Consider the following 57,461-nt stretch of genomic DNA (forward strand, 5'->3'; position numbering starts at 1 on the left):
AACCACCGCCAGCGACCGCCGTCAGCACCCCGACAAGATCACCAACAGAGTCACGGCATTGGGTCTAGAGCCTGTCTTCGAACCCCCGTCGGGGCGCAGGCGGGGGTTCGAAGACAGGCTCTGAGAGCCGCGGAACGCCGTACGATCGGGAAGATGGCTGGTCGACGGGGTGCGGTGCGCAGGGCGGGGTGCTTCGTGGCACTCGGTGCCCTGCTCGTCGGGCTGTCCGGGTGCGGTGCGGACAGCCCGCGTACGGACTCCCGTTCGGCCGCCGTGCAGCGGGTCCTGGACCGGCGGGCGGCGGCCGTCCTCGACAAGGACGCGGCCGCGTACCGGGCGACCGGCGGCGCCGACCCGTACCTGCTGCTCGACCTGGCGGCGGTCCCGCTGGAGTCCTGGACGTACAAGCTCACCCGGCTCGAAGGCTCGGGCTCCCGCGTCAGCGCCACGACCGAGCTGCGCTACCGCGTGGACGGCTACGACAAGGCGCCGGTGGTGGCCGAGCGAACACTGACGCTGCGACGCGAGGACGGCCACTGGCGGGTGGTGAACGACGAGCCCGCGGCCAAGGCCGGGCAGCAGCTGTGGGAGCAGGGCAAGGTCACGGCGGTGAAGGGCGCGCACAGCCTCGTGCTCGGCGTGGGGCAGCAGCGGTCGGTGCTGGAGTCGTACGCCGAGCTCGCGGACGACGCGGTGCCGGCGGTGACGGATGCCTGGGGGGACCGCTGGGCGCGCAGGGTGGTCGTCCTGGTCCCCGAGTCCCTCGACGGGATGGGCGGCTTGCTGGGTTCGCCCGCTTCCGGCTATCAGGGCATCGCGGCCGTCACGACGGGGGAGGCGGGCGGTTCGGGCACGGCGCCCGCGGACCGGGTGATCATCAACCCCGAGGCGTACGGGGTGCTCGGCGCCTTCGGCAAGCAGGTCGTCCTCACGCACGAGACCGCGCATGTGGCCACCCGGGCCGTGACCTCGCCTGCGACGCCGCTGTGGCTGTCGGAGGGGTACGCGGACTGGACGGGGTACCGGGGCACGGGCCGCACCGCCGGGCAGGCCGCGCCCGAGCTCCAGCGGGCCGTGGGGGAGGGCACCCCGCCCGGCACGCTGCCCGAGGACGCCGACTTCGGGTTCGACGGTGACTCCAGCAAGCTTGCGCGGGCCTACGAGAGTGGCTGGCTGGCCTGCCGGATGATCGCCGATCGGTGGGGTGAGGCGAAGCTCAACGCGTTCTATGTCGCGGTCGGGGGGCATCAGCGGCGGGCCGGGGCGGTGGAGGAGGCGCTGCGCAGCGTTCTCGGGATCGATGAGGCGGAGTTCCTGTCGGATTGGCGGGCGTATGTGCGCGGCGAGCTGAGCTGAAGGGACCCGCCGCTATGAGGTGCCCGGGGCTAGGGTGCCGGCGGCGTCGTGGCGGGGCCTGATGGGGTGACGCGCCCGGCGCGTGGGTGCCACTGGCGGCGTTGCAGCTGGGGCCGGTTGTGATGACGCGCCCGGTGCTGGGGGCCGCCTTGCCCACCCTGCCGCCCCTGGCGGCAGATTGCCCAAGGCGGGGGTGGCGGCAGATTGCCCGAGGCGGGGGTGGCGGCAGATTGCCCGAGGCGGGGGCGGCGACGGATTGCCTCAGGCAGGCGGGGTTTTGGCGAGTCCGGCGTGCAGCCACGTACGAGACGTGCGGGTGGGGACGGGTCGGTGTGCCCCCGCAGGACTCCGCAGGCACACAATCCCGGCCCACTCGCCTATGGCGGACAACGGGGGTGGAGACCGAACCGGCCGAGGAGGTACACCGACCCGGCCCCACCCAACCCACCCACTCAGGAGGAGTTGGCCGCCTCACTGAACCCGGCACGAACCGGATGCGGCGGCGCCGGAACCCGGGCGGCATGCCGCGGCTCGGTGACCGTCGCCCGCCACAAGCGACGGCAGGCGCTCAGCGTCGCGGCGACCAGCAGCCCGTTGCGGACCAGCAGAAGTGTGAGGCCGAGCGTGTCACTGGCCACCACATGCGAGAAATAGAGAGGGAACTCCAAGAACGTCACGAACGTAGCGGCGAGCACCAGCCAGACAGGCAGCGCCATCCGGCTGTCGCGGAACAGCAGACACACGGCCGCGAGACCGACCAGCCACAGCATGTACTGCGGGCTGATCACCCGGCTGGTCGTGGTGAACAGCAGCACCGCCGTCAGGGCAGCGTCGGCCTGCGTGCCCGACACCCAGGCCCGCGCCCGGATCCGCCACAGCACCAGCCACCCGAAGGCGAGCACGGTCAGCCCCTGAGCAAGGACGCTGACGACATCCACGTACGGACCGAGGAACTCCACCGACCCGTAGTTCAGCTGCACCGTGCCCGACCAGCCGAACCGCCGCGCCACGTGAAAGACCAGCGAGCCCAGCGACTCGACCTCGGTGCCACGATCACGCTGAAAGGTGAGGAAGGCGAACGCGCCGGGCATCGCGACGGCGAAGGTGAGTGCGAGCCCGCCCGCGGTCAGCGCCGCCGCACCCCACGACTCCCGGGTCGCCCGCCCCCGCCCAACGCCGACCAGCAGCAGCGCCGGCCACACCTTGAGCATCGCGCCGAGCGCGGCCATCACCCCCGAGGCCTTCGGATGCCGGGCGGCCGCCAGCAGCGCCGCGACGGCGACGGCGACGACCATCACGTCGTAGCGCGCGTACACGGTCTGCCCGAGCAGCGGCAGGCCCACCACCCACACCCATACGCCGCGCCGCGCCATGCCCCGGCGTTCGACGTACAGGAGCATCAGGAAGACGACCGCGTCGGCGAGGAAAGCCATCAGGAAGAAGGCCGACGTGTACGACAGGAAGGGCAGCAGCGCGGGGGAGAGGATCGCGACGGCCGCGACGGGCGGGTACTGCCACGTGACGTCGTCGAGCGGGAAGGTCCCGGTGCGCAGGATGTCGAACCAGCCCTGGTAGATGACCGAGACATCGCTCGTGACGTCCGGGCCGGGGACGACGACGACCTTGAAGACGCACAGCAGCAACAGCGCCCTGGTCAACGCCCAGATGACAAGGAGTGCTGCGGGATTTCGCGTCTTCATTCGAACCATCATGCCGGGAAGAACTGTGTGGTGGCCATGGACCGAGGCGGCGTGGCGGTTTCCGCCGGGTGGGTTCGGTACTGTCTGCGGCGATGCACAAGACAAACAAGACGCTGGTCGTGACCAACGACTTCCCTCCCCGGCCCGGCGGCATCCAGGCGTTCCTGCACAACATGGCGCTGCGCCTGGACCCGGAGCAGCTCGTCGTCTACGCGTCGACGTGGAAGCGCGGCCGGGAAGGTGCGGAGGCGACTGCCGCCTTCGACGCCGAGCAGCCGTTCACCGTCGTACGCGACCGTACGACGATGTTGCTGCCGACGCCGGGCGTGACCCGGCGCGCGGTGGGCCTGCTGCAGGAGCACGGCTGTACGTCGGTGTGGTTCGGGGCGGCCGCACCGCTCGGCCTGATGGCGCCGGCGTTGCGCAGGGCGGGGGCGCGGCGGATCGTCGCGACGACGCACGGGCACGAGGCGGGGTGGGCGCAACTTCCCGCGTCCCGGAACCTGTTGCGCCGGATCGGTGAGTCGACGGACACGATCACGTACCTCGGTGAGTACACCCGTTCGCGGATTGCGGCGGCGTTGACGCCGGCGGCGGCGGGGCGGATGGTGCAACTCCCGCCGGGGGTCGACGAGAAGACGTTTCATCCGGGGTCGGGGGGTGACGAGGTGCGGGTCCGTCTCGGGCTGTCGGAGCGCCCGGTCGTGGTGTGTGTCTCGCGGCTCGTCCCGCGCAAGGGCCAGGACACGCTGATCCTTTCGATGCCGCGGATCCTGGCGGCGGTGCCGGACGCGGTGCTGCTGATCGTGGGCGGTGGCCCGTACGAGAAGGAGCTGCGCAGGCTGGCGCGGGAGACCGGGGTCGCCGACTCCGTGCGCTTCACGGGCGCTGTGCCGTGGGCGGAGCTGCCCGCGCATTACGGGGCCGGTGATGTGTTCGCCATGCCGTGCCGGACGCGGCGCGGGGGGCTTGATGTCGAGGGGCTCGGCATCGTCTACCTGGAGGCGTCCGCGACGGGGCTGCCTGTGGTGGCGGGGGACTCGGGGGGTGCGCCGGACGCGGTGCTCGACGGGGAGACGGGGTGGGTCGTCCGGGGTGGTGTCCCCGAGGAGGCGGCGGATCGCATCGTGGCGTTGTTGGGCGATGCGGAGTTGCGGGGGCGGATGGGGGAGCGGGGGCGGGCCTGGGTTCAGGAGCGGTGGCGTTGGGATCTGCTGGCGGAGAGGTTGCGGGGGTTGTTGTAGGGGGTGTTTTCGCAGTTCCCCGAGCCCCTGAGAGGCGTACTTCGGCTGCGGGCCGGTGGGGCTTCTCGCGCAGTTCCCCGCGCCCCTTGAGATGCGCACTTCGTGCACCATCTCAAGGGGCGCACAAGATGCGCCCCACGCCCCAGCGCCAAAGCACGACGGCCCCGCAGACTCCAGGACCGCGAGAACCACCGCCCCGCAGCCGCAACCCCCTAGGGGCGCGGGGAACGGCGCGATCGGGGCAGCCCCGGACAGCTCGCAGCCCCGTAAAGCGCAGCCGCGTAAAACGCAGCCGGGGACGCGGCGTCGGGGCGCGCCCTCAACCCCGGTAGATCGCCTCGATCTCGTCCGCGTAGTCCTTCGCCACAACATTCCGCTTCAGCTTCAGCGACGGAGTCAGATGCCCCGACTCCTCCGTGAACTGCGCTCCGAGAACCCGGAACTTACGGACCGACTCGGCCTTGGACACCGCCGCGTTGCCGTCGTCCACGGCTGTCTGAATGGCGGCGAGCAGATCCGCGTCGCCCATCAGGGAAGCGACACTCGAGCCCGCCGGCTTGCCGTGGTCGGAGGCCCATTTGCCGAGGAACTCCTCGTCGATGGTGACGAGCGCCCCGACGAACGGCCGCCCGTCGCCGACGACCATGCACTCCGCGACGAGCGCATGCGCACGGATGCGGTCCTCGATGACGGCCGGGGCGACGTTCTTGCCGCCGGCGGTCACGATGATCTCCTTCTTGCGCCCGGTGATCCGGAGGTAGCCGTCCTCGTCGAGGGTGCCGATGTCGCCGGTGTGGAACCAGCCGTCGGCGAGGGCTTCTTCCGTAGCACCTTCGTTGTTCCAGTAGCCGGTGAACAGGTGCTCGCCGTGGAGCAGTACTTCGCCGTCGTCGGCGATGCGGACCACGGACCCCGGCAGCGGCTGCCCGACCGTGCCGATCTTCTGGCGGTCCCACGGGTTGAAGGCGGTGGCGGCGCAGGATTCGGTGAGTCCGTAGCCTTCGAGGACGGTGAAGCCGATGCCGCGGAAGAAGTGTCCGAGGCGCTCGCCCAGCGGGGCTCCGCCCGAGATGGCGTACTCGCCGCGGCCGCCGAGGACGGCGCGGAGCTTGCTGTAGACCAGTTTGTCGAACGTCTTGTACTTGAGCTTGAGGGCGAGCGAGGGCCCCTTGGGGGTGTCGAGCGCGCGGCTGTACTCGATCGCGGTGTCGGCGGCCTTGTCGAAGATCTTGCCCTTGCCGTCGGCCTGCGCCTTGGCGCGCGCCGAGTTGTAGACCTTTTCGAAGACGCGCGGCACACCGAGGATCAGGGTGGGCCGGAAGGCGGCCAGTTCGTCGGTGAGGTGCTTGATGTCCGGGGCATGCCCCAGCTTGATCGGAGCCATCAAGGACGCCACTTCGACCAGGCGGCCGAAGACGTGGGCGACGGGAAGGAACAGCAGTACCGAACACTCGCCCGTGCGGAACAGGGGCTTCAGCCGTTCCACCACGTTGCCGCACTCCGCGAAGAAGCTGCGGTGGGTCAGCACGCAGCCTTTGGGGCGGCCGGTGGTGCCGGAGGTGTAGACGATGGTGGCCGGGTCGTCGGCCTTGGCCACGCCGCTGCGCTCGTTCACGGTCGCGTCGGGGATCTCGGCGCCGATGCGGTTCAGCTCTTCGACGCCGCCCGCGTCGATCTGCCAGACGTGCCGGAGTCCCGGCAGCCGGTCGCGTACGGAGGCGACGGCCGCGGCGTGCGCGTCGGACTCGACGAGGATGCCGACGGCGCCGGAGTCCCCGAGGATCCACTGGATCTGCTCGGCCGAGCTGGTCTCGTACACGGGGACGGTGATCGCGCCGGCGCTCCAGATCGCGAAGTCGAGCAGCGTCCACTCGTAGCGCGTACGGGACATGAGGGCGATCCGGTCGCCCGGTCGCACGTCGGAGGCGATGAGGCCCTTGGCGGCGGCCTGCACCTCGGCGAGGAACTGGACGGAGGTGATGTCCGTCCAGGTGCCGCCGACCTTGCGGCCGATGACGGCGACGTCCGGATGCTGCGCGGCGTTTCTGCGGACGATGTCGGTCAGATTGCCGTCCGCGGGGACCTCGTACAAAGCCGGAAGGCTGAACTCGCGCAAGACTGCTGCTCCTCATAAGGCGCCGGCGCCACGACTCTGTGCGATGCGTCGGTGCGGTCCAAGATCGGGCAGGTGCTCAGAACGTGGCGCCGGACCTTTGGGTGCCGACGGACACATTGATTGAACTGAGCACGACTGGACTGCCCGGACGTTACCCACCGGTATGGCTTTTTCGGTAGGGGGTCCGGGCCAGATGTTCGCTGCGTCACACGTCACGGCGGTGCTGTGCGCAGAGTAGTCCAGGCGTTTCCCGACTGGGAAGTAACCGCAGGTCCGGCCCCCTCTACCGACCTTAAGGCCCGCGATTTAGGGTGATCGCATGCGCGTACATGTGGTCAGCGATGTGCACGGAAACTCCACCGACCTCGCACGGGCCAAAGACGGGGCCGATGCCCTCGTCTGCCTCGGTGACCTGGTCCTCTTCCTCGATTACGCCGATCACTCGCGCGGCATTTTTCCCGACTTGTTCGGAGTCGAGAACGCCGACCGCATCGTAGAGCTGCGCACCGCCCGCCGCTTCGAGGAGGCACGGGCCCTCGGAACTACGCTCTGGGCGGGCATCGACCGCGGCCCCGCCATCGAAAAAGCGGTGCGGAAGCAGTATGCGGAGATGTTCGCGGCCTTCCCCTCTCCGACGTACGCCACCTACGGCAATGTCGACATGCCCCGCCTGTGGAGTGAGTACGCGGGCCCCGGCACCACCGTGCTCGACGGGGAGCGGGTCGAGATCGGCGGCTGGGTCTTCGGATTCGTCGGCGGCGGCCTGCGCACCCCGATGCGCACCCCGTACGAGATCCCCGACGAGGAGTACGCCGCCAAGATCGAGGCCGTCGGCGAGGTCGACGTGCTCTGCACGCACATTCCGCCGGAAGTTCCCGAGCTGGTGTACGACACGGTGGCGCGGCGCTTCGAGCGCGGCAGCCGGGCGGTCCTGGAGGCCATCCGCCGCACCCGGCCCCGCTATTCGCTCTTCGGCCACGTCCACCAGCCGCTCGCCCGGCGCATGCGGATCGGTGCCACGGAGTGCGTGAATGTCGGCCACTTCGCGAGCACGGGCCGGCCCTGGGCCCTGGAGTGGTGACGGCGGGGCCGCTCACGCGCGGTAGCCTGCACGCGAGACACACGCATGCACGCCGGACCGCATCTGGAGGAGCCACCGCGATGGCGGAACACACCAGCTCGAGCATCACGATCGAGGCGGCACCGGCCGATGTCATGGGGGTGATCGCCGACTTCGCCCGCTACCCGGACTGGACGGGCGAGGTGAAGGAGTCCGAGGTCCTCGCGACGGACGACGCGGGCCGCGCCGAGCAGGTCCGACTCGTCATGGACGCCGGCGCGATCAAGGACGACCAGACCCTCAAGTACACCTGGACCGGCGCGAACGAGGTCTCCTGGACGCTCGTGAAGTCGCAGATGCTGCGCTCGCTCGACGGTTCGTACGTGCTGAAGCCGGCGGGTACGGGGACCGAGGTCACCTACTCGCTGACCGTCGACGTGAAGATCCCCATGCTCGGGATGATCAAGCGCAAGGCCGAGAAGGTCATCATCGACCGCGCGCTGGCCGGCCTGAAGAAGCGCGTGGAGACGGGTCCCTCAAGCCCCTCCGGTCCTTCAAGCCCCTCCGGTCCCTCAAGCCCCTCCGGCGATTGAGGAGCGGGGTCCGGGGCGGAGCCCCGTGGCCCCGGCACAGTAGCCTCGAACGTCATGCGCACCCTCCTCGTAACCGGCCCAGGCGGTTCCGGCCGCACCACCGTCGCCGCCGCCACCGCCCTGAAGGCCGCCGGAGAAGGGCTGCGCACGCACCTGATCACCGGTGACACCGTGGCGGAGCTGCCCGGTGTCACCGTCACCAGGCTCGCCCCCGCCGACGGGTTCCGTGACGATCTGCTGGCCCTTCAGGACCGGGCCCGCTCCGCGCTCGACCTGCTCGGGGCCGCCCGGCTCGACGCCGACGAGCTCACCCCGCTGCCCGGCAGCGACGAACTCGCACTGCTGCGCGCCCTGCGGGACAGCGCCGAGAGCGCCGAGCACCCCCACGACCTGGTCGTCGTCGACCTGCCGCCGGCCCCGCGCGCCGTCGCCGTCCTCGCCCTCCCCGGACAACTGCGCCGCTACCTGCGCCGCCTGCTGCCCGCCGAACGCCAGGCGGCCCGCGCCCTGCGCCCGGTCCTCGGCCGCCTCGCGGGCGTACCGATGCCCACCGAGGGGCTGTACGAGGCCGTGGCCCGCTGGGACGCCGAACTCGCCGCCGCCCAGGCCGTGATCGACGCCGACAGCACGCTCGTACGCCTCGTCGCCGAACCCACCCAGGCCGCCGACGAGATCCTGCGCACCACCGGCACCGGCCTCGCCCTGCACGGACTGCGCACCGAGACGCTGATCGCCAACCGCGTGCTGCCCGACGGATCCACCGACCCGTGGCTGGCCGACGCCGCGGCCCGCCAGCGCAAGATCACCGCCCAGTGGCAGGGGGCGTACGAGATACCCCACCTCGGCCGGGACCCGCGCGCCGACGACCTCGCGGGGCTCGATGTGCCGCTTCCCGGCGCCCCCGCGCCCCGCGCCCCCTGGCCCGTCGAGGACCGGCTCGCCGACGACGGTGTACTGGTGTGGCGGATCCCGCTGCCCGGCGCCGTGCGCGAGGAGCTCACGCTGATCCGGCGCGGCGACGAGATCGTCGTCGGGGCGGGACCGTTCCGCCGTATCGTTCCGCTGCCCTCCGCGCCCCGCCGCTGCACCGTGGCCGGAGCCGGGCTCGTCGACGGCGAACTGCGCGTACGGTTCGCGCCCGACCCGGATCTGTGGCCGCAGCCCCGGCACTGAATCCGGGCACGGGACCGGAACACCGCGCTGCACGTAGAGAGCTGCACATCGGGCTGCGTCGGCCTGTACTTCGCGCTGTACGAGGTAGTGAAGGTCATGCACCCGTTCGGGTACCGTCGAAGACGTCACCGCTTCAGCACCTTTTCAGCTCTCCGCAGGAGTCAGCCGCCATGAGCGACGCCACCGAGCAGCCCGCACCCCAGGTCGACGCCGACGCCTGGGAGCAGGCCTGCGCCGAGGATCTCGCGGCGGAGAAGGCCCGCCGCCGGGCCGAGTACGGGGCGCCGCCCGGCTCGGCCGCCGAGGAGCTGCGCAAGCTCGTCGACGCCGTCACCGACAAGCTCTCCGGGATACAGGCGCCCTTCCTCGGCGCCGTCGCGCAGGGCACCGCCGAGCAGGTCGCCAAGCAGGCCGTCCGCCAGGCCCGGTCCGTCGTCGAACCGCTCATCGAGCGCAACTCCGACGTCTTCGACCACCTGGCCGCCGCGGGCTCCGAACTGCTCGCCGCCTACCGGTCGGCCGTCGAGACCCAGGAGAGCCGCTGGACCCAGCGCTCCCAGGCCCCCAAGCCCCCCGCGTCCGAGGGTCGGGACGAAGGCCCCGACGGAGAACACATCGACCTGGACTGAACATCGCTCAGGTACGGTGGGCCCTAGCGGGGCTCGACCGAACTGAGGGATTCATGGGACTCACCATCGGCGTCGATATCGGCGGCACGAAGATCGCGGCCGGCGTGGTCGACGAGGAGGGCAACATCCTCTCCACGTTCAAGGTGCCGACGCCTTCCACGCCTGACGGGATCGTGGACGCGATCGCCTCGGCCGTGGAAGGTGCCAGGGCCGGGCACGAGATCGTGGGCGTGGGCATCGGTGCCGCCGGCTACGTCAACCGTCAGCGCTCCACCGTGTACTTTGCGCCGAACATCGACTGGCGCCAGGAGCCGCTGAAGGAGAAGGTCGAGCACCGCGTCGACCTGCCCGTCGTCGTCGAGAACGACGCGAACGCGGCGGCCTGGGGCGAGTACAAGTTCGGGGCCGGCAAGGGCCACCGCAACGTCATCTGCATCACCCTCGGCACGGGCCTCGGCGGCGGCATCATCATCGGCAACAAGCTGCGCCGCGGGCATTTCGGCGTCGCCGCCGAGTTCGGCCACATCCGCATGGTGCCGGACGGCCTGCTGTGCGGCTGCGGCTCGCAGGGCTGCTGGGAGCAGTACGCCTCCGGGCGGGCCCTGGTCCGCTACGCCAAGCAGCGGGCGAACGCGACGCCGGAGAACGCGGAGTACCTGCTCTCGCTCGGCGACGGCACCCCCGACGGCATCGAGGGCAAGCACATCTCCATGGCCGCCCGCCAGGGCGACCTGGTCGCCGTGGACTCCTACCGTGAGCTGGCCCGCTGGGCCGGCGCCGGTCTGGCGGACCTCGCCTCGCTCTTCGACCCCTCGGCGTTCATCGTCGGCGGCGGTCTGTCGGACGAGGGCGAGCTGGTCCTCGACCCGATCCGCAAGTCCTACAAGCGCTGGCTGGTCGGCGGAAACTGGCGGCCGGTGGCCGACGTCATCGCGGCCCAGCTCGGCAACAAGGCGGGCATGGTCGGCGCGGCCGACCTGGCGCGGGAGCCCGACCCGGTGATGTAGGACCAATGCGCTCCAGGTGCCCGTCGTTCCCCCCGGGGGCGGCGGGCACCGGCGTATCTTGATCGTCATGGACTCCGGCTCGCTCCCCAACTCCCTTACCGAGGCCGACGGTTCGGCCGTCATCCGCGTCCTCAGCTACAACATCCGCTCGATGCGTGACGATCCCGTCGCCCTGGCCCGCGTCATGAAGGCCTGCGCTCCCGACCTGGTCCTGATCCAGGAGGCGCCGCGCTTCTTCCGCTGGCGCAAGAAACTCGCCCGGCTCGCCCGCGCCGCGGACCTGGTGATCCTCTCCGGCGGCGGCAGCGCGGCGGGCCCGGCCCTGCTGTGCTCGCTGCGGGCGACGGTGGAGCGCACCGAGGATGTGCTGCTGCCGCTCACACCCGGGCTGCACCGGCGCGGCTTCGCCACCGCCGTCGTCCGCTTCGGCGGCGCCCGGCTCGGCGTCGTCAGCTGTCACCTGAGCCTGCAGAAGGACGAGCGGTACGCGCAGGGCGGCCTGCTGCTCGAACAGATCGAGACGATGGGTGTCGAGCACGCCGTCGTGGGCGGCGATCTCAACGAGCGCCCCGACGGACGCACCTTCCGCCGCCTCGCCGCCGTCCTGAACGACGCCTGGGCGACCCGCCCCTGGGGCAGCGAGTACACCTCGACCCCGGACGACCCCCATCAGCGTATCGACGCGATTCTCACCACCAAGGGCGTCGAGATCCTCGGCTGCGGCGTCCCGCCCGGGCTGCCCGCACACGAGCTGAGGGCGGCCACGGACCATCTGCCGGTCCTGGCCGCCCTCAGAATTCCCGCCGCCCGCTGAGGACAGGCTTGAAGACACTCGTCAGACGACGGCCCCGCGGCCCGGGTCGTCGTCCTCGTCCTCGTCCGACTTCATCCGCGCGACCAGCGTGGCGAAGCCGCCGAGGAAGCCGCCGACGCAGAGCGTCGCCAGCCACCACGTCATCGACCAGCCGAGCAGCACGGACAGGAGCAGCAGCACCGGGCCGCCGATCACGGCCAGCCACGCGAACCGGGCCGTGACATCGCTCGCCGGGAGCGGCGGCGGTTCCGGCGGCACGAAGTGGCCCTCGTCGTCCGCGTCGAAGTCGCTGTCGGACGGCTCCGCGACCGAGTGGTCCCGGGGGCCCGGGGCGGCGCCGACGCCCGGGGCGAAGGAGACCGACGAGCCGAGCGGGCCCCCGGCCTTCCCGGCGTCCTTCCTCGGCTTCCCGTCCGCCTCGTCCTTCGGCTCGCCGTCGGTCCGGTCCCGGTCCGGCGGCGCCGTCGTATTGGTCTCCGGCTCCAGAAGGGCCAGGTCCTCCACCGACTTGAACGGCTTGGCGCCCGGCGGGTCCGGCGGCTCCTCCCCGTACCCGGCGACGATCTGCGCCCACACCGCGTCCTCGTCGACCGGGATCGCTCCCTGCTCCTCCGGGTCCGGCCGCGACGGCCCGGTGCCGGCCGCCTCGGGCTCGCGGCCCTCGCCGCCGTCCGGGCTGTCGGGGCTCTCGGGCTCCCGTCGCTCCTGCTCAGCCACCGCTGGCCGTCCCTTCCGCGCCCTCGCCGGGGCTGCTCACGCCCTCGCTGGGGGTCTTGCCGACACTGGGGGCGAGCCGCCCGATGAACGCGTAGCTCTCCTCGAAGATCCGGCCCGCGTCATGGTCCAACGTCGCGACGTGGTAGCTCTGTTCCAGCAGAATCTCCGTGACGTCCCTGGAGGAGATCCGGCTGAGCACGCGGGCCGAGTCGGCGGGCGGCACCACATGGTCCTGGGGGCTGTGCAGCACCATCACCGGCTGGGTCACCTGCGGCAGTTCACGGTCGACGACCCGGAAGAAGCGGCGCAGCTGGTGCGCGGAGTGCAGCGGCACGCGGCTGTAGCCGATCTCGTGCGAGCCCTCCTTGGCGATGTCGTCGGCGACGCCCTTGACCGTACGGACGAAGTGCCGGGCCACCGGGAGGGCGTGCGCGGCCAGCCCGTGCACCTTGTTCCCCGGGTTCACCAGGATCAGGCCCGCCACCTCGTCGCCGTGCCGGGCCCCGAGGCGCAGCGCGAGGGCGCCGCCCATCGACAGGCCGGCGACGAACACCTGCGAGCAGCGCTCCGTGAGCTCGCGCAGCGCCCGGTCCACCTCCGCGTACCAGTCCTGCCAGCCGGTGACCGCCATGTTCTCCCAGCGGGTGCCGTGCCCGGGCAGCAGCGGGAGCGAGACGGTCAGCCCCTGCTCGGCCAGATACTCCGCCCAGGGCCGCAGTGACTGGGGGGATCCGGTGAAGCCGTGACAGAGGAGGACGCCGATCTCGCCGCCTTCGTGGCGGTACGGCTCGGCTCCGGGAAGGAGCGGCACCTTCGGTCTCCAGTTCGTGAAGAGGAGCAGCGGGACGTGCACTTCACCGTACGCGACCGGACTGACACCGACCAGGGTCGTCGGGCCCCTGAGCGGCCCCGCGGGTTAAGGTCTGAACCTCGGACGAGGGAAGGCAGTGGGTTGATCTACGGCGCAATGAAGGTGGCCATCGGGGGGCCGCTGAGGCTCGGCTTCAGGCCATGGGTGGAGGGCATGGAGAACATTCCCGCCGAGGGGGCCGCGATCCTGGCCAGCAACCACCTCTCCTTCTCCGACTCGTTCTTCCTGCCGGCCGTCCTCGACCGCAAGGTCACGTTCATCGCGAAGGCGGAGTACTTCACCACGCCCGGCGTGAAGGGCAAGCTGACGGCCGCCTTCTTCAAGGGCGTCGGTCAGCTCCCGGTGGACCGCTCGGGCTCGCGCGGCGCCGGTGAGGCCGCCATCAAGAGCGGCATCGAGGTGCTGGAGCGCGGCGAGCTGTTCGGTATCTACCCCGAGGGCACGCGTTCACCCGACGGGCGCCTGTACCGCGGCAAGCCCGGCGGTCTGGCCCGCGTGGCGCTGGCCACCGGCGCCCCCGTCATCCCGGTCGCCATGATCGACACGGAGAAGATCCAGCCGCCGGGCAAGGTGATGCCGAAGCTCATGCGCCCCGGCATCCGCATCGGCAAGCCGCTCGACTTCACCCGCTACCAGGGCATGGAGAACGACCGGTTCGTGCTGCGGGCGGTGACCGACGAGGTCATGTACGAAATCATGAAGCTTTCCGGCCAGGAGTACGTCGACATCTACGCGACCGCCGCCAAGCGGCAGATCGCCGACGCGGCGAAGGCGGAGAAGGCGGCGAAGGCCGAGCAGGAGAAGGCCGAGAAGGCCGAGCGGGAAGCGCACAAGGAGCGGAGCGGCGCCTGACCGCGTCGCGCGCGGTGCCGGCACGGGGGACGGTGGGGGACATGGGGAGCACGGTCAGGCGCGAGCGGGTCGTACGGATGTCGGTGGAGCAGCCGCTGTGGCGTGCCCTGATGGGCTACCGCGTGCTCACCATGCTGTACGCGATCGGCCTCTTCGCCTCCGCCTACGAGGTGTACGAGCGGCCCTGGGTCGCCATCGCCTACTTCGCCGTCCTGGCGGTGTGGACGCTCGCGACACTGCCGCAGGTGTCCGGCGCCCGGCGCTGCACCAAGCGGTTCCTCACCGCCGACCTGACGGTCGCCGTCGTCGGCATCCTGCTGTCACCGGTCGCGGGCCACGAGCGGGCCGTCACCGGCGGCTCGACCCTGCCCTCGATATGGACGGCGGGCGCGGTCCTCGCCTGGGCGCTCAAGGGCGGCTGGCGCTGGGCGGCCTCCGCGTCCCTGTTCATCGGCGTCGCCAACGTGATCCAGCGCGGCGACCTGAGCCGCAGCACCCTGCACAACGTGCTCCTGGTCTGCATCGCGTCCATCGCCATCGGCTACGTCGTCGAGGTGGCCCGCGCCTCCGAGCGCACCCTCGCCCGCGCCCTGGAGATCGAGGCCGCCACCCGGGAGCGGGAGCGTCTGGCCCGCGACATCCACGACAGCGTCCTCCAGGTCCTCGCCATGGTGCAGCGGCGGGGCAACGCACTGGGCGGCGAGGCCGCCGAGATCGGCCGGATGGCGGGCGAACAGGAGGTCGCGCTGCGCACGTTGGTGGCCGGCGGCCTGTCCCCGGCGTCCCGTGCCTCCGAGGACGCCGCGCTGGGCGCCGTCGTCCGCGCCGTCGACGAACCGGACCGCGCCGGGGACCCCGCCGACGCCGACAGCGCGGGCCCCCGCGATCTGCGGCCCCTGCTCGCCGGGCACGCGGGCGCGCGGGTCACCTTCTCCGAACCGGGCGCTCCCGTCCTGATGCCACCCGCCGCGGCCCGCGAACTGGCCGCCGCCGTCAGCGCAGCTCTGGACAACGTGCGGCTGCACGCGGGCGCGGACGCGTACGCGTGGATCCTGGTCGAGGACGATCCGGACGCGGTGATCGTGACCGTACGGGACGACGGGCCCGGCATCCCGGAGGGCCGGCTCGCCCAGGCCGAGGGAGAGGGCCGACTCGGTGTCGCCCAGTCCATCCGGGGCCGGCTGCGCGACATCGGCGGCACCGCCGAATGGATCTCGGTACCCGGACAGGGCACCGAGGTCGAACTGAACGTACCGAAGAAGAAATGATCAGCTGCGGCAGCAGTGACAGCAGTGACAGCAGTGGCATCAGCGATATCAGTGACATCAGTGTCATCACGGGGGAAGGCAGGACCGGAGCGATGAGCGAGCAGCAGACCGACGGCGGACGGACCACGATCAGAGTCATGGTGGTCGACGACCATCCGATGTGGCGCGACGCCGTCGCCCGCGACCTGGCCGCGGCCGGCTTCGACGTCGTCGCCACGGCGGGCGACGGCGAGCAGGCGGTGCGCCGGGCGCGGGCCGCGAGGCCCGACGTCCTCGTCCTCGACCTGAACCTGCCGGCCAAGCCCGGCGTCCAGGTCTGCAAGGAACTCGTCGGCGCCGACCCGGCGCTGCGGGTCCTGGTCCTGTCGGCGAGCGGCGAGCACGCCGACGTCCTGGAGGCGGTCAAGTCCGGCGCGACCGGATATCTACTGAAGTCCGCGTCCACCGACGAACTGATCGACGCGGTGCGCCGCACGGCCGTCGGCGACCCGGTGTTCACCCCGGGCCTCGCCGGTCTCGTCCTCGGCGAGTACCGCCGCCTCGCCTCCGAACCCGCCCCGGCCGCCGACACCGACGAACCCAAGGCGCCCCAGCTCACCGACCGGGAGACGGAGGTGCTGCGCCTGGTCGCCAAGGGGCTGAGCTACAAGCAGATCGCGGAGCGCCTGGTCATCTCGCACCGCACGGTGCAGAACCACGTCCAGAACACCCTGGGCAAGCTCCAGCTCCACAACCGCGTGGAGCTCGTCCGGTACGCGATCGAACGGGGTCTGGACGACGCGTGACCCCGCGCGGCACAGTTGCTTCAACTGCTCACCGTGACAAGGGAGTTACGTGATGAGGGTCGGAGTACTGACCGGCGGCGGCGACTGCCCCGGGCTCAACGCCGTCATCCGGGGCATCGTCCGCAAGGGCGTGCAGGAGTACGGCTACGACTTCGTCGGCTTCCGGGACGGCTGGCGCGGTCCCCTCGAGGGCGACACCATGCGGCTCGACATCCCGGCGGTGCGCGGCATCCTGCCGCGCGGCGGCACCATCCTCGGCTCCTCGCGCACCAACCCCCTCCAGGCGGAGAACGGCATCCGCCGCGTCAAGGAGAACCTGACCGAGGAGGGCGTCGAGGCGCTCATCGTGATCGGCGGCGAGGACACCCTGGGTGTCGCCGCCCGCCTCACCGACGACTACGGCGTCAAGGCCGTCGGCGTACCGAAGACCATCGACAACGATCTGTCCGGCACCGACTACACCTTCGGTTTCAACACGGCCGTCGGCATCGCGACCGAGGCGATCGACCGCCTGCACACCACGGCCGAGTCCCATATGCGGGTCCTGGTCGTCGAGGTCATGGGCCGCCACGCGGGCTGGATCGCCCTGCACTCGGGCCTGGCCGGCGGCGCCAACGTCATCCTCATCCCCGAACAGCGCTTCGACCTCGACCAGGTCTGCGACTGGGTCACCTCCCGCTTCACGTCCTCGTACGCGCCGATCGTCGTGGTCGCCGAAGGGGCGATGCCACGCGACGGTGAGGTGGTCCTCAAGGACGAGTCGCTGGACTCCTTCGGGCATGTGCGGCTTTCCGGTGTGGGGGAGTGGCTCGCGAAGCAGATCGAGAAGCGGACCGGGAAGGAGGCCCGCACCACGGTCCTCGGTCACGTGCAGCGCGGCGGAACCCCGTCGGCGTTCGACCGCTGGCTCGCCACGCGATTCGGGTTGCACGCGATCGACGCGGTCCGTGACGGGGACTTCGGCAAGATGGTCGCGCTGCGCGGCACGGACATCGTCCGCGTGCCCATCGCCGAGGCGACGGCCCGTTTGAAGACGGTGGATCCGGGCCTGTACGAGGAGGTGGGGGTCTTCTTCGGCTGAGGTCGGCTGGTGCCGGAGGGGCGTGAGCGGCCTAGACTCGCGGATATGGAGATCCTCGCATTTGGTGTGCAATCCGACGAGAAGCCCCTGATCGAGAAGGCCTTCGAGGGGCACCACGACGTCCGCTGTCTGGACGTCTTTCTCAACGAGGACACCGCTCCCATCGCCGCCGGCTACGAGATCATCTCCACCAGCGTCAACGCGACCCTGAACAACCGGGTGCTGCAGAGCCTCGCCGCCGGCGGCACGCAGATGATCGCCCAGCGCTCCACGGGCTTCAACAACATCGACCTGGAGGTCGCGGAGCGCCTCGGGCTCACCGTCGCGAGGGTCTCGTACTACTCGCCGTACTCGGTCGCCGAGTTCGCGTGGACCCTCGCGATGGCCGTCAACCGCCGTATCGTCCGGGCCGGCAACCGCACCCGGGACTTCGACTTCCGCCTAGACGGCCTGCTCGGCCGCGACCTGCGCGGCCGCACCGTCGGCGTCCTCGGCACCGGCAAGATCGGCGAGGCCTTCACCCGCATCGCGCACGGCTTCGGCATGAACCTGCTGGGCTGGGACGTCGCCGAGAACCCGGAATGCGTGGCCCTCGGCATGAAGTACGTCGACAAGGACCGGATCTTCGCCGAGGCCGACCTGATCAGCCTGCACGTCCCGCTGCTGCCCTCCACCGAGCACATCGTCGACGCCGCCGCGCTGCGCGCGATGAAGGACGACGCGATCCTCGTCAACTCCAGCCGCGGCGGCCTCGTCGACACCAAGGCCCTCGTCGCCGAACTGCGCGCGGGCCGCTTCACCGGCGTCGGCCTCGACGTGTACGAGGCCGAGGCGGGCCTGTTCTTCCTCGACAAGTCCCTGGAGGCCGTCGACGACGACACCCTGGCCCGCCTCGTCACCTTCCCGAACGTCCTGGTCACCTCGCACCAGGCGTACTACACCGTGGACGCGGTCGGGCAGATCATCGACACCACGGTCCGCAACGTCCTGGACTACCGCGCGGGCCGCCGCTCCGAGAACGTGCTGGTCCCGGCCGAAGCGCCGTCGCTCCCGGCGAGCTGAGCGAGCAGTTCCCGTACGATCCCGGCGCCGCGCAGCGACAGCACCGACTCCGGGTGGAACTGCACCCCGGCGAAGCCCGGACCGCGCAAGGCGTGCACCTCGCCGCTGGCCGCGTCCCGGCTGACCTCGACCTCGTGCGCGGCCAGCTCCACCGCCGCGTCGTCGTCGCAGCGGGCCACGAAACTGTTGTAGAACCCGACGGTCTCGGCCCGCCCGAACAGCTCGATGCCGGTCTGCGCCCCCTGGTACGGCACGTCCTTGCGGACGATCTCCAGACCCAGCTCGGCCGCGATCAGCTCGTGCCCGAGGCAGACGCCGAGCACGCCGTACCGGTGGCCGCGGAGCACCTCGGCCGTCAGCGACCGCAGGAACCGCATCTTCGGATCGGTGAGATCGGACGGGTCACCGGGGCCCGGGCCGAGGACCACCGGGCCCTCGTGCGCGAGGACCGCCTCCCGCAGCCCTTCCTCGTCGTAGCGCCGCACCGACACGTCGAGGCCCGCCGAGCGCAGCACGTGCGCCAGCATCGCGGTGAAGGTGTCCTCGCCGTCGACGACCAGCGCGTGCCCGGCCCGCTCCTCGCTGTGCCGGCCGGGGTCCTGCATCCGCAGCCAGAACGGGGCAAGGGCCGCGCGGCGTCCGTCGAGCGCCGCCCGTACCCGCGGGTCGTCGGCGAGCGCGGGCCGCGTGGACTCCTCACGCGGACGTCCCGGGCGCACCCCGAGCGCGGCCAGCACCCCGGCCGCCTTCGCGTGCGTCTCCGCGACCTCGCCCGCCGGGTCCGAACCGCGGACGAGCGTCGCGCCGACCGGCACCCGAAGGCGCCCGGCCGCGTCGATGTCGGCGGTCCTGATGAGGATGGGGGAGTCCAGGGTCTGCGCGCCGCCCGCGTCCCGGCCGACAAGGGCGAGCGCACCGGCGTAGTACCCGCGCCCGCCCACCTCGTGGCGCTCGATGACCCGGCACGCGTTCTGCACGGGCGAGCCGGTGACGGTCGCCGCGAACATCGTCTCCTTCAGCACCTCCCGCACATCAAGGCTCGACTTTCCCCGCAACTCGTACTCCGTATGGGCGAGATGAGCCATTTCCTTCAGCCGCGGCCCGACGACGACACCGCCCCTGTCACCGACGGTGCACATCATCTTCAGCTCCTCGTCGACGACCATCGACAGCTCCTCGATCTCCTTGCCGTCGGCGAGGAAGGCGAGCAGGTCGTCGGGGGTCGGTCCGGCGGCCGGGTAGCGGTACGTTCCGCTGATCGGGTTCATGACGACCGTGCCGCCCGACATCCGCACATGCACCTCCGGACTCGCGCCGACCAGCGTCCGCCCGCCCGCGTGCTCACCCGTGTGCACGACGAACGTCCAGTACGCGCCCCGCTCGCCGACGAGCAGCCGCCGGAACAGGGCGAGCGCGTCCTTGCGGGAGAAGCCCGGGATCTCACCCTCGTACGTCCGCCGGATCACGAAGTTCGCGCCCTCGCCGCGGCCGATCTCGTCCTCCAGGACACGCCCGACGATCCCGGCGTACGTGGTGTCGTCGACGTCGAAACCGCCGTCCCGGACGCGGACCTCGTGCCGCGGCAGCCGTTCGAGGGCCTCGGCGAGCGGGATCTCGTACGTCTCCTCGGGGGTGAGGACCGCCAGCGGCGTGCCGTCGTCGCGGACGTCGAAACCGCGCTCCCTGATCTGACGGAACGGCACCAGGGCCAGGCCCTCCGGGATGTCCGCGAGCCGGTCGTGCACCTGGACCGGGCCGGTCAGGACCTCGACGGTGTCGTGGTCACGGCCGGGGGTGCGCCTGCGCAGCAGGGCGAAGGGGCGGTCGTCGGTGAGGAGTCTGTCCAGGACGGACATGTCGAGTACGGACATGGGGTGCTGTTCCTTCCGGTGGGAGGAACAGCCCGGTGTCGGAAAACACTGAAGGCCGCCCCTCGGGCGGCCTTCGCGGATTCAGAAACGCGCAGTCAGTGGGCCGCCGGATGTGCGGTCCACCACCAGGTGCGGGTCAGAAACTGCGCGAACATGGGCGCAACCGTACCCGAACCCCGGCTCAGATGGGGTGCCCGCCTCTCAGCTGTCTCAAAAGATGAGCGGAGGGATGGACGCCCCATGCGACCCCGTAATGTTGTCGAGGTGACCGTGAACGCTAAGACCAGCGCGAGCGCTGGCAACACCTGGCGAAACCTGCCCGCGGCGCAGCAGCCCGAGTACCCGGATGCCGAGGCTCTGCGCGATGTGATCGCGGACCTCGAGTCGTATCCGCCGCTCGTCTTCGCCGGCGAGTGTGACCAGCTGCGCGCCCGACTGGCGGCCGTCGCCAAGGGAGAGGCGTTCCTGCTCCAGGGCGGCGACTGCGCCGAGGCCTTCGACGCCGTCTCGGCCGATCACATCCGGAACAAGCTGAAGACCCTCCTCCAGATGGGCGCCGTACTCACGTACGCCGCCTCGGTGCCGGTCGTGAAGGTCGGCCGGATCGCCGGCCAGTACTCCAAGCCGCGCTCCAAGCCGACCGAAACCCGCGACGGCCTCACCCTGCCGACCTACCGCGGCGACTCCGTCAACGGATTCGAGTTCACCGAGGCCGCCCGGATCCCGGACCCCGAGCGCCTGAAGCGGATGTACCACGCGTCCGCCTCCACGCTGAACCTGGTGCGCGCCTTCACCACCGGCGGCTACGCCGACCTGCGCCAGGTCCACGCCTGGAACCAGGACTTCGTGAAGTCGTCCCCGTCCGGCCAGCGCTACGAGCAGCTCGCCCGCGAGATCGACAACGCGCTGAACTTCATGCGCGCCTGCGGCACCGACCCGGCCGAGTTCCAGACCGTCGAGTTCTACGCCTCCCACGAGGCGCTGCTCCTCGACTACGAGTCGGCGCTGACCCGCGTCGACTCGCGTACGGGCAACCTGTACGACGTCTCGGGCCACATGGTCTGGATCGGCGAGCGCACCCGTCAGCTCGACGGCGCGCACATCGAGTTCGCCTCGAAGATCCGCAACCCGATCGGCATCAAGCTCGGTCCGACCACGACGAGTGAGGAGGCGCTGCAGTACATCGAGCGCCTCGACCCGGACCGTGAGCCGGGCCGGCTGACCTTCATCGTCCGCATGGGCGCCGACAAGGTCCGTGACAAGCTGCCCGAGCTGGTCGAGAAGGTCACCGCCTCCGGCGCGACCGTCGCCTGGATCACCGACCCGATGCACGGCAACACGTACGAGGCGGCCTCCGGTCACAAGACCCGTCGCTTCGACGACGTGCTCGACGAGGTCAAGGGCTTCTTCGAGGTCCACAAGGCGCTCGGCACGCACCCGGGCGGCATCCACGTCGAGCTCACCGGTGACGACGTCACCGAGTGCGTGGGCGGCGGCGACGAGATCTTCGTCGACGACCTCCACCAGCGGTACGAGACCGCTTGCGACCCGCGGTTGAACCGGAGCCAGTCGCTGGACCTGGCGTTCCTGGTGGCGGAGATGTACCGGGACCAGTAACGGCACCGGTAACGACGCTTTGCTTGCACGAACGCCGTGGGGCGCGGATCACAGGGATCCGCGCCCCACGGCGCTTTTGCGCTCCAGGCCCGGCGGGTATGGTTAGGCTAGCCTCACCGAGTAATCGGGACGGCGCACCCGTAGTCCCGGCCGGGAGGTGAACCCGCGTGTACGTCTGCAACTGCTTCGGTGTGACCGAGGACCAGGTCAAGCGGCACGCGGAAGGCGGCGCCTGCACCCCCCGCCAGATAGCCTCCGCCTGCAAGGCCGGCACCGACTGCGGGTCGTGCGTACGCCGTATCCAGGCACTGCTCGGGCGGGGCGGCTATCCCCGGCCCGCGCTCGTCGCCGTTGAGCGGGATGTCGAGCAGGGTGCCGACCCGGAGGAACAGGGTCTCGACCAGGACGAGGCCGCCGCGGCCTAGCTGTCCGGCTGCTAGCTGTCCGGCTGCTCGATCTGCTGCGCCAGGTAGAGCGCCTCACCCAGCTTCTCGATCAGCTCCAACTGCGTATCGAGATAATCGATGTGGTGCTCCTCGTCCTCCAGGATGTCCTCGAAGATCCGCGCCGACGTCACATCGCCCTTGGCCCGCATCACGTCGATGCCGCGCCTGAGGCGGTCGATCGCCTCGACCTCCACCTGCCGGTCGGCCTGGAACATCTCGGTGACGGTCTGCCCGACCCGTACATGGAAGAGCCGCTGGTAGTTCGGCAGGGCGTCGAGGAAGAGGATTCGTTCCGTCAGCCTGTCCGCGTGCTTCATCTCGTCGATGGACTCGGCACGGGTGTACTTCGCGAGCTTGGTCCAGCCATTGTTGTCCTGGATCCGGTAGTGGAGCCAGTACTGGTTGATGGCCGTCAACTCGCCCGTGAGCTGCTCGTTGAGGAATTCGATGACCTCGGGGTCGCCCTGCATCGCAGAGGCTCCTTCCACGTGGTGGACTCGGCAGGTTTCGCGCATCCTTGCACCGGCGCCGAAATGCGTCCAGTAAGTGCATGCTTAGTAGGAGTTGCCCGAATCGATGATCGGCTGCGGCCCGTCGGGGCCCGCTTGGTCATGGCCACTGCCCGGGGTCTGTCAGGATGGAGGCATGGGTCATCCGGTGGGTCGCGAGTCTGGGGGAGCAGTGCAGCCGGAGCTTCCGCCGGGGCAGCGACTGCAGCGCGGCTGGCCGGTCACGCACTACGGACCGGTGCCCAAGTTCCGGCCCGAGCGCTGGGAGTTCAGGGTCTTCGGGGCCACGGCCGACGGCGACAAGCACTGCTGGAACCACGAGGAGTTCTCGGCGCTGCCGTACGCGAGCGTGGTGGGCGACCTGCACTGCGTCACCAAGTTCAGCATGCTCGCCGCCGAGTGGGGCGGAGTCCTCGCCTCCACCATCCTGGAGCTGGCGCCGCCGGATCCCGCCGTCACGCATGTGATGGTCTGGGCCGAGTACGGGTTCAGCTCGAATCTGCGACTGTCCGATTTCGTCGCCGACCGCACCATTTTCGCCACCCACAAAGGCGGGGAACTGCTCACCGCCGAGCACGGGTTTCCGCTGCGGCTCGTCGTGCCGCACCTGTATGCCTGGAAAGGGCCGAAGTGGGTGCGCGGGGTCGAGTACATGACCGCGGATCGGCGGGGGTTCTGGGAGGAGCGCGGGTACCACAACGTGGGGGACCCGTGGGAGGAGCAGCGGTACTCGTACCAGGAGGTTCCGGGGGAAGGGCCTGAGCTTTAGCTCTCCTCTTTCGGGTTCTTCGTTTCGGGTTCTCCGTTTCAGGTTGCGGTTTCAGGTTGTGGCGCGGAGTGCCTTCAAGCGGGCTATGTCCGCCGCGTTGCCCTCTTTGCCGCCCGGCGTCTCGATGACCAGCGGCACGTTCTCCGTCGCCGGGTGCGTCATCAGGTCCTGGAAGGGTTCCGCCCCGATGTGGCCCGAGCCGATGTTCTCGTGGCGGTCCTTGTGCGCACCCACCACGTCCTTGGAGTCGTTCGCGTGGATCAGCTTGAGGCGGCCCTCGCCGACCGTGTCCACCAGGAGGTCCAGGGTCTGCTTCACGCCACCCGGGGCGACCAGGTCGTGGCCGGCCGCGTAGATGTGGCAGGTGTCCAGGCAGATGCCCAGCTTCGGGTGGTGGTCCAGGGCGTCGAAGTACGGGCCGAAGTCCCAGGTGCGTGAGCAGAGGGACGCGCCCTGGCCCGCGGTCGACTCCAGGAGGAGGAAGGGGTCGTCGTCGTGGGTCAGCTCGTCCAGGAGCGGGAGCAGGTGCTCGCGGACCTGGGCCAGGGCCACGGAACGGTCGCGGCCGCCGGTGGCCGAGCCCGTGTGCACGACTACGCCGAGGGCGCCGATGGCGCGGGCGCGGCGGAGGCTGTGCCGCATCGACACGACGCTTTTCTCCACGGTGGCTTCGGTGTGCGAGCCGAAGTTGATCAGGTACGGGGCGTGGACGTAGGCCGGGATGCCGTCGGCTGCGCAGGCGGCGCGGAACGTCTCGTCCTGCTGGGGGTTGCCGGGGGGAGTGGCCCAGCCGCGCGGGTTGGCCACGAAGACCTGGACGGTCTCGGCCTGGACGTCCTGGGCGTACGCGAGCCCTACGGAGGCCAGGCCGCCGGCTACGGGGACGTGGCCGCCGATGGGGTTGCGGGTGTTGCTGTTCACTCGGTCAAGAGTGCCATGGGTGTTTGGGTGTGCTGTGAAGGGAGGGTGGCTGGTTGCGGTTTCGTTGGCGGCTATGCGTTTTGCTGTGGCAGGTGTGTGGGTGGGTGCGGGGGCGGTCGGGGTATGTCCGTGCTCGCCATCTCGATGTCATTGCTGCTTGCTTCGGCCGCCGTGGCCAGGGGCAGAGGTGCTGCGCGCGGACATACCCCGACCGCCCCCTCCCGCCGTCGGATACCTGTCCCATTCGAGCCCGTCCGGCTGTGCCGACCCAGCCCCTCCGGCGGTTCCCGATCAAGCCCCTCCGGCGATTGAGGAGCGGGGTCCGGGGCAGAGCCCCGGGGCTCCGCCCCAGCGCGGAGCGCGTGGCAATCCCCCCACTCCGGCTGTGGCCGATCAAGCCCCTCCGGCGATTGAGGAGCGGGGGCTGGGGCGGAGCCCCGGGGCCGGGCGCGAGTGCCGGGTGCACGAATCGTCTCCGGCCCCTCCGGCGAAGGAGCTGTCAGCGGATGGTGATTTTGATCGTGGAGCCCTTGGGGGCCTCCTCGCCGGCCTCCACGGACTGACTCCGCACCGTGTCACCGAAGAGCCCGAGAATCCCCCGCTCCTCGTCCACCTCGAACCCCGCACCTTCAAGCTTGTCGTGCGCGTCATCGACACTCATGCCCGTGACGTCAGGCACCTCGACCATCGGAGGCCCCTTGGAGATCGTCAGGGTCACCGTGTCGCCCTCGGAGAGCTGACCCTCGCTGGGGGACTGACGGGCCACGTCACCCTTGTCCTCGTCGGAAGTCACCCGAGCCGTGGCGATCTCCGCCTCGAGACCGGCCTCCTCCAGCTCGGCCACGGCGTCGTCCTCGGACTCGCCCGTGACGTCGGGGACGTCGACCGGCGGGCCCTTGGAGACGACCAGGGCGACCGCGGAACCGGAGGTCCGGGTCGAGCCCGCCTCCGGGTCCGTGCTGATCACGGCGCCCTTGGCGATGTCCTCGCTGAACTTCTTGGTGACCATGCCCGGCGCCAGACCCCGGTTCTCGAGGTCGCTCTTCGCCGTCGCGAGACGCGTGCCCTCCAGGTCGGGGACCTTGACCGTCTTCGGGCCCTTGGACACCGTCAGGTTCACCGTCCCGTCGTCACGGATACGGGCGTTGGCCTCCGGGTCCGTGGCCATGACGGTGCCGCGCTTGTACGCGTCGCTGTACTTGTACGTGGTCTTGCCGCCGGCTCGCAGGCCCGCCTCGTCCAGGCGCTGCTTCGCCTGGGCCTCGGTCTTGGCCAGCAGGGGCGGGACCTTGGTGAACTGGCCCGAGTTGATGTACCAGACGCCCGCGCCGACCCCGAGGACCAAGAGGAGCGCCGCGATGATGGCGAACGTGCCGCGGCGCGGCCTGCCGCCCCTGCGGCGTGCGGGTGCCGGGGGTGACGGAGGCGGACTCTCCAGGCGGCTCGTGCGGTGGAAACCGTCCTCCTCCGCGGGCAGCGGCAACTGCACCGCGCGCGGGAGCACACTCGTACGGTCGTCCGCACCCGCGTGCTCCGCGTCCCGCGCCTGCGGCGGCGCCGTGTCCAGCTCAGCCTCGGTCAGCGCGGAACGCGCTTCGCGGACGTGGGCGAGGAGGGCCACCGCGTCGTGCGGGCGGACCTGCGGGTTGCGCGCCGTGGCCGACGCGACCAGGTTGTCGATCGCGGGGGGCAGGCCGGGTACGGCCGTGGAAGGCGGGGGGACGTCCTCGTTCAGATGCTTGTAGAGGATCTGGGCCGGGGTGTCGCCGGAGTGCGGCTTGCCGCCGGTCAGCATCTCGTAGAGGACCACCCCGCACGCGTAGACGTCCACGCCGGGCGTCGCCGTACCGTCCTCTATCTGCTCCGGCGCCAGGTACGAGACCGTGCCGAGGAGTGTCCCGGTGGTGTTCGTGACGGTGTCCACCGCCCGGACCAGCCCGAAGTCCGCCACCTTCACCCGGCCGTCGTCCCCTATCAGGACGTTCTCCGGCTTCATGTCGCGGTGCACGAAGCCCGCACGGTGCGCCGCCCCGAGCGCGGCGAGCACCGGCTCCAGGATGTCCAGCGCCGCACGGGGCTTGAGCGCACCACGGTCCCGCAGGACGTCGCGGAGCGTGCAGCCCGCGATGTACTCCATCGCCAGATAGACGTACGCGCCCTCGGCGCCCTGGTCGTAGACGCCCACGACGTTCGGGTGGTCGAGGCGGGCCACCGACTTGGCCTCGCGGATGAAACGCTCGACGAACGTCGCGTCCGTGGCCAGCGAGGGGTGCATCACCTTGAGCGCGAGCACGCGGTCGAGGCGGGTGTCCACGGCCCGGTAGACCGTGGCCATCCCGCCGACCGCGATGCGTGCGTCGACGCGGTACCGGCCGTCGAGCACATGCCCGAGCAACGGGTCCTGAAGGGTCGTGTCCACGCTGGTGAGTGTACGAGGAGTGACTGACAGGCCCCCTGCCCGCTGCGGGACCGGGCCCGTACTGCAGCAGAGCTGTGACCCTGTCAGAAGGCCGGGCGCTCCGGGTCGAGGTGGGCGCGGCCCTGGGTGGGTGAGGAGGCCTCCGCGAAGTGCCGCTTGGGGATGCGGCCCGCCCGGAACGCGAGCCGGCCCGCCTCCACCGCGTGCCGCATGCCCTCGGCCATGAGCACCGGCTCCTGCGCGCGGGTCACCGCAGAGGCGAGCATCACACCCGCGCAGCCCAGCTCCATGGCGAGTGCCACGTCGGAGGCCGTGCCCGCGCCCGCGTCCAGGATCACCGGCACGCGCGCGTGCTCGGTGATCAGCTGGAAGTTGTGCGGGTTGCGGATGCCGAGCCCGGAGCCGATGGGGGAGCCGAGCGGCATGATCGCCGCGCAGCCCACGTCCTCCAGCTTGCGGGCGAGCACCGGGTCGTCGTTCGTGTAGGGGAGGACCGTGAAGCCGTCGTCGACCAGGGTCTCGGCGGCGTCCAGAGTCTCGATCGGGTCGGGCAGCAGGGTGCGCTCATCGGCGATGACCTCGAGTTTGACCAGGTTCGTGCCGAGCGCCTCGCGCGCGAGGCGGGCCGTGAGGACCGCCTCGCCGGCGGTGAAGCAGCCCGCCGTGTTCGGCAGGACCTGTATGTCGAGTTTTTCCAGGACGGACAGGACGGAGCCGTGCACGGTCGCGTTCACGCGGCGCATCGCCACTGTGGTGAGTTCGGTGCCGGAAGCGGTCAGGGCGCGTTCCAGGATGTCGAGGCTCGGGGCGCCTCCCGTGCCCATGATCAGGCGCGAGGAGTACGTGGTGTCCCCGAGGACGAAAGCGTCGTCGGCCATGGACGAGTCAGCCTCCTTGTACGGCTGTGAGGACCTCGACGCGGTCCCCCTCGCGGAGCGCGGTCGCGGCCCACTGGGTGCGCGGGACGACGGTCTCGTTGAGGGCGGCGGCGACGCCGGAGTGCGCTGTGGTGAGCGTGGTGACGAGGGCTTCGAGGGTGAGGTCGGCGGTCACCGCGCGCGGCTCACCGTTGAGCGATACGTTCATGCGGGCTGCTCCATGGAGACGTCACTGAGGGCGCCGGGCCCTTGGCCGGAGAACCGCCCGGGGGTGAACGGGCGAGCTTCCTCCGGGAGTTCGCCGGTGGTCAGGACCTGCGCCATGGCGTCCCCGGTGACCGGCGTGAGCAGCACGCCGTTGCGGTGGTGGCCGGTGGCCAGGAGGAGGCCGGGCAGGGCCGTCGGGCCGAGCAGCGGCGCGTTGTCCGGCGAGCCGGGGCGCAGACCCGCGCAGGTCTCGGTCAGGGGCAGTTCCGTGATGCCGGGGACGAGTTCGTGCGCATCCCTCAGAAGCTCGTAGACCCCGCCCGCCGTGACCGTCGTGTCCCAGCCGAGCTCCTCGCTGGTCGCGCCCACGACGAGCTCGCCGCTGACGCGCGGCACCAGGTAGAGGTGGCTGCCGCGGACGACCGCGCGGACCGTGCGGCTGAGGAACGGCGCGTACCGAGGGGGCACGGTCAGCCGCAGGACCTGGCCCTTGACCGGGCGGACGGGCGGCCGTACCTCGTCCGGCACCCCCGCGAGCCGCCCGCTGTGGCTGCCCGCCGCGAGCACGGTCTGCCCGGCCGCGAGCTCGTCGCCCCCGCTCAGCAGGACGCCGCGCGCCCGGTCCCGTACGACAGAGAGCCGCTCGGCCCGCGACCGGTGGAAGACCACGCCCGCACGCTCGCAGGCCGTCACAAGGGCGTCCGCGAGCCTTCTCGGGTCGATCTGGTGGTCACCGTCGACCCGCAGGCCCCCGCGTACGCCCGGCGCGAGCATCGGCTCCAGACGGCGGCAGTCGCGGCCCGACAGCCACTCGGACTCCAGACCCGACTTCCTTTGCAGCGCGTGCAGTTCACGCAGGTGCGCCCGGTCGTCCGCGTCCAGCGCGACCGCCAGCGTGCCGCACGCGCGGTAGCCGAGATCCTTGCCGCTGGCCTCGGACAGCTCGGCCGCGAACTGCGGATAGCGGCGCGCGGACTCGACATTGAGACTCAGCAGCGTCTGCTCGCCGTAGTGCAGTTCGGTGACGGCGGCCAGCATGCCGGCCGCCACCTGGGCGGCACCGCCGCCCGGTTCGGGGTCCACGACCGCGACGGACAGACCGCGCTGCGCGGCCCGCCAGGCGGTGACCAGACCGATGATGCCGCCACCGACGACCAGTACGTCGGTGGCTTCGGGTGGAGTACGCGACATGGGCGTCCAGCCCCTCCCTTCGCCGGCATGACCCGGATCAGGTTCGTACGGTCGGAGGCCGCCCAGCCTCCCTCTCAGCCCGCTGCGTACGGGCTCCCGCGAGTGCTTTACGCCGTCACCCTAACTCCTGCGCACGACCCTCAGTAAGTACGGCCGCCAGTGGCAGGCAGGGCCGCTTGATCGCTAAACCGGTGACACGTGTGCAGGACGTCACGGCCCGGGAGTGGTCCGCGTCGCTGACTGACGCAAGATCAAGTGCCTAAGGTGATCCGGTGAGCGAGCAGCGGAGCGGCAACGGGACACCTCAGGGACAGCGGCACGTCGTCGTCGTCGGCGCGGGCATGGCCGGCGTGCAGACGGCCGTGGCCCTGCGTGAACAGGGCTTTCCCGGCAGGGTCACGCTGATCGGCGCGGAGCCGCACCGGCCCTACGACCGGCCGCCGCTGTCCAAGGCCGTCCTGCTCGGCAAGGCCGACGGCTCGGCCTTCGACGTGGACTTCGAGGCGCTCGGCGTCACTCTGGAGCTGGGCCGGGAGGTCACGGGGCTGCGGCCCGGCGACCACGAACTGGACACGGCCACGGGCCCGGTCGCCTACGACGTCCTGGTCGTCGCCACCGGCGCCGAACCGGTCCGGCTGCCGGGCGCGGAGAGCGTCCCCGGCGTACATCTGCTGCGCACCCTGGACGACGCCGAGCGGCTGCGGCCCGTCCTCGCCGAGCAGCGTGACGTGGTGGTCGTGGGCGCCGGGTGGATCGGCGCCGAGTTCGCCACCGCCGCCCGCGAGGCCGGCTGCCGGGTCACTGTCGTGGAGGCGGCCGAGCGGCCGCTGGCCGGGGCACTGCCCGCCGAGGTCGCCGCCCCCATGGCGGCCTGGTACGCGGACGCGGGAGCCCGACTGCGCACCCGCGCGCGCGTGGAGAGCGTCGAGCCGGGCTTCGTCACTCTGGACGACGGGACGCGGCTGCCCGCCGGAGCCGTCGTCATCGGCATCGGCGCCCGCCCGGCCACGGGCTGGCTGGCCGGCTCCGGCATCGAGCTGGGTGTCCACCGCGAAGTGGTGGCCGACGCGGGCCTGCGGACCTCCGTGCCGGACGTGTACGCCGTCGGGGACTGCTCCTCGTTCCCTTCGGGGCGCTACGGCGAGCGTCTGCTGGTCCACCACTGGGACAACGCCCTACAGGGGCCGCGCACCGTCGCGGCGAACATCATCGGTGAGACACCGGCGGTGTACGACCCGGTGCCCTACTTCTGGTCCGAGCAGTTCGGCCGATTCGTGCAGTACGCGGGCCATCACGGCGCCGCCGACACGACGGTGTGGCGCGGCGACCCGGCCGGCGCGGCCTGGTCGGTGTGCTGGCTGCGCGAGGGCGCTCTGGTCGGCGTGCTGGCGGTCGGCAAACCCCGCGATCTGGCCCAGGGCCGCAAGCTCATCGAGGCGGGCACCGTCCTGGACCCGGACCGCCTGGCCGATCCGGCCCAGCCCCTGAAATCCGCCGTGGCGTGACCGCCACCGGGCACGGAAACACCTGGTCAGCCCGCCCCGACTTCCGACTGTCAGTGCGGGATGGCACGCTTGTCCCGTGACCGAGATTGACGCAAAGATCGATGCTCTCGTCCCCGACTGGCTCACCCTTCCCGACATCGCCGAGCAGTTCGGCATCGAGGTGACGCGTGTGCGACAGCTGGTGAAGGAGGGCCAGGTGATCGCCGTACGCCGTGGTGAGAACAGGGCGTTGCACGTGCCCGCCGCCTTCATCGACGGCGACAAGATCGTCAAGGGCCTCACCGGCACCTTGACGCTCCTGCGGGACGACGGCTTCAGCGACGCGGAGATGCTGGAGTGGCTCTTCACCCCCGACCCGAGCCTGCCGGGGACGCCCGCGCAGGCCTTGAGCGAGAATCGCGGCACGGAGGTGAAGCGCCGCGCCCAGGCGCTCGCCGTCTGACCTGACAACCGTCCGGCGTGCGCACCACGGGCTTCGTGGTGCGCACGCCACCGACACAACGGGGGATGTCCCATGGCCGACCCGAAGCGCGCCCTGCTCGCCGATGCCCGGCTCTACCTGTGCACCGACGCCCGCAAGCGCCAGGGAGACCTGCCGGAGTTCCTCGACGCCGTGCTCTCCGGCGGCGTGGACATCGTGCAGCTGCGCGACAAGGGCATGGAGGCAGGCGAGGAGCTGGAGCACCTCGCCGTGTTCGCCGAGGCGGCCCGCCGCCACGGCAAGCTCTTCGCGGTCAACGACCGGGCGGACGTCGCGCACGCGAGCGGCTCCGACGTCCTGCACCTGGGCCAGGGCGACCTGCCCGTCCCCGCGGCCCGCGCCCTGCTCGGCGAGGACGTCCTCATAGGCCGCTCCACGCACGCCGCCGCGGAGGCCGCCGCGGCCGCCGTCCAGGAGGGCGTGGACTACTTCTGCACCGGCCCCTGCTGGCCGACCCCGACCAAGCCCGGCCGGCACGCGCCTGGCCTCGACCTGGTGCGCCACACCGCCGGCCTGGGCACCGACCGCCCCTGGTTCGCCATCGGCGGCATCGACCTGGGGAACCTGGACGAGGTCCTGGACGCGGGTGCCCGTCGCGTCGTCGTGGTCCGCGCCCTCACGGAGGCCGACGATCCGGCGGCCGCGGCGGCCGAGTTCGCCAAGCGCCTGCGCTCGGTGTGACCCCCGCACAGCGCCTCCGAGAAGCGGCGTCGCGCCCGGCTGTCCGCAAGGTGGACGGGGATTAGGGGCTACCGGATTCCCTCAGTAACCTGCCCGTATGGCCCTTGGCACCCCTTCCACCAGGACTGATCGAGCCCGCACCGTGCGCGACATGCTCGCGGCGGGGAAGGCGACGTACTCCTTCGAGTTCTCCGCGCCGAAAACCCCGAAGGGCGAGCGCAACCTGTGGAACGCCCTGCGCAGGGTCGAGGCCGTCTCGCCGGACTTCGTCTCCGTGACGTACGGCGCGGGTGGCTCCACGCGCGCGGGCACGGTCAAGGAGACCGAGCAGATCGTCGCCGACACGACGCTGACGCCGGTCGCCCACATCACCGCCGTCGAGCACTCCGTCGCCGAACTGCGCAACATCATCGGCCAGTACGCCGACGCCGGGATCCGGAACATGCTCGCCGTGCGTGGAGATCCGCCGGGCGACCCCATGGCCGACTGGATCTCGCATCCGGAAGGGCTGACGTACGCCGCCGAACTCGTCGAGCTGATCAAGGAGTCGGGGGACTTCTGCGTCGGCGTCGCCGCGTTCCCCGCGATGCATCCGCGCTCCGCGGACTGGGACACCGACGTGCGGCACTTCGTCGACAAGTGCCGGGCGGGCGCCGACTACGCGATCACGCAGATGTTCTTCTACCCGGAGGAGTACCTGCGGCTGCGCGACCGGGTCGCCGCGGCGGGCTGCGAGACGCCCATCATTCCGGAATGCATGCCGGTGACGAGCGTGCGCATGCTCGAACGACTGCCGATGCTCAGCAACGCGGACTTCCCTCCGGCGCTGAAAGAGCGGATCCTCACAGCGAAAGACGATCCAGCCGCTGTACGCTCCATTGGAATCGAGTTCGCCACGGAGTTCTGCGCGAAGCTGCTTGACGAGGGTGTACCGGGTCTGCACTTCATTACGCTCAACAACTCCACTGCGACGCTGGAGATCTACGAGAACCTGGGCCTGCACGAACAGCAGGCCTGATGGGCCGTACCCGCAAGGGGATACGGCCGTACGAGAGGGGCGTACATGGGCTGGGCGGTCCTCTACATCGCGTTCGGACTGGTGGCGCTGTGGCTCCTCGGTGAGGTGCTGCTGCAGTACAAGGCGCGTCTTCGCTGGCGCCTGCTCGCCTTCGGCGGCTTCCTCGGGGTGGTCCTCGGTGTCCTGATCCCGTCGGTGTACGTCATCGGCATCGGCGCGATCGCCTTCGCGGTCGGGCAGACGTACGTCACGCTGTCGTTCCGCCGCGGGTTCGCGGCGGGCTGGGCCATCAAGAACGCCCCGGGTGCGGCGGAGGGCGGCAGCAAGCGCCGCAAGAGGGAGCCGGCCCGCAAGGACCCGACGCTCGAGGTCTCCGACCTGGAGTACGAGCAGGGCGCGCAGCCGGAGTACGCGCAGGGCGTACAGCCGGAGTATGCGCAGGGCGTACAGCCGGAGTACGCGCCGGCTGCGGGAACCCCGGAGACGCCCGCGGAGTCCACCGCCGTGTACGCCACCACCGAGCCGATGCCCGACGACACCGGCCAGTACGGCGTCTACAGCGACGCGGCGTACGCCCAGGCGACCCAGGCCGACCACGGCAACCAGGGCTACGGCTACGACACCGGGTCCTACGGCTACGACCAGCAGAACTACGGCTACGACACCGGGCAACAGCCGTACGCCGCGCCCTACTCGGACCCGTACATCGGGGCGCAGAGCTACCCGGAGCAGCCCCAGTACGGCGACCCGTACGCCGCCGGCCAGCAGCAGTACAGCGACCCGTACGCGACGGCCAACGGTTACGGCACGGACACCCCTCCCGGCGGCGTCTGGGTGCCGCAGCAGCGCAACGGCGACGAGCAGCAGCAGGGCTACGGCGGCGAGCTGCCGCCCGAGCAGCCCTACCCGTCGTATCCGCAGCACGACCCGAACACCGGGTACGACACCGGCTACAACGAGCAGCAGTACCGGTACTGAGCCGACAGCCCGCCTCGGCTCAGTACCGGTACTGAGCCGACAGCCCGCCGCGGCTCACTGCGAGCCGCGGAACTCCGGGCCCTCCACGATCAGACCCGCCACCAGCGCCCCGGACATCCCCGCGTGCGGCAGTCCGCCGCCGGGGTGCGACCAGCCGCCCACGGCGAACAGCCCCGGCAGCTCCGTCCTGTTGGCCGGATGCAGCAGCCGTCCCTGAGCCGCGGCAAGGGCGGGCGCGGGCACCGCCCCGCCCGCCGCCCCGGTCGCCTCGGCGATGTCCTGCGGCGTACGGATCTCGTGCCACAGGAGCCGGTCGCGCAGGCCGGGCACGGCACGCTCGGCCGCCGTGAGGACCGCTTCCACGTCGGCCTCGCCCACGCGCGCGTGCGGCGGCACGGTCACAGTGACGGTGACCGCCTCGTGGTCGGCGTCCGGAACCTGGGACGCCTCGGCGGTCCGCAGCACGGCGACGGTCGGTCTCGCGGGCCGCGGACCGCCGTCGAACAGCCAGGCCGCCTCGGCGTCCCGGTCCGACCCGTGCACCACCGTCCGGTACGGCGTGCCGTCGGGCCGGGGCCCGCGCAGCGCCAGATGGACCGTGAGCCGGCTCGGCACCGACGCCTCGGACTGAGCCGGTACCTCGCCCCGCACCGACTGCCCGGGCAGCAGCCCGTCGAGCACACTCGGCGCGACGCCCGCCACGACGAACTCGGCGTCCTCGGCCGGGTGCCCGGCCGGCTCGACGCCTGCGGCGCGGCCGTCCTTCACCACGATGCGCGTGACAGCCGTACCGAATCTGAACTCGACCTTGCGCTGCAGACAGCGCGCGTACACCGCGTCCGCGAGCGCCCGTAGGCCCCCGCTGACCGCCCACGTCCCGAACGTCTGCTCCATGTACGGCAGGACGGCCGCGCTCGCCGGTGTCGTACGGGGGTCGAGGCCGTACGCCAGCGCGTACTGCTCCAGGAGCGCCACCAGGCGCGGGTCCCCGCCCAGCTCGAGCACCCCGATGTCGGCGAGCGTCTTCGCCGTGCGGTCCTTGCGCAGCAACCGCTTCTGGGTCACGGCCGGGTACGGCTCACGGTCGGCGAGCACCTGCCAGTTCGGCCACAGGGGCTCTTCGAGCAGGGGGCGCCGCGAGCGGTCCCAGGCCTCCCGCGCCCGGTTCATCAACGCCGACCAGCGCGTCCCCGCGCCCGCGCCGACCGCCGCGTCCAGCGCCTCTGCCACCCCGGCACGCCGCGCGTTCGGCAGGTCCGTGACGGTGCCGTCCGCGAAGACGTGCCGGACCGCGGGCTCCACCTGCGTCAGACCGACGAGGTCCTCCAGGGGCTCCTTGCCCGTCTTGATGAACAGGTCGCGGTAGACCGCGGGCAGCGGGAGCAGCCCCGGGCCGGTGTCGAACGCGAAGCCGTCGCGCTCGATCCGGCCGACGGCGCCGCCGTACGTCGACCCGCGCTCGAAGACCACCGGTCGGTGGCCCGCGACGGCCAGCCGAGCGGCGGCCGCCATGGCGCCCATGCCTGCGCCGATCACCGCAATTCGTGCCATGCCAGGGACTTTATCGGCCGCCACTGACAACGCCGCTCGCAGGTCACGAGGGCGGCGGAGCCTCCCGGAGGAGGCGCTTCTCCTCGCGCCGCTGGGCGCGTCTGCGCAGGAACCGGCGGATGCGGCGGACGAGGAGGAAGAGCATCAGCAGCCCGAGGACCAGCAGGACCGCCGCGATGATCGCGGCCGCCTCGGGGTGGAACATCGCGAAGGTCACGACGGCGCCGACCCCGAGGTCCTCCGCGGTGCTCAGCACGAAGTTCGAGGCCGGCTCGGGCGAGGTGTTGACCGCCATCCGGGTGCCCGCCTTCACGGCGTGACTGGCCAGGGCCGTGGAGCCGCCGATCGCGCCCGCCGCCAGATCGGACAGCGAGCCGCTCTGCCCGGCGAGCAGCGCCCCGACGACCGCGCCCGACACCGGCCGGATCACGGTGTGCACCGTGTCCCAGGCCGAGTCCACGTACGGGATCTTGTCGGCGACGGCCTCGCACAGGAAGAGCACTCCGGCGACGATCAGGACGTCGGGGCGCTGCAGCGACTCGGGGACCTCGTCGGTCAGGCCGGTCGCGCCGAAGATGCCGAGGAGCAGGACCACCGCGTACGCGTTGATGCCGCTCGCCCAGCCGCTGGTGAAGACCAGGGGGAGTACGGACACGGACAAGATCGTAACCAGTAGGGCACTCTCCGTGCCTGAGGTTGAGCGCGCAGGGCTGAGTATCCGTACTCAGTAAGGGAGATGAGTAGATGCACGGATGGGTCGCGACCTGCGCAGACGGAAGAGTGGTCACCACGGAGAGGGGCGCGGCTCCGGTACCGCCGACACGGGGCGGCGGAACGGACGCGGCGCCCTTGGCCGCTCCTCTCGCCCGCAAGGGTGGGAGCGAGGCACGGGGGACCCGGGGGAGACCCAACGGGGGTCCGACGGGGGAAACGGGGGATACGCCGGTCCGGTGAGGCCTGAGATCGACCACAGGCCTTGCCGGACCGGCGCTCTTTTTCCGCCCGCTCAGGCCCGCCCGCTCAGGCCCGCCCGCTCAGGCCCGCCCGGTCAGCGGCTGCCCGGTCAGCGGCTGCCCGCTCAGGCCCGCCCGGTCAGCGGCTGCCCGCCACCGACCCGCCCCTGGAGCAGGAACGACAGCGCCGCGTGCACATCGTCCAGCGAGCGTTCCGGCTGGAACGCCTGCCAGTCGAGCGCGGCCACGAGCACCATGCCCACCAGGGCGGCCGCCGTCAGCGGGATGTCGATCTCGTCGCTCAGCTCACCGCCCTCCACGGCGCCGCGCAGCACGCCCTCCACGACGGCCACGGCCTCCTGGCGGACCACGGCGAGGGTGGACTGCCAGGCACGGTTGGTGCGCCACAGTTCGGCTACGTAGAGCTGCGTGAACGCCGGGTACTCGTCGATGAAGACGAGGCCGGCGCGGATCATCGCGTCCAGCGCGTCGACCTTGCTGCCGCCCTTCTCGCCGGCCCTCTGCGCCGCGTCCCGCAAGGAGGCGGTGAGGAGCCCGACGCCGTGTCGCAGCAGCTCCTCGAAGAGGACCGACTTGCTGGCGAAGTTGTAGTAGACGGTGCCCTTGGCGACCCCGGCGCGCTCGGCGATCTCGTCGACCGTCGTGGCGGAAAAACCCTGCTCCGCGATGAGCGTGACAGCGGCTTCGTAGAGCTTCTGCCGGGTGGCCTGGCGCCGTGTGCTGCTTTCCATGCCCCCGATTCTCACAGGCCGCGTCGCGCCGGCGTTCACAGGCTCAGCTCCGGGTGCAGCCGGTCGAGTGTCCACACCTGTTTGCGCCGCGCCGTCAGGGCGGTGAGCGCGAGGGCGCCCGCCGTGAACGCCGTCAGCACCACACACGCCTGCCATACGGGACCGAGTCCGCCGCCGGATATGAGTCGCCGCAGGGCCTCGACCACGTAGCTCATCGGCAGGTACGGGTGGATCGCGTTGAAGAAGCCCGGGCTGGTCTGCACGGGATACGTGCCGCCCGCCGACGTCAGCTGCAACATCAGGAAGGCGAGCACAAGGATGCGGCCCGCCGCGCCGAAGCGTGCGTTCAGCCACTGCACGAGGGCGGCGAAGCACGCCGTGACCAGGCACAGGAAGCCGACCGTCCCGGCCGCGTGCAACATCTGCAGCCCAAGTGCCCAGTGCAGTACGGACATCAGGGCCGCCACTTGGAGAAGCCCGAGGGCGGCGACCGGCAGCCAGCCCGCGAGGGCCACACGCCAGGAGGAGGCCCCCACGGCGAGCGCGCGCCGGTTCAGCGGCTGGATCAGCATGTAGGCGACCATCGCGCCCACCCACAGGGACAGCGGAATGAAGTACGGGGCGAACCCTGTCCCGTAGTTGGGCGCCTGGTGCAGTGACTGGGAGGCCAGCTTGACCGGGTCCGCCATCACCTCGGTGCGCTGGTCGCGGTCCTTCTTGTCGTAGTCGGGGATCTTCTGGACGCCGTCGTGCAGTCCGCCGGCCAGCTTGTCCGAGCCGTCGGCCAGCTTGAACATGCCGCCTTCCAGGTCGTTCGCCCCGGTCTTCAGCTTGCTCACACCGGAGTCGAGCGCGGTGGAGCCGCTCTTCGCCGTTCCCAGTCCTGTATGCAGCTTCTTGGCGCCTGTCGCGACCTGGCCCGCCCCCTTGTTCAGTTTGTTGATCTGGGCGACCGCGTTCTCGACATCCTTGTCGAGCGTAGGGGCGTGCTTCGCGAGCGCCTCCGACTGCTTCTGCAGCGTCTCAAGGTGGCTGTCCATGAGGCCGAGGTTGCCGTGCTCGTCCTGGATGAGCGTGTTCAGGTCGTCGGAGACGGTGGCGACGTCCGCGGCCGCCGTCCTGGCCTTCTTCAGGTCCGGGCAGGCCGGGTCGTCGATCAGTGCCTTCTCACAGCGCCGCTCGTAGACCGCGGCGAGGATGTCGGAGCTCGCGTGGGCGCCCTTGCGGGCGGCGGGCGCGAGCTTCACCAGGTCGTCCAGGTTGCTCCGGACGCCTTTCGCGGAGTCGGCGACGAGCCGGGCCGTATCGCCGATCTGCTTCTTGCTCCCCTTGAGGAAGGGAAGCACCTGTCCGGCGGCCCCGTTGACCTTGTCCGCGAGCGTCTGTGTGCCGTCGGAGACCTGCCGGGAGCCCGTCTCCAGGTCGGCGGCGCCCTGGTCGAGCTTCTTCAGGCCGCTCGCCAGGTCGCCGCTGCCCTTCTTGGCGCCCTTCAGCCCGTCGGCGAGATCCTTCGAGCCCTTCTTCGCCTTGCCGATGCCGCCCTCGAGGTCGTCCGCGCCCTTCGCCGCCTTCTGGGTCGCGTCATGGATGTCCGAGAACGAGATGAAGATCTTGTCGAGGAAGGACCGCGACGCGTTCGTGGACGCCGCGGAGCGCACCTCGGAGAAGACCGTCCGGGAGATCTGCCCCACGATGTAGTTGTTCGCGTCGTTCGTCCGCACCCGAAGGGCACCGGTCTCGGGGCTGTCCCCCGAGCTGGACGCGATCCGCTTGCTGAAGTCCTCGGGCATCGTCAGCGACAGGTAGTACGTGCCGTCCTCCACGCCGCGCTCGGCCTGCGCCGCACTGACCTCGTGCCACTGGAAGGTGTCGCTGTCGTACAGCCCCTCGGTGATGTCATCGCCCGCGGTGATCTTCTTTCCGGCGGCGGCCGCACCCTTGTCGTCGTTGACGAGCGCCACGGGAATCTTGTCGAGCCGCCCGTACGGATCCCAGAAGGACCACAGGTACAGCGCCCCGTAGAGCAGCGGAAGCAGCAGAAGCGCGACGAGCGCGGCGCGCGGCAGTTTTCCCCTGCCGAAGCGCTTGAGCTCAAGCGCGGCGAGCTTCGGCGAGCGCATCGGCCGTCTCCTTCTCGGTGTCGTTCGGCGCGGTGGCGCGCGGGGGAGCGGTCGATACGACGACGTCCGCTTCGTCCGGTGCCTCGCTGCACACGGCGACGACCGTGGTGCCCGCCGCCGCGACGCTCCGCAACTGGTTCCAGACCTCGGCCCGTTCGGCGTCCGCGAGCTTCAGGTCGGTGTCGTCGACGCCGATCAGGAGGGGCCGGCCGATGAGCGCGAGCGCGAGGGAGAGACGCAGCGCCTCGACGCGCTCCAGGTCGCGTACGGCCGTGCGGCTGCCCTTGGGCAGGGTGTCGAGGTCCAGGCCGGCAGCGGTCAGGGCGGTGTCGATCCGCAGTTTCGCCGCGGCCACGCGCTCGGAGCGGGGGCGCAGCAGTCCGCGCAGCGAACCGTCGAAGCGGCGCTGCAACAGCGCCCGTTCCCGCAGGTGTTCCGCCACGGTGAACGCCGGGTCGAGGTCGGTCACGCCCGGTACGTGTGCGAGCGCGCTGATCCGCCGCACGGCCGGCATCTGCTTCGGTAGGCGCAGCCCCCCGACGGTGGCTGTCCCCTCGGCGGAGCGCATACGTCCCGTCAGCGCGAGCAGCAGACAGGTGCGGCCGCTGCCGGACGGACCCGCGACCGCGATGAGCGAGCCGGGTGCCGCGTCCACGTCGACGCCGCGGAACGCCCAGCCGCGCGGCCCCTTCACCCCGAACCCTTCGGCGGCGACGGCGGCCCCGCCCTCCGGACCGTCCATGGTCATGCTCCCCCTCGGCGGCTCCCCGCACGGACATATTTTGTACTGACTAGTCAGTGCAAAAGTTAGCGCGAACTCCCGAGGGAAGGCAAAAGGCCAGGTCAGGGCCGATTGTCAGTGGCGTACCGCACGATGGGCACATACGGCCACCGCGCCGTCACACAGACGACAGGAGGTTCGTCATGGCCAGGTACCCCGCAGCCGCCGCACGCAGCCGCGCCACCACCGGCCCTGCCCCCTCACTGACCGGACCGGCAACCGACGTCCACCCCGTGCTGCGCCGGGCGAGCGCCCCGCCCGCCGCCCTCGACCTGCTCGCCCAGGCCCGCGCCGGACTCGAAGAAGCGACCGTGCTCGAGATGCCGAACGAGCGGTACGCGACAGCCCACCTCGCCGCCCTGCGCACCGCCGCGGCCGTGCTCGCCGCCCGCGGCCGGCCCGAGGCCACCCCCAAGCGCCGCGCCAGAATCCGCAGCGCCTGGGAAGTGCTCCCCGAGATAGCGCCCGAACTGGCCGAATGGGGCGCCCTGTTCGAAGCCGGGGCCACCCGCCGGGCGCGCGCGGAAGCGGGCATACGCGGAGCGGCCAGCGCCCGCGACGCCGACGACCTGCTGCGTGACGTGGCGATGTTCCTGCGCCTGGTCGAGCGGATGCTCGTCCTTCAGCCCGTACTGCCCCAGCCGCGCCAGGAGGACGACACCCGCGTGCCGGAGCGGGAGGTGCCCGACGCGGGGTGACCAGCGCTTGCGGTGTCGTACACGGATGGCGGGGCCGCCCGTCCGCGCCCATTAGGGTGGAGACGCCCGAACCTGTTCACGCCGAGGAGTCAGCTGCCGTGTCGGACCCGATGCGCCCCCCCGTCTCCCACCCTCGAGCGACGTCGCCGCACACCGACCCCTCGCGCTCCCGAGCCTCGCTGCGTACCGCAGTGGTGTGGGAGGTGCTCAAGGACGCCCTCGACCGCCGGGTCAAGGCCGCGGGGAGCCAGACGCTCGACGTCCTGGACACCGGAGGCGGCAGCGGCAACTTCGCGGTGCCGGCCGCCCGCCTCGGTCACCGCGTCACCGTCGTCGACCCCAGCCCGAACGCGTTGTTCGCGCTCGAGCGCCGGGCCGCCGAAGCCGGTGTGGCCGACCGGGTGCGCGGCGTCCAGGGCGACGTCTCGGGCCTGTTCGACGTCGTCGAGCGTGACGCGTACGACGCGGTCCTGTGCCACGGAGTCCTGGAGTACGTCGAGGAGCCCACGGAGGGCGTGCGCAACGCGGTGGGCGCGCTGCGCTCCGGCGGTGTGCTCAGCCTGCTCGCCGCGGGCCTCGGCGGCGCCGTCCTCGCGCGCGCCCTCGCCGGCCACTTCAAGGAGGCGCGGACGGCGCTCGACGATCCGGCGGGCCGCTGGGGCGAGGGCGACCCGGTGCCCCGCCGTTTCACCGCCGAGCAGCTCTCCCGGCTCGTCGGCGACGCGGGCGTGGACGTGGGCGCGGTGCACGGCGTACGGGTCTTCGCCGACCTCGTTCCCGGGGTCCTCGTGGACACCGAGCCCGGCGCCTTCCAGGAGCTTTTGAAGCTCGAGGCGGCCGCCGCCGAACTGCCCGCTTTCCACGCCGTGGCGACGCAACTGCACGTGCTGGGTGTGAAGCAAGTGACGGACGAGACCTGACCACTCCGGTCATCCGGCGCTGATCAGCGGCGCAGCGGCAGATGGAGTACGCCACAGGCCCCCCGATCGGGCGCCTGTCGCCGTATGATCGGGGTAGACCGTCCGGCATGACGGGTCGGCCGCTGGGGAATGACGCTCAGTGAGCCGGAGCGGCGTGGCGCGGTCCGGAATGGTGAAGTTGGCGTAGAGGGGCGGGTTTCACGGGGGCGATTCCCTGCCTATCCTTAAGGGGACCCCCGGTCGCCCCGGCGACTGCACGATGAGGAGGACTCCGTGCCGCTCTCGGAGCACGAGCAGCGAATGCTCGAGCAGATGGAGCGAGCGCTGTACGCCGAAGATCCCAAGTTCGCGACAGCGCTTGAGGGAAGCGGGCTGCGTACATATACCCGACGTCGGGTCTACCAGGCAGTCGCGGGCTTCCTGGTGGGTATCGCGCTCCTCATGGCAGGTATGGTCGCGCAGCAGATCTGGATCAGTGTGGTGGGGTTCCTCGTCATGCTGGGATGTGCGGTGCTCGCCGTCACCGGTTGGCGCAAAGCGCCGAAGCCGGGCGAACAGCCGGCGGGAGCGGTGCCAGGCGCACCCGCTGCCCGACGGCAGAGCAAACCGAAGCGCTCGATGATGGACCGGATCGAGCAGCGCTGGCAGCGCCGTCGCGATGAACAGGGTGGCCGCTGAGCGGCTTCGCCGCGGTAGCCGGGATCACACACGTGCAGAAAGGGTGACCGCCTCGGGCGGTCACCCTTTCTGCGTAAGAGCCCGTACCCGGATGCAAGGTCCGGCCGCCGTGGTGGCGGCCGGAGCCTTCCGGCCGCGAGAACAGGTGCTCAGCTCTCCTGGTTGGAGGCCCGGGAGCGGAAAGCTCGCTCGATCGCCGACGCCCAGCGGGCTCGCACCCGCACGGTGAACGACTCCCAGCGCTGCGACGCCGCCCACACCACCCGGACGGCCGAGCGCGGCGCGAGCGACGCGCGCAGCCGGGCCGGCCCGCTCACCTTGGCATGCAGCGCGGCGTACAGATGCCGCACATCCTCGCCGAGGCCCGAGACCGGCACAGGCCGTGGCGCGTACAGCACCTGCTCCACCGCCGCCGCCACCCGGTTGACGGCCGCGGCGGCCGGCGGCTCGAGCTGACCGATCCGCACGATCCGCGCCGCCGCCTTGCGCGGAGTCTGCGAATCGTCCGGCGCGATGCCGTGATCCCACGCGGTGTCCGTCACCTCGCGCCAGGCCGCCAGCGTGCGCGGGCCGATATCGGTCGCCGCGTGGCCGAACGAGCCGAGGCGCCGCGTCCTGACCCGCCGACGCCACATCATCGGCAGCAACAGCAGCACGATGACCACCAGCACGCCCAGGACGATCAGCAGGAAGCCCAGCGGCAGACCGCCGTCCTCCGAGTCGTCCACGAACGCCGGCGCCGTGTTGCCACAGCTCCCGTCCTTGCGCTGGGCCGCCGAGCAGCTCTCCGCCGACGAGGGCTGCGAGGCCGAGGGAGCCGAGGAGGTGGACTCGCTCGGTGCCGCCGGGTCGCTCGGACCGCCCACCGGGGCGGTGTCCTGCGTGTACTCCGGGACCGTGCCGCGGTTCGGCGTCGGCTCGAAACGGGTCCAGCCCACGCCCTCGAAGTACAGCTCCGGCCAGGCATGCGCGTCGCGCAGCCCCACCGAGTAGTTGCCGTCGCCCGCGGGCGAGCCCGGCGTGAAACCGACCGCGACGCGGGCCGGGATGCCCAGCGTCCTGGCCATCGCCGCCATCGAGAAGGAGAAGTGGACGCAGAAGCCCTCCTTCTGCTTCAGGAACCGGGCGATGGCGGCGGAACCGCTGCCGGCCTGCACCTCCGTGTTGTACGTGAAGCCGCCGTTGACGGCGAAGTAGTCCTGGAGCTTGACCGCACGCTCGTAGTTGTTCGCCGCGCCCGCCGTGACCCGCCGAGCGGTGGTGCGCACCACGTCCGGCAGCGAACCCGGCACCTTCGTGAACTCGCGGGCCAGGTCCGTCGGGGCCGACCCGGCGTCGGCCAGCTGCTCCGCCGTCGGCTCCACGATCAGGCTGTCGACGGTGTACGACTTCCCGCGCGTCGTCTGCCCGTGGTCGCCCACCAGGGTCCGGCCGACCTGCTCGAACCGCCAGCGCCCGTCGATCGACACCTTCGTCGCGGGATACGGCATCGGCAGCCAGTCCTGCGCGTACCAGTCGGCCGCGGAGATCCGGGTGCTGACCGCGGTTCTGCCGATGTCCCCGCCGAGCCCCGGCGGACCGGGCAGCGCGGACGGCACGTCGGTGATGCTGCGCACCGAGGGGCGCCAGGTCGTGCCGTCGAACTCGTCGAGCGCGACGATCCGCAGATACATGTCGGAGGTCTGCTCGGCGTTCGTCCGGTACGACATCACCGTGCGGTCCTCCGGCTGGTTCAGGCTGTTCTGCAGCGAGACCAGCGGGTTGACCGCGGAGATGGTGCCGCCGCCCCCCGAGCCGTTGCCCACGCCGCCGCCGGAGGGGCCGAAGAGGCCGCCGTCGATCGCGAACACGGGGGCGAGGGGCACCAGCGCGGCGATGCTCAGCGCGACGATGCCGATGCGGCGGCCGGTGCGGACCGGGGCGACCGCGCCGCCCTTGCCGTCCTGGCCCGCCGCCGCGCCGGGCACACGCCCGGTGCCGCCGAACACCCGGCCCCACTGCGAGAGCCGGTCCCGGCTCTCGGCGAGCAACAGCAGAAGGTAGCCGCCGGCGGCGAACAGGAACCACAGCCAGTCGATCGCGCTGTCGGAGAGCCCCGCGGCGACCGAGTACAAGGCGAGCAGCGGGAGCCCGGCCGGGGCCGCGCTGCGGAACGTCACCGCGAGCGCGTCCACCATCAGCCCGATCACCAGCGTGCCGCCGACCAGCATCAGCCGGATGCCGTCGGAGAGCGGCGCCGGGATCATGTACCGGCCGACGTCGTCGCCACCGGCCTCCAGCAGCGCCCCGAAGTGCTGGAAGGCCTCCGGGCCCGGCAGGATCGCGCCGAGCGCCTGCTCGTGCGCGAAGACGAGCGTGAGCAGCAGCAGGGAGACCAGCGCCTGGGCCGCGACCGTCAGCGGCCGCGCGAGCGGAACCCTGCGGGCCGCCGCGCCCACCGCGGCCTGGAGCACCAGCAGGATCGCGGCCTGCATGATCCAGGTCGGCTTGTCGACGAGGGGGAGCAGGGCGCACGCGGCCAGGAACGTGGCCAGCGTCGCGCAGATCGACAGACGGGCACCGCCGCTCATGACCAACCCCCTGACGTGCTGGGGGCCGATGTCCCCATGCGCTCCCGATCGGCTTGGCGCCACATGTCCACGACGGAGGCTCCGGGCGGTACGACGACCGCGGTCCAGCCGGCCTCCTGGAGCATGCGCAGCCGCTCGGCGCACTGCTGTGTGACGGGCGCGCCCGGGCCCTGGGCCCAGGCGGCGCTGTCCAGGAGGAAGGCGACCGCGCCTCCGCTTCGCCGGCGCATCTTGGCGGCCACCGCCGCCTGTTCCTCGTCCAGGTCACCGAAGAAGGCGACCAGAAGTCCTTCGTTCCCCCCGCGCAGTACGTCGTACGCCGCGGAGAGTGTGTGCGCGTCGGAGTTCTCGACGACGGCGAGCGTGTCCATCATCAGGCCCGCCGCGTCCGCCGATTCCTGGCTGGCGCCCGCGAATCCGTCCGTGCCCTCGCCCGGTACCGCGTTGCCGCCGTCCGTCAGCAGGCGGACGGAGAAGCCCCGTTCCAGCATGTGCACCAGCGCGGAGGCCGTGCCGGACACCGCCCATTCGAAGGCCGAGTCGGGGCCAGCGCCCTGGTACGCCGGAGCGCGCGTGTCTAGCAGCACCGTGCAGCGGGCGCGCTGCGGCTGCTCCTCGCGGCGCACCATCAACTCGCCGTAGCGCGCCGTCGAGCGCCAGTGGACACGGCGCAGATCGTCGCCGTACCGGTACCCGCGGGGGATGACGTCGTCCTCGCCGGCCAGTGCGAGCGAGCGCTGCCGCCCGTCCCCGTACCCCTTCGCCTCGCCGGCGAGGCGCACCGGCGGCAGGGGCTCCACGCGCGGGATCACCGTCAGGGTGTCGTACGTGGAGAAGGAGCGGGTCAGCTCGCACATGCCGAAGGGGTCGGTGAGCCGTAGTTGCAGCGGCCCCAGCGGATAGCGGCCGCGCAGGTCGGAGCGGACCCGGTAGGACACCTCGCGGCGGCCGCCCGCCTCGACGCGGTCGAGGACGAAGCGGGGCCGCGGCCCGAGCACGTACGGCACCCGGTCCTGGAGCATCAGCAGGCCCGTGGGCAGCCGCGAGATGTTGTCCATCCGCAGGTGGACGCGCGCCTCCGAACCGGCGGGCACGCGCGCGGGGGAGAGACGGCGGCTGCCCGCGACCCGGTAGCGGGTGCGGTACAGGACGCCCGCGCAGAGAAGCGGCAGGACGGCGAGGAGCAGACCGACCCGGAGCAGATCGCTCTGGCCCAGGACGTACGCGCAGATCGCCGCGGCGATCCCGGCCGCCAGGAACGAGCGGCCGCGCGTGGTCAGTCCGGCGAGCGCGGTGCGCAGACCGCTCTTGTCGCCCTTGTCGTCCGTCGCGCCGTCGTCCTCCGTGAAGCCGCCCCCGGCGTCCGCTGTGTCGTACCCCCCCGCCGTCATCACAGGCCCCGGGCGCCGGGCGGCTGCTGGCCGTAGATCGGAGGAGCCGAGGGGTAGCCCTGGGGTGCGCGCGCGTCGGCGGCCGGGACCGGGATGCGCTGGAGGATGTCGAGGACGACCTGCTCGGCCGTGCGCCGGTTCAACTGGGCCTGCGCGGTGGGCAGCAGACGGTGCGCGAGGACCGCGACGGCGAGCGCCTGCACATCGTCCGGCAGCGCGTACTCACGGCCGCTGAGCGCCGCCGAGGCCTTGGCGGCCCGCAACAGGTGCAGGGTCGCGCGCGGGGACGCGCCGAGTCTGAGATCCGGGTGGGTGCGCGTGGCGGCGACCAGGTCGACCGCGTAGCGCCGTACGGCGTCGGCGACGTGGACCGTGCGCACCGCGTCGACCAGCTTCACGATGTCGTGCGCGTGCGCCACCGGCTGGAGATCGTCCAGGGGCGAGGCGCCCCCGTGGATGTCCAGCATCTGCAGTTCGGCCTCCGGGTGGGGATAGCCGATGGAGACGCGGGCCATGAAGCGGTCGCGCTGGGCCTCGGGCAGCGGGTACGTGCCCTCCATCTCGACCGGGTTCTGCGTGGCCACCACCATGAAGGGGCTCGGCAGTTCGTACGTCTTGCCGTCGATGGTGACCTGGCGCTCCTCCATGGACTCCAGGAGCGCGGACTGGGTCTTCGGAGACGCCCGGTTGATCTCGTCGCCGATCACGATCTGCGCGAAGATCGCACCCGGTTTGAACTCGAAATCCCGGCGCTGCTGGTCGAAGATGGACACACCGGTGATGTCCGACGGCAGCAGGTCGGGCGTGAACTGGATACGGCGCACCGAGCAGTCGATGGACCGTGCCAGTGCCTTGGCGAGCATCGTCTTGCCGACGCCCGGCACATCCTCGATGAGCAGATGCCCCTCCGCGAGCAGCACTGTCAGCGAAAGCCGTACGACCTCCGGCTTGCCCTCGATCACACCCTCCACCGACCTGCGGACACGCTCCACAGTGGTGGTCAGATCAGTGAGGCTCGCTCGATCGTCATAGGTCGTCACCCGGCCCTCCTCGGCCCGTACTTTCCCGGGCCGTCGCTCTGCGATGCGGACCGGCCCACCCCGAAACACGGACACCACGCGCGAAAAGTTCCGTCGCTCGCGCGGGGTGCCACATACGCATTCTTGTTGCCGTTACCGGTTCGTGTCACTCGCCTGTGGATAACTGGCCGCGATATGTCGGGGCTTACCACCTTTTGAGGGCATGCCGGGGTCTGGATTCAGCGAGGCTGGATCTCCCGCAGCTCGCCCGTCTTCACATCCAGCACAAAGCCGCGCACGTCGTCGGTGTGCGGCAGGAAGGGGGAGGTGCGCACCTTCTCGATGGACTGGCGCACATCCTGGTCTACGTCCTTGAACCCCTCGACGGCCCAGGTCGGGCGCTGTCCGACCTCCATCTCCAGCTCCTGGCGGAACTCGTCGCCGAGCCCCTCCATGCCGCAGCCGCTGTGGTGGACGAGGACCACGCTGCGGGTGCCGAGCGCGCGCTGGCTGATGGTGAGCGAGCGGATCACGTCGTCGGTGACGACGCCCCCCGCGTTGCGCATGGTGTGGCAGTCACCGAGCTCCAGGCCGAGCGCGGCGTACAGGTCGAGGCGGGCGTCCATGCACGTGACGACGGCGACGTGCGCCGCGGGGCGCGCGCTCAGGCCGGGGTCGCTGAAGGCGGCGGCGTAGCGCGCGTTCGCCTCGACACAACGGTCGGTCACGGTGGCAGCGCCCGTTATGGCGTCGTCGGACGGGCTGGAGGCGGGAGTCGTCATGGTGACGACGGTAGTCGTCGAAGACGCCTGTGGCCTGCTGTGGGAGGGGACAAAGAACGTGATCACGCCTTGTTGTGAGCTAACCCACAGCCGGGAAAGGGGCGCGGCCGAACGGGTGAATCGGCGGCGCACGTGACGTCGGCCGACGCGGTGCGCGACGCGCAGGCCGGTTGATTGACCGAGGGGCACCGTGGACTAAAGTGACGCCGAACCCCATTAACGAAGCAACACGGAGATCCCGGCGCCGCCGGACGCTCCCCGCGTGCGCGGCGCGTACGTACGGCTCGGCCTCCTCCCGCTCCGGTCGGCCGGCGTCACTTCCCCGGCGCCGACGGACCACCATCCCCTTCAGGAGCGGGCGGGGACCCGGCAGTGCGTACGCGACCGCCCGCCGGACCTGAGAGGGCCCCTTGAGTCAGCGACATGTTCCGGTGATGCTCCAGCGCTGCCTGGACCTGTTGGCCCCGGCGCTCGCCGAGCCGGGAGCGGTCGTCGTCGACTGCACGCTCGGCCTCGGCGGACACAGTGAGGCCCTCCTCTCCACGTTCCCCTCGTGCCGCCTCGTCGCCCTCGACCGCGACAAGGAAGCGCTGCGGCTGTCCGGCGAGCGCCTCGCCCGCTTCGGCGACCGGGCCACCCTCGTGCACGCCGTCTACGACGAACTGCCCGAGGTCCTGGACCGGTTGGAGATCCCCCGCGTCCAGGGCGTCCTCTTCGACCTCGGCGTCTCCTCCATGCAGCTCGACGAGGCCGACCGCGGCTTCGCGTACGCGCAGGACGCGCCGCTCGACATGCGCATGGACCAGACGACCGGGCCGAGCGCCGCCGAGGTCCTCAACACGTACCCGCCGGGCGAGCTGGTGCGGATCCTGCGCCAGTACGGCGAGGAGAAGCAGGCCAAGCGGATCGTCTCGGCCGTCGTGCGCGAGCGCGAGAAGGAACCGTTCACCAACAGCGCGCGGCTCGTCGAGCTGATCCGCGACTCCCTGCCGCAGGCCGCCAAGCGCACCGGCGGCAACCCCGCCAAGCGCACCTTCCAGGCCCTGCGCATCGAGGTCAACGGCGAGCTGAGCGTTCTGGAGCGGGCCGTCCCGGCCGCCGTGCGGGCACTCGCGGTCGGCGGCCGGATCGCTGTCCTGTCGTACCACTCGCTCGAGGACCGGCTGGTCAAGCAGGTGTTCGCGGCCGGTGCCGCCACCACGGCGCCGCCCGGCCTGCCCGTCGTCCCCGAGCGATACCAGCCCCGGCTCAAGCTGCTCACCCGCGGTGCCGAACTTCCCACGGAGGAAGAGGTCGCCGAGAACCGCCGGGCCGCCCCGGCACGGCTGCGGGGTGCGCAGCGCATCCGCGAGGAGGTCGCCGAGTGAGGCACGCGCGCGTGGAGAGGTGGCCATGACCGCCAGGAGCGGCTCGAAAGACGGCCCGAAAGACGGCTCCAGGGACGGCTCGAAGGACGCGAGGGGTTCCAAAGGCCCCAAGGGGCCCGGGAGTTCCAGCGGGACCGGAGGGGCCAGAGGAGCCAGGGCGCCCAAAGGCTCCCAGGGGCCGAAGAGGTCCGGCGGCTCCGCGGGCGGGCCACGGGGGAGGGCCGCCCGCTTGGCGCGGCTGTTCCCGGTCGCTCCGTCCGGCGGCGCCCAGGCCGCACGGACCCCGTTCGTCCTCCTCGTGGTCCTGCTGCTCGGCGGTGGCCTCATCACGTTGCTGCTGCTGAACTCCTCCCTCAACGAAGGATCGTTCAAGCTCAGCAGGCTCAAGAAGCAGACCACCGAGCTGACCGACGACGAGCAGCAGCTCCAGCGCGACGTCGACTCCTACTCGGCGCCCGACGCCCTCCAGCGCCGCGCCCGCGAACTCGGCATGGTCCAGGGCGGCGACCCCGTCTTCCTCACCCCGAACGGGACCGTCCGCGGGGTGCCGAGCCCGGCCGCGCTGACCGCACCGGCGTACCAGGCGCCCCCGCCGCCCGAGATGATCCACGCGGCCCCGAGCGCCTCGGAGTCGGCGGCCACGACGCCCACCACGACGCCTCCCACGCCGGCGACGCCCGGCGCGACGCCCTCCGCCGGTCCGTCCACCGGCCCCTCGGCCGGTGCTCCGGCCGGTCCTTCGGCCCATCCGTCCGCGCAGCCGGATCCGAACACCTCGGCGACGCCCACGGCCCCCGCCCCTTCGAACCCCGGCAGGTGACGCCATGACCGACAGGGAGCCCCCGCGCCGCCGCGTGCCAGGACCCGCGCGCGGCGGCAGAACGTCCCGTCCCGCCCCGCAGCGGCGCTCGGGTCAGGGCGCGCGCCCTGCCGCACGGCGCCCGCGCCCCGCGTCCTCGAAGTCGCCCACTCCACTGCGCCTGGGCAGCCCCCGGCCCCGCCTGCGGATGGTGAGCCTGGGCCTCACGCTCGTCCTCATGGTCTTCGTCGTCCGTCTCCTCCAGGTGCAGGGTGTCGACGCCAGCGCGTACGCCGCCAAGGCCGAGCTGAATCGGTACGTCAGCCACACCATCGCCGCCGAGCGCGGCGGCATCACGGACCGCAGCGGCGTCTCGCTGGCGACGAGCGTGGACGCGTACGACATCACCGCGGACCCGACGCTGTTCACACAGAAGGCCACCAAGGTCAAGGACGCGCCCGAGCAGGCGGCGGCGCTCCTGTCGCCGATCGTCAGGATGGACGCGGACAAGCTGGCCGAGAAGCTGCGGACCAAGAACACCCGGTACGTGCGGCTCGCCGCGCGGCAGACACCGCAGGTCTGGAAGCAGATCAAGGACCTCAGGTCGACGCTGAACGAGAAGGCGAACGCCGAGGGCCGCGAGGCGAGCGTGCTGTCCGGTGTGCTCGCCGACCCCAGCAGCAAGCGCGTGTATCCGAACGGGGACCTCGCCGCCGGGATACTGGGCTGGGTCAACGCCGACGGCAAGGGCGGCGGCGGGGTCGAGCAGCAGCTCGACGCGGAGCTCGCGGGCAAGAACGGCAAGATCCGCTACGCCCAGTCCGGCGGACAGCAGGTGCCGACGGCCGGCAGCACCGAGCAGCCCGCGGTGGCCGGCTCCGACGTCGAGCTGACCATCGACCGCGACATCCAGTGGGCCGCGCAGGACGCGATCGCCGAGCAGGTGAAGAAGTCCGGGGCCGACCGCGGCTACGTGATAGTGCAGGACACCCGGACCGGTGAGGTCCTGGCCATGGCGAACGCGCCCGGCTTCGACCCGAACGACCTGTCGCAGGCCAACGCCACCGCGCTCGGCAACGCCGCGCTCCAGGACGCGTACGAGCCCGGTTCCACCGCCAAGGTCATGTCGATGGCGGCGATCCTGGAGGAGAACGCGGCCACCCCGCTGACGCACGTCACCGTGCCCAACCGGCTGCACCGCGGCGACCGGCTCTTCCAGGACGACATCGACCACCCGACGTGGAACCTGACGCTCAACGGCGTGCTCGCCAAGTCCAGCAACATCGGCACGATCCTGGCCACCGGCGAGCTCGGCTCCACGCAGCCGAAGGCCAACCAGACCCTCTACTCCTACCTGCGCAAGTTCGGCATCGGCCGGCAGAGCGGCCTCGGCTTCCCCGGTGAGACCGCGGGCATCCTCGCTCCGGCGGACAAGTGGTCGACGTCGCAGCAGTACACGATCCCGTTCGGGCAGGGCTTCTCCATCAACGCGATGCAGGCGGCCTCCGTGTACTCGACCATCGCCAACGACGGCGTGCGCATCGAACCGACGTTCGTGCGCGGCGAGAAGGGCCCCGACGGCCGGTTCACCCCCGCCCCCCGGCCCAAGGAGACCCGGGTCGTCAGCGCGAAGACGGCGAAGACGGTCGCGAAGATGCTGGAATCCGTGGTCGACGACGAGGAAGGCACGGGGACGAAGGCCCGGATCCCCGGCTACCGCGTCGCGGGCAAGACGGGCACGGCCAACCGTGTCGACCCGGCTACCGGCCGCTACAAGGGGTACACGTCGTCCTTCGCCGGGTTCGCGCCCGCCGACAAGCCGCGCGTCACCGTCTACTGCGCCATCCAGAACGCTACGAAGGGGAGCTACTTCGGCGGCCAGATCTGCGGCCCCATCTACAAGCAGGTCATGGAGTTCGCTCTGAAGACCCTCCAAGTGCCGCCCACCGGCACCAAGTCCGCACGGCTGCCCGTCACGTTCCAGCCATGACGGCCAGGACATGCCGTGACCATGATCACCTCACAGTGAAGACACCCTGAAGAGCTCGTGACAACCATCACCCCGGACTCCGGGAACCACCGACCCCGACGCCCCTCGCTTCGCTCAGCGGGGGGTGCGCCCGGTACGCTCACCGCCGTGCCACACGCTGATCAGTCCCAAACCACCCAGAAGGGCGCACCCGTGACATATCCCGGGCCGCCGCGGCCGGTCGAGGTATCCGCCACCCCCCTCGCGGAACTGGCAGATCAGCTGGGTGTCCCCGTGCCCCAGACGACCGACGCGTCCACCCTCCCCGGCATCTCCGGGATCACCCACGACTCCCGTGCGGTGCGCCCCGGCGACCTGTACGCGGCCCTGCCCGGCGCCCGCGCGCACGGCGCCGACTACGCCGCCCAGGCCGCCACCCTCGGCGCGGTCGCCGCCCTCACCGACCCGGCCGGCGCCGAGCGCGTCGTCGAGGCCGGGCTACTGCCGCTCGTCGTGGACAACCCGCGCGCGCGGATGGGCGAGCTGGCCGCCACGATCTACGGCCACCCGGGCAAGGACCTGCTCCAGCTCGGCATCACCGGCACCTCCGGCAAGACCACCACCGCGTACCTCGTCGAGGGCGGTCTGAAGTCGGTCCGCTCGACCGGACTCATCGGCACCGTCGAGATGCGCATCGGGGACGAGCGCATCAAGTCCGAGCGCACCACCCCCGAAGCCACCGATCTCCAGGCCCTGTTCGCGGTCATGCGCGAGCGCGGCGTCGATGCCGTCGCCATGGAGGTCTCCAGCCACGCCCTCGTGCTCGGCCGGGTCGACGGCTGCGTCTTCGACGTCGCCGTCTTCACCAACCTCAGCCCGGAGCACATGGAGTTCCACTCCGACATGGAGGACTACTTCCGGGCGAAGGCGCAGCTGTTCACACGCGCACGCAGCAAACAGGGCGTCGTGAACTTCGATGACGAGTACGGCCGCCGGCTCATCCGCGAGTCCGAGGTCCCCGTCGTCACCTTCTCGGCGGAGGGCCACCCCGACGCCGACTGGCGCGCCGAGGACGTCGAAGTGGGGCCGCTCGGCTCCACGTTGACCGTCGTGGGCCCCAAGGGCGAGCGGATCACCGCCAAGGCACCGCTGCCGGGCGCCTTCAACGTCGCCAACACCCTCACCGCGATCGTCACCCTCGCCGTCGCCGGGATCGACCCGCAGACCGCGGCCGACGGCGTCGCCGCGGTACCCGGCGTACCGGGCCGCCTGGAGCGCGTGGACGCCGGCCAGGAGTACCTCGCCGTCGTCGACTACGCGCACAAGACCGACGCCGTCGAGTCCGTCCTGAAGGCGCTGCGCAAGGTCACCGAGAACAAGCTGCACATCGTGCTCGGCTGCGGCGGCGACCGGGACAGGACCAAGCGGATGCCGATGGGCGCGGCCGCCGCCCGGTTCGCCGACACGGCCATCCTCACCTCCGACAACCCGCGCGGCGAGGACCCCCTCGCGATCCTCGCCACGATGCTGGCGGGCGCCGCCGACGTTCCCGCGCACGAGCGCGGCGACGTCGCCGTCTTCGAGGACCGGGCCGCCGCCATCGCCGCGGCCGTCGCCCGGGCCGAGCCCGGCGACACGGTGCTCGTCGCGGGCAAGGGCCACGAGCAGGGCCAGGACATCGCCGGGGTGGTGCGTCCCTTCGACGACCGCCTGGTGCTTCGCGAAGCCATCGAGCAAACCCAGGGATGAAGTTGTGATCGCCCTCTCCCTCGCCGAGATCGCCTCAGTTGTCGGCGGGCAGACGTACGACATACCGGATCCGCAGGTCCGGGTCACCGGGCCGGTCGTCATCGACTCGCGCAAGGTCGAGACCGGCAGCCTGTTCGCCGCGTTCGCGGGCGAGCGCGTGGACGGCCACGACTACGCGCGCGATGTCGTGGAAAAGGGTGCGGTCGCCGTTCTGGCGTCCCGCCCCGTCGGCGTGCCCGCCGTGGTCGTCGACGACGTCCAGACGGCGCTCGGTGCGCTTGCCCGGCACGTCGTCGAGCGGCTCGGCGCCACCCTCGTCGCGCTGACCGGCTCGGCCGGCAAGACCAGCACCAAGGACCTGATCGCCCAGGTGCTGCGCAGCAAGGCACCCACGGTCTTCACGCCCGGCTCGTTCAACAACGAGATCGGCCTGCCGCTGACCGCCCTCTCCGCCACCGACGAGACGCGGTTCCTCGTCCTGGAGATGGGCGCCCGCGGAAAGGGCCACATTCAGTACCTGACGGGCCTCACACCCCCGCGGGTCGGCGTCGTCCTCAACGTCGGCACCGCGCACATCGGCGAGTTCGGCGGCCGGCAGCAGATCGCGGAAGCGAAGGGCGAGCTGGTCGAGTCGCTGCCCGCAGACGGCACCGCGATCCTCAACGCGGACGATCCGCTCGTACGGGCCATGGAGTCCCGTACGAAAGCGAAGGTGCTGTTCTTCGGAGAGGCCGCGGAAGCCGACGTACGTGCCGAGAATGTCCGGCTCACGGAGAACGGGCAGCCCTCGTTCAGCCTTCACACACCCTCCGGGTGCAGCGAAGTGACCTTGCGCCTGTACGGTGAGCACCACGTGTCGAACGCGCTCGCCGCGGCCGCCGTCGCCCATGACCTTGGCATGTCCGTGGAGGAGATCGCGCTCGCGCTCTCCGAGGCGGACTCCCTGTCCCGCTGGCGGATGGAGGTCACCGAGCGTTCGGACGGCGTCACGATCGTCAACGACGCCTACAACGCGAACCCCGAGTCCATGCGAGCGGCCCTGCGCGCGCTGGTGGCCATGGGCCGGGGGCGGCGTACGTGGGCGGTGCTCGGGCACATGGCCGAGCTCGGCGACGACGCGCTGGCCGAGCACGACGCGGTCGGACGGCTCGCTGTCCGGCTCAACGTCAGCAAGCTCGTGGCAGTCGGGGGCAGGGAAGCGTCCTGGTTGCAACTGGGCGCCTATAACGAGGGTTCGTGGGGTGAGGAGTCGGTGCACGTGTCCGACGCACAGGCGGCTGTCGACCTGTTGCGCAGCGAGCTGCGCCCGGGTGACGTCGTGCTCGTGAAGGCCTCCAGGTCGGTGGGCCTGGAGAGCGTGGCACAGGCGCTGCTCGAGGGCGAGGTCGATGCCCGATGATGAAGCAGATCCTCTTCGCGGGCGTGATCGGGCTCTTTCTGACCCTGATCGGGACGCCTCTGCTCATCAAGCTCCTTGCGCGCAAGGGCTATGGGCAGTACATCCGTGACGACGGCCCGCGTGAGCACCACGCCAAGCGCGGTACGCCGACCATGGGTGGTATCGCCTTCATCCTGGCGACCCTCATCGCGTACTTCCTGTCCAAGCTGATCACCGGCGCGACCCCGACCCTGTCGGGTCTGCTCGTGCTCGGTCTGATGGCGGGCATGGGACTGGTCGGCTTCCTCGACGACTACATCAAGATCGTCAAGCGGCGTTCGCTCGGTCTGCGGGCCAAGGCGAAGATGGCCGGTCAGCTCACCGTCGGTATCGCCTTCGCGGTGCTGTCCCTGCAGTTCGCGGACGCCCGTGGGCAGACCCCTGCCTCGACGCGGCTCTCCTTCGTGGAGGACTTCGGCTGGACCATCGGCCCGGTGCTCTTCGTCGTCTGGGCGCTGTTCATGATCCTCGCGATGTCGAACGGCGTGAACCTGACGGACGGCCTCGACGGCCTCGCCACCGGCGCCTCCGTGATGGTCTTCGGCGCCTATACGTTCATCGGCGTCTGGCAGTTCCAGGAGTCCTGCGCCAACGCGCAGACCCTCACCAACCCAGCGGCGTGTTTCGAAGTCAGAGACCCATTGGACCTGGCCGTCGTCGCATCAGCATTGATGGGCGCCTGCTTCGGCTTCCTGTGGTGGAACACCTCGCCCGCCAAGATCTTCATGGGTGACACGGGCTCGCTGGCCCTCGGTGGCGCCCTCGCCGGTCTCGCGATCTGCTCGCGCACCGAGATGCTCCTCGCGCTGCTCGGCGGCCTGTTCGTGATGATCACGATGTCCGTCGTCATCCAGGTCGGCTCCTTCAAGCTGACCGGCAAGCGCGTCTTCCGTATGGCGCCACTCCAGCACCACTTCGAACTGAAGGGGTGGTCCGAAGTCCTTGTCGTGGTCCGCTTCTGGATCATCCAGGGCATGTGCGTGATCGTCGGACTCGGCCTCTTCTACGCAGGATGGGCAGCCAAGAAGTGACATCTGGTCAGGGTTCCTGGCAGGGGATGAACATCACCGTCGCCGGTCTCGGCGTGAGCGGCCTCAGCGCCGCCCGCGCCCTGGTCGGCCTCGGCGCGTCGGTCACCGTCGTGGACGGCGGGGAGGGCCCCGCCCACCACGAAAAGGCCGCCCTTCTTAAAGAAGAGGGCATCTCCGTACGACTGGGGGATGCCGCCACCCTGCCCGAGGGCACCGACCTTGTCGTCACCTCCCCGGGCTGGAAGCCCTCCTCGCCGCTGTTCGCGGCAGCCGCCGAAGCGGGCGTCGAGGTCGTCGGGGACGTCGAGATCGCCTGGCGGCTGCGCGGCCCCGACGCGGCGCCCTGGCTCGCCATCACCGGCACGAACGGCAAGACGACCACGACGCAGATGCTCGCCTCGATCCTGACCGCGGCAGGCCTGCGCACGGCCGCCGTCGGCAACATCGGCACCCCGATCGTCGACGTCGTCCTCGAAGGAGACGACGCGTACGACGTGTTCGCCGTCGAGCTGTCCTCGTACCAGCTGCACTGGGCGCCCTCGCTGCGCGCCCACTCCGGCGCCGTCCTCAACCTCGCGCCCGACCACCTTGACTGGCACGGCTCCATGGAGGCGTACGCCGCCGACAAGGGCCGTATCTACGAGGGCAATCAGGTCGCCTGCGTCTACAACACCGCGGACAAGGCCACCGAGCGCCTCGTCCGCGGCGCCGACGTCGAAGAGGGCTGCCGGGCCATCGGCTTCACCCTCGGCACCCCGGGCCCCTCCGAACTCGGCGTCGTCGAGGGCATCCTGGTCGACCGGGCCTTCGTCGAGGACCGCCAGAAGAACGCCCAGGAACTGGCCGAGGTCTCCGACGTGACCCCCGCCGCCCCGCACAACGTCGCCAACGCCCTCGCGGCGGCGGCCCTCGCCCGCGCCTTCGGCGTCGAACCGGCCGCGGTACGCGACGGACTGCGCAACTTCACCCCCGACGCCCACCGCATCGCCCACGTCGCCGACGTCGCCGAGGTGGCCTACGTCGACGACTCCAAGGCGACCAACACCCATGCCGCGCAAGCCTCGTTGGCCGCCT

52 protein-coding genes and 1 riboswitch (1 of these 53 running past the window's edge) are annotated in these 57,461 nt (G+C 71.2%); of the genes, 31 read left to right on the forward strand and 21 right to left on the reverse strand.

Annotated elements, in window-relative coordinates; all coding sequences use genetic code 11:
• Positions 1-153: 153 nt before the first annotated feature.
• Entirely contained in the window at positions 154-1,356 is a 1,203-nt protein-coding gene (locus ABD366_RS00005) for a hypothetical protein (protein ID WP_324768411.1), read from the forward strand.
• A 452-nt stretch (positions 1,357-1,808) separates the two neighbouring features.
• On the opposite strand, the gene ABD366_RS00010 is transcribed toward ABD366_RS00005, so the two are convergent.
• Positions 1,809-3,056, reverse strand: a complete 1,248-nt coding sequence (locus tag ABD366_RS00010) for a glycosyltransferase 87 family protein (protein WP_324768410.1) — start codon at positions 3,054-3,056, stop codon at positions 1,809-1,811.
• Positions 3,057-3,148: 92 nt separating this feature from the next.
• Between ABD366_RS00010 and ABD366_RS00015 the strand changes: the two genes are divergently transcribed.
• Entirely contained in the window at positions 3,149-4,300 is a 1,152-nt protein-coding gene (locus ABD366_RS00015; RefSeq protein ID WP_324768409.1) for a glycosyltransferase family 4 protein, read from the forward strand.
• A 319-nt stretch (positions 4,301-4,619) separates the two neighbouring features.
• Here the strand turns inward: ABD366_RS00015 and ABD366_RS00020 are convergent, their stop codons facing one another.
• Positions 4,620-6,416 (reverse strand): AMP-dependent synthetase/ligase, encoded by a 1,797-nt coding sequence (locus tag ABD366_RS00020; RefSeq protein WP_324768408.1) that lies wholly within the window; start codon positions 6,414-6,416, stop codon positions 4,620-4,622.
• Positions 6,417-6,735: 319 nt separating this feature from the next.
• On the opposite strand from ABD366_RS00020, the gene ABD366_RS00025 reads away from it, so the two are divergent.
• From ABD366_RS00025 to ABD366_RS00050, 6 genes are all read left to right on the forward strand, one after another.
• The gene (locus ABD366_RS00025; RefSeq protein WP_324768407.1) at positions 6,736-7,497 is read left to right on the forward strand and encodes a metallophosphoesterase family protein; all 762 of its coding nucleotides are present in this window, start codon (positions 6,736-6,738) and stop codon (positions 7,495-7,497) included.
• An 80-nt stretch (positions 7,498-7,577) separates the two neighbouring features.
• Positions 7,578-8,069 carry an SRPBCC family protein gene (locus ABD366_RS00030; protein WP_324768406.1) on the forward strand — a complete coding sequence of 164 codons (492 nt, stop codon included), beginning with the start codon at positions 7,578-7,580 and terminating at the stop codon, positions 8,067-8,069.
• A gap of 54 nt (positions 8,070-8,123) precedes the next feature.
• A complete protein-coding gene (locus ABD366_RS00035; RefSeq protein WP_324768404.1) occupies positions 8,124-9,242 on the forward strand; it encodes an ArsA family ATPase in 1,119 nt (372 codons plus the stop codon).
• A 170-nt stretch (positions 9,243-9,412) separates the two neighbouring features.
• Entirely contained in the window at positions 9,413-9,871 is a 459-nt protein-coding gene (locus ABD366_RS00040; protein ID WP_324768403.1) for a DUF5304 domain-containing protein, read from the forward strand.
• A gap of 53 nt (positions 9,872-9,924) precedes the next feature.
• On the forward strand, positions 9,925-10,878 hold the full coding sequence (locus ABD366_RS00045; protein WP_324768402.1) for an ROK family glucokinase: 954 nt from the start codon (positions 9,925-9,927) through the stop codon (positions 10,876-10,878).
• A 67-nt stretch (positions 10,879-10,945) separates the two neighbouring features.
• Positions 10,946-11,692, forward strand: coding sequence for an endonuclease/exonuclease/phosphatase family protein (locus tag ABD366_RS00050; protein WP_324768401.1), 747 nt, complete (start codon positions 10,946-10,948; stop codon positions 11,690-11,692).
• 21 nt (positions 11,693-11,713) lie between these two features.
• Here ABD366_RS00050 and ABD366_RS00055 read toward each other — a convergent pair whose 3' ends face one another.
• Positions 11,714-12,409 (reverse strand): hypothetical protein, encoded by a 696-nt coding sequence (locus tag ABD366_RS00055; protein ID WP_411293685.1) that lies wholly within the window; start codon positions 12,407-12,409, stop codon positions 11,714-11,716.
• On the reverse strand, positions 12,402-13,220 hold the full coding sequence (locus ABD366_RS00060) for an alpha/beta hydrolase (RefSeq protein WP_324768400.1): 819 nt from the start codon (positions 13,218-13,220) through the stop codon (positions 12,402-12,404). Before ABD366_RS00060 ends, ABD366_RS00055 begins: the two co-directional genes overlap by 8 nt.
• Before the next feature lie 141 nt (positions 13,221-13,361).
• Here ABD366_RS00060 and ABD366_RS00065 point away from each other — a divergent pair, with 141 nt between their 5' ends.
• The 5 genes from ABD366_RS00065 to ABD366_RS00085 all read left to right on the forward strand — a co-directional run bounded on the left by ABD366_RS00065 (position 13,362) and on the right by ABD366_RS00085 (position 18,328).
• Positions 13,362-14,132: a lysophospholipid acyltransferase family protein gene (locus ABD366_RS00065; protein WP_411293684.1), complete on the forward strand. Its 771-nt coding sequence runs from the start codon at positions 13,362-13,364 to the stop codon at positions 14,130-14,132.
• 41 nt (positions 14,133-14,173) lie between these two features.
• A complete protein-coding gene (gene macS / locus ABD366_RS00070) occupies positions 14,174-15,400 on the forward strand; it encodes a MacS family sensor histidine kinase (protein WP_324768399.1) in 1,227 nt (408 codons plus the stop codon).
• A gap of 92 nt (positions 15,401-15,492) precedes the next feature.
• Positions 15,493-16,185 (forward strand): response regulator transcription factor, encoded by a 693-nt coding sequence (locus tag ABD366_RS00075; protein ID WP_324768398.1) that lies wholly within the window; start codon positions 15,493-15,495, stop codon positions 16,183-16,185.
• Between the two features lie 52 nt (positions 16,186-16,237).
• Complete coding sequence (locus ABD366_RS00080; protein WP_324768397.1) at positions 16,238-17,266, forward strand: 6-phosphofructokinase; 1,029 nt, start codon at positions 16,238-16,240, stop codon at positions 17,264-17,266.
• Between the two features lie 45 nt (positions 17,267-17,311).
• Positions 17,312-18,328: a 2-hydroxyacid dehydrogenase gene (locus ABD366_RS00085; protein WP_324768396.1), complete on the forward strand. Its 1,017-nt coding sequence runs from the start codon at positions 17,312-17,314 to the stop codon at positions 18,326-18,328.
• Here the strand turns inward: ABD366_RS00085 and ABD366_RS00090 are convergent.
• Together ABD366_RS00090 and ABD366_RS43415 are read right to left on the reverse strand one after the other, a co-directional pair.
• Positions 18,259-20,199, reverse strand: coding sequence for an anthranilate synthase family protein (locus tag ABD366_RS00090; RefSeq protein WP_324768395.1), 1,941 nt, complete (start codon positions 20,197-20,199; stop codon positions 18,259-18,261). The genes ABD366_RS00085 and ABD366_RS00090 overlap by 70 nt on opposite strands.
• Before the next feature lie 95 nt (positions 20,200-20,294).
• Positions 20,295-20,441, reverse strand: a complete 147-nt coding sequence (locus ABD366_RS43415) for a trp operon leader peptide (RefSeq protein WP_425576938.1) — start codon at positions 20,439-20,441, stop codon at positions 20,295-20,297.
• 22 nt (positions 20,442-20,463) lie between these two features.
• On the opposite strand from ABD366_RS43415, the gene ABD366_RS00095 reads away from it, so the two are divergent.
• A complete protein-coding gene (locus ABD366_RS00095; RefSeq protein ID WP_324768394.1) occupies positions 20,464-21,816 on the forward strand; it encodes a class II 3-deoxy-7-phosphoheptulonate synthase in 1,353 nt (450 codons plus the stop codon).
• 167 nt (positions 21,817-21,983) lie between these two features.
• Complete coding sequence (locus tag ABD366_RS00100; protein WP_324768393.1) at positions 21,984-22,241, forward strand: (2Fe-2S)-binding protein; 258 nt, start codon at positions 21,984-21,986, stop codon at positions 22,239-22,241.
• 11 nt (positions 22,242-22,252) lie between these two features.
• Here the strand turns inward: ABD366_RS00100 and bfr are convergent, their stop codons facing one another.
• A complete protein-coding gene (gene bfr / locus ABD366_RS00105; protein WP_324768392.1) occupies positions 22,253-22,732 on the reverse strand; it encodes a bacterioferritin in 480 nt (159 codons plus the stop codon).
• A gap of 175 nt (positions 22,733-22,907) precedes the next feature.
• Here bfr and ABD366_RS00110 point away from each other — a divergent pair, with 175 nt between their 5' ends.
• Positions 22,908-23,540, forward strand: coding sequence for a sulfite oxidase-like oxidoreductase (locus ABD366_RS00110; protein WP_324768391.1), 633 nt, complete (start codon positions 22,908-22,910; stop codon positions 23,538-23,540).
• A 51-nt stretch (positions 23,541-23,591) separates the two neighbouring features.
• On the opposite strand, the gene ABD366_RS00115 is transcribed toward ABD366_RS00110, so the two are convergent.
• From ABD366_RS00115 to thiO, 5 genes are all read right to left on the reverse strand, one after another.
• Entirely contained in the window at positions 23,592-24,461 is an 870-nt protein-coding gene (locus tag ABD366_RS00115; protein WP_324768390.1) for a deoxyribonuclease IV, read from the reverse strand.
• Between the two features lie 499 nt (positions 24,462-24,960).
• Positions 24,961-26,880: a Stk1 family PASTA domain-containing Ser/Thr kinase gene (gene pknB, locus ABD366_RS00120; protein WP_324768388.1), complete on the reverse strand. Its 1,920-nt coding sequence runs from the start codon at positions 26,878-26,880 to the stop codon at positions 24,961-24,963.
• 83 nt (positions 26,881-26,963) lie between these two features.
• Positions 26,964-27,758, reverse strand: coding sequence for a thiazole synthase (locus ABD366_RS00125; protein WP_324768386.1), 795 nt, complete (start codon positions 27,756-27,758; stop codon positions 26,964-26,966).
• A gap of 7 nt (positions 27,759-27,765) precedes the next feature.
• Complete coding sequence (gene thiS, locus ABD366_RS00130) at positions 27,766-27,966, reverse strand: sulfur carrier protein ThiS (RefSeq protein WP_324768385.1); 201 nt, start codon at positions 27,964-27,966, stop codon at positions 27,766-27,768.
• Positions 27,963-29,156 carry a glycine oxidase ThiO gene (gene thiO / locus ABD366_RS00135; RefSeq protein WP_324768383.1) on the reverse strand — a complete coding sequence of 398 codons (1,194 nt, stop codon included), beginning with the start codon at positions 29,154-29,156 and terminating at the stop codon, positions 27,963-27,965. Before thiO ends, thiS begins: the two co-directional genes overlap by 4 nt.
• A riboswitch (TPP riboswitch) is annotated at positions 29,154-29,266 on the reverse strand. It overlaps the preceding gene by 3 nt.
• A gap of 162 nt (positions 29,267-29,428) precedes the next feature.
• Here thiO and ABD366_RS00140 point away from each other — a divergent pair.
• From ABD366_RS00140 to ABD366_RS00160, 5 genes are all read left to right on the forward strand, one after another.
• Positions 29,429-30,661, forward strand: a complete 1,233-nt coding sequence (locus ABD366_RS00140) for an NAD(P)/FAD-dependent oxidoreductase (protein ID WP_324768382.1) — start codon at positions 29,429-29,431, stop codon at positions 30,659-30,661.
• A 76-nt stretch (positions 30,662-30,737) separates the two neighbouring features.
• The gene (locus tag ABD366_RS00145) at positions 30,738-31,103 is read left to right on the forward strand and encodes an Rv2175c family DNA-binding protein (protein ID WP_324768380.1); all 366 of its coding nucleotides are present in this window, start codon (positions 30,738-30,740) and stop codon (positions 31,101-31,103) included.
• A gap of 72 nt (positions 31,104-31,175) precedes the next feature.
• Positions 31,176-31,823, forward strand: a complete 648-nt coding sequence (gene thiE, locus ABD366_RS00150) for a thiamine phosphate synthase (RefSeq protein ID WP_324768379.1) — start codon at positions 31,176-31,178, stop codon at positions 31,821-31,823.
• A 97-nt stretch (positions 31,824-31,920) separates the two neighbouring features.
• Complete coding sequence (metF, locus tag ABD366_RS00155; RefSeq protein ID WP_324768378.1) at positions 31,921-32,841, forward strand: methylenetetrahydrofolate reductase [NAD(P)H]; 921 nt, start codon at positions 31,921-31,923, stop codon at positions 32,839-32,841.
• A 45-nt stretch (positions 32,842-32,886) separates the two neighbouring features.
• Entirely contained in the window at positions 32,887-33,819 is a 933-nt protein-coding gene (locus ABD366_RS00160) for an SCO2102 family sporulation regulator (protein ID WP_324768377.1), read from the forward strand.
• Positions 33,820-33,873: 54 nt separating this feature from the next.
• Here ABD366_RS00160 and ABD366_RS00165 read toward each other — a convergent pair whose 3' ends face one another.
• The 5 genes from ABD366_RS00165 to ABD366_RS00185 all read right to left on the reverse strand — a co-directional run bounded on the left by ABD366_RS00165 (position 33,874) and on the right by ABD366_RS00185 (position 39,937).
• The gene (locus ABD366_RS00165; RefSeq protein ID WP_324768376.1) at positions 33,874-35,370 is read right to left on the reverse strand and encodes a phytoene desaturase family protein; all 1,497 of its coding nucleotides are present in this window, start codon (positions 35,368-35,370) and stop codon (positions 33,874-33,876) included.
• 43 nt (positions 35,371-35,413) lie between these two features.
• Complete coding sequence (locus tag ABD366_RS00170; protein WP_324768374.1) at positions 35,414-36,025, reverse strand: DUF4126 domain-containing protein; 612 nt, start codon at positions 36,023-36,025, stop codon at positions 35,414-35,416.
• 423 nt (positions 36,026-36,448) lie between these two features.
• A complete protein-coding gene (locus ABD366_RS00175; protein WP_324768372.1) occupies positions 36,449-37,075 on the reverse strand; it encodes a TetR/AcrR family transcriptional regulator in 627 nt (208 codons plus the stop codon).
• A gap of 35 nt (positions 37,076-37,110) precedes the next feature.
• Positions 37,111-39,195, reverse strand: a complete 2,085-nt coding sequence (locus ABD366_RS00180) for a YhgE/Pip domain-containing protein (protein ID WP_324768371.1) — start codon at positions 39,193-39,195, stop codon at positions 37,111-37,113.
• Positions 39,167-39,937 carry an ATP-binding cassette domain-containing protein gene (locus ABD366_RS00185; RefSeq protein ID WP_324768369.1) on the reverse strand — a complete coding sequence of 257 codons (771 nt, stop codon included), beginning with the start codon at positions 39,935-39,937 and terminating at the stop codon, positions 39,167-39,169. The genes ABD366_RS00180 and ABD366_RS00185 overlap by 29 nt, the downstream gene beginning before the upstream one ends.
• A gap of 182 nt (positions 39,938-40,119) precedes the next feature.
• Between ABD366_RS00185 and ABD366_RS00190 the strand changes: the two genes are divergently transcribed.
• The 3 genes from ABD366_RS00190 to ABD366_RS00200 all read left to right on the forward strand — a co-directional run bounded on the left by ABD366_RS00190 (position 40,120) and on the right by ABD366_RS00200 (position 42,272).
• On the forward strand, positions 40,120-40,674 hold the full coding sequence (locus ABD366_RS00190; RefSeq protein WP_324768367.1) for an SAV_6107 family HEPN domain-containing protein: 555 nt from the start codon (positions 40,120-40,122) through the stop codon (positions 40,672-40,674).
• A gap of 98 nt (positions 40,675-40,772) precedes the next feature.
• Complete coding sequence (locus ABD366_RS00195) at positions 40,773-41,594, forward strand: methyltransferase (protein WP_324768366.1); 822 nt, start codon at positions 40,773-40,775, stop codon at positions 41,592-41,594.
• Between the two features lie 273 nt (positions 41,595-41,867).
• Positions 41,868-42,272 (forward strand): DUF3040 domain-containing protein, encoded by a 405-nt coding sequence (locus ABD366_RS00200; protein ID WP_324768364.1) that lies wholly within the window; start codon positions 41,868-41,870, stop codon positions 42,270-42,272.
• Between the two features lie 149 nt (positions 42,273-42,421).
• Here the strand turns inward: ABD366_RS00200 and ABD366_RS00205 are convergent, their stop codons facing one another.
• From ABD366_RS00205 to ABD366_RS00220, 4 genes are all read right to left on the reverse strand, one after another.
• Positions 42,422-44,842: a transglutaminase TgpA family protein gene (locus tag ABD366_RS00205; RefSeq protein ID WP_324768363.1), complete on the reverse strand. Its 2,421-nt coding sequence runs from the start codon at positions 44,840-44,842 to the stop codon at positions 42,422-42,424.
• Positions 44,839-46,233: a DUF58 domain-containing protein gene (locus tag ABD366_RS00210; protein WP_324768361.1), complete on the reverse strand. Its 1,395-nt coding sequence runs from the start codon at positions 46,231-46,233 to the stop codon at positions 44,839-44,841. Before ABD366_RS00210 ends, ABD366_RS00205 begins: the two co-directional genes overlap by 4 nt.
• Positions 46,233-47,273, reverse strand: coding sequence for an AAA family ATPase (locus ABD366_RS00215; RefSeq protein ID WP_324768359.1), 1,041 nt, complete (start codon positions 47,271-47,273; stop codon positions 46,233-46,235). The genes ABD366_RS00210 and ABD366_RS00215 overlap by 1 nt, the downstream gene beginning before the upstream one ends.
• A 218-nt stretch (positions 47,274-47,491) precedes the next feature.
• Positions 47,492-48,034, reverse strand: a complete 543-nt coding sequence (locus tag ABD366_RS00220; protein WP_324768358.1) for a beta-class carbonic anhydrase — start codon at positions 48,032-48,034, stop codon at positions 47,492-47,494.
• 410 nt (positions 48,035-48,444) lie between these two features.
• Here ABD366_RS00220 and rsmH point away from each other — a divergent pair, with 410 nt between their 5' ends.
• The 7 genes from rsmH to murD all read left to right on the forward strand — a co-directional run.
• The gene (gene rsmH, locus ABD366_RS00225) at positions 48,445-49,401 is read left to right on the forward strand and encodes a 16S rRNA (cytosine(1402)-N(4))-methyltransferase RsmH (protein ID WP_324768357.1); all 957 of its coding nucleotides are present in this window, start codon (positions 48,445-48,447) and stop codon (positions 49,399-49,401) included.
• A 229-nt stretch (positions 49,402-49,630) separates the two neighbouring features.
• Positions 49,631-50,221 carry a cell division protein FtsL gene (gene ftsL / locus ABD366_RS00230; protein WP_324768356.1) on the forward strand — a complete coding sequence of 197 codons (591 nt, stop codon included), beginning with the start codon at positions 49,631-49,633 and terminating at the stop codon, positions 50,219-50,221.
• Positions 50,222-50,225: 4 nt separating this feature from the next.
• Complete coding sequence (locus ABD366_RS00235) at positions 50,226-52,190, forward strand: peptidoglycan D,D-transpeptidase FtsI family protein (RefSeq protein ID WP_324768354.1); 1,965 nt, start codon at positions 50,226-50,228, stop codon at positions 52,188-52,190.
• Positions 52,191-52,247: 57 nt separating this feature from the next.
• Positions 52,248-53,918 carry a UDP-N-acetylmuramoyl-L-alanyl-D-glutamate--2,6-diaminopimelate ligase gene (locus tag ABD366_RS00240; RefSeq protein ID WP_324768352.1) on the forward strand — a complete coding sequence of 557 codons (1,671 nt, stop codon included), beginning with the start codon at positions 52,248-52,250 and terminating at the stop codon, positions 53,916-53,918.
• 4 nt (positions 53,919-53,922) lie between these two features.
• Complete coding sequence (locus ABD366_RS00245; protein ID WP_324768350.1) at positions 53,923-55,317, forward strand: UDP-N-acetylmuramoyl-tripeptide--D-alanyl-D-alanine ligase; 1,395 nt, start codon at positions 53,923-53,925, stop codon at positions 55,315-55,317.
• Complete coding sequence (mraY, locus tag ABD366_RS00250) at positions 55,314-56,387, forward strand: phospho-N-acetylmuramoyl-pentapeptide-transferase (protein ID WP_324768348.1); 1,074 nt, start codon at positions 55,314-55,316, stop codon at positions 56,385-56,387. Before ABD366_RS00245 ends, mraY begins: the two co-directional genes overlap by 4 nt.
• Positions 56,369-57,461, forward strand: partial view of a UDP-N-acetylmuramoyl-L-alanine--D-glutamate ligase gene (gene murD, locus ABD366_RS00255; RefSeq protein ID WP_324768347.1) — the 5' portion only. Its footprint extends 350 nt past the window's final position; 1,093 of the gene's 1,443 nt are visible here — the first part of the coding sequence; its start codon is at positions 56,369-56,371; the stop codon falls past the right edge of the window. Before mraY ends, murD begins: the two co-directional genes overlap by 19 nt.

It is taken from the genome of Streptomyces kunmingensis (genome assembly GCF_039533535.1).
GTDB lineage: Bacteria > Actinomycetota > Actinomycetes > Streptomycetales > Streptomycetaceae > Streptomyces > Streptomyces kunmingensis.

Coding starts and splice junctions, on each gene's coding strand:
- ABD366_RS00005 (WP_324768411.1), top strand. CDS start 154: ATGGCTGGTCGACGGGGTGCGGTGCGCAGGGCGGGGTGCTTCGTGGCA.
- ABD366_RS00010 (WP_324768410.1), bottom strand. CDS start 3,056: ATGAAGACGCGAAATCCCGCAGCACTCCTTGTCATCTGGGCGTTGACC.
- ABD366_RS00015 (WP_324768409.1), top strand. CDS start 3,149: ATGCACAAGACAAACAAGACGCTGGTCGTGACCAACGACTTCCCTCCC.
- ABD366_RS00025 (WP_324768407.1), top strand. CDS start 6,736: ATGCGCGTACATGTGGTCAGCGATGTGCACGGAAACTCCACCGACCTC.
- ABD366_RS00030 (WP_324768406.1), top strand. CDS start 7,578: ATGGCGGAACACACCAGCTCGAGCATCACGATCGAGGCGGCACCGGCC.
- ABD366_RS00035 (WP_324768404.1), top strand. CDS start 8,124: ATGCGCACCCTCCTCGTAACCGGCCCAGGCGGTTCCGGCCGCACCACC.
- ABD366_RS00040 (WP_324768403.1), top strand. CDS start 9,413: ATGAGCGACGCCACCGAGCAGCCCGCACCCCAGGTCGACGCCGACGCC.
- ABD366_RS00045 (WP_324768402.1), top strand. CDS start 9,925: ATGGGACTCACCATCGGCGTCGATATCGGCGGCACGAAGATCGCGGCC.
- ABD366_RS00050 (WP_324768401.1), top strand. CDS start 10,946: ATGGACTCCGGCTCGCTCCCCAACTCCCTTACCGAGGCCGACGGTTCG.
- macS (WP_324768399.1), top strand. CDS start 14,174: ATGGGGAGCACGGTCAGGCGCGAGCGGGTCGTACGGATGTCGGTGGAG.
- ABD366_RS00075 (WP_324768398.1), top strand. CDS start 15,493: ATGAGCGAGCAGCAGACCGACGGCGGACGGACCACGATCAGAGTCATG.
- ABD366_RS00080 (WP_324768397.1), top strand. CDS start 16,238: ATGAGGGTCGGAGTACTGACCGGCGGCGGCGACTGCCCCGGGCTCAAC.
- ABD366_RS00085 (WP_324768396.1), top strand. CDS start 17,312: ATGGAGATCCTCGCATTTGGTGTGCAATCCGACGAGAAGCCCCTGATC.
- ABD366_RS00090 (WP_324768395.1), bottom strand. CDS start 20,199: ATGTCCGTACTCGACATGTCCGTCCTGGACAGACTCCTCACCGACGAC.
- ABD366_RS43415 (WP_425576938.1), bottom strand. CDS start 20,441: ATGGGGCGTCCATCCCTCCGCTCATCTTTTGAGACAGCTGAGAGGCGG.
- bfr (WP_324768392.1), bottom strand. CDS start 22,732: ATGCAGGGCGACCCCGAGGTCATCGAATTCCTCAACGAGCAGCTCACG.
- ABD366_RS00110 (WP_324768391.1), top strand. CDS start 22,908: ATGGGTCATCCGGTGGGTCGCGAGTCTGGGGGAGCAGTGCAGCCGGAG.
- ABD366_RS00125 (WP_324768386.1), bottom strand. CDS start 27,758: ATGGCCGACGACGCTTTCGTCCTCGGGGACACCACGTACTCCTCGCGC.
- thiS (WP_324768385.1), bottom strand. CDS start 27,966: ATGAACGTATCGCTCAACGGTGAGCCGCGCGCGGTGACCGCCGACCTC.
- thiO (WP_324768383.1), bottom strand. CDS start 29,156: ATGTCGCGTACTCCACCCGAAGCCACCGACGTACTGGTCGTCGGTGGC.
- thiE (WP_324768379.1), top strand. CDS start 31,176: ATGGCCGACCCGAAGCGCGCCCTGCTCGCCGATGCCCGGCTCTACCTG.
- metF (WP_324768378.1), top strand. CDS start 31,921: ATGGCCCTTGGCACCCCTTCCACCAGGACTGATCGAGCCCGCACCGTG.
- ABD366_RS00160 (WP_324768377.1), top strand. CDS start 32,887: ATGGGCTGGGCGGTCCTCTACATCGCGTTCGGACTGGTGGCGCTGTGG.
- ABD366_RS00165 (WP_324768376.1), bottom strand. CDS start 35,370: ATGGCACGAATTGCGGTGATCGGCGCAGGCATGGGCGCCATGGCGGCC.
- ABD366_RS00175 (WP_324768372.1), bottom strand. CDS start 37,075: ATGGAAAGCAGCACACGGCGCCAGGCCACCCGGCAGAAGCTCTACGAA.
- ABD366_RS00180 (WP_324768371.1), bottom strand. CDS start 39,195: ATGCGCTCGCCGAAGCTCGCCGCGCTTGAGCTCAAGCGCTTCGGCAGG.
- ABD366_RS00185 (WP_324768369.1), bottom strand. CDS start 39,937: ATGGACGGTCCGGAGGGCGGGGCCGCCGTCGCCGCCGAAGGGTTCGGG.
- ABD366_RS00190 (WP_324768367.1), top strand. CDS start 40,120: ATGGCCAGGTACCCCGCAGCCGCCGCACGCAGCCGCGCCACCACCGGC.
- ABD366_RS00205 (WP_324768363.1), bottom strand. CDS start 44,842: ATGAGCGGCGGTGCCCGTCTGTCGATCTGCGCGACGCTGGCCACGTTC.
- ABD366_RS00210 (WP_324768361.1), bottom strand. CDS start 46,233: ATGACGGCGGGGGGGTACGACACAGCGGACGCCGGGGGCGGCTTCACG.
- ABD366_RS00220 (WP_324768358.1), bottom strand. CDS start 48,034: ATGACGACTCCCGCCTCCAGCCCGTCCGACGACGCCATAACGGGCGCT.
- ABD366_RS00235 (WP_324768354.1), top strand. CDS start 50,226: ATGACCGACAGGGAGCCCCCGCGCCGCCGCGTGCCAGGACCCGCGCGC.
- mraY (WP_324768348.1), top strand. CDS start 55,314: ATGATGAAGCAGATCCTCTTCGCGGGCGTGATCGGGCTCTTTCTGACC.